General features: G+C 66.3%; 55 protein-coding genes and 1 riboswitch (2 of these 56 cut by a window edge). Of the genes, 31 read left to right on the plus strand and 24 right to left on the minus strand.

Translation table 11 applies throughout. The features are described 5' to 3' along the window. On the plus strand, positions 1-1527 hold the 3' portion of the coding sequence (locus ACFWF1_RS25060; RefSeq protein WP_379289814.1) for a flavin monoamine oxidase family protein. 246 nt of this gene lie to the left of the window's left edge; the window shows 1527 of its 1773 coding nt (coding positions 247-1773); the start codon falls outside the window, past its left edge; the stop codon is at positions 1525-1527. A gap of 60 nt (positions 1528-1587) precedes the next feature. On the opposite strand, the gene ACFWF1_RS25065 is transcribed toward ACFWF1_RS25060, so the two are convergent. From ACFWF1_RS25065 to ACFWF1_RS25085, 5 genes are all read right to left on the minus strand, one after another. Next, on the minus strand, positions 1588-3333 hold the full coding sequence (locus tag ACFWF1_RS25065) for an NRAMP family divalent metal transporter (RefSeq protein ID WP_379289816.1): 1746 nt from the start codon (positions 3331-3333) through the stop codon (positions 1588-1590). Between the two features lie 81 nt (positions 3334-3414). Further along, complete coding sequence (locus ACFWF1_RS25070) at positions 3415-3609, minus strand: hypothetical protein (RefSeq protein WP_379289818.1); 195 nt, start codon at positions 3607-3609, stop codon at positions 3415-3417. Between the two features lie 314 nt (positions 3610-3923). After that, a riboswitch (M-box (ykoK) riboswitch) is annotated at positions 3924-4095 on the minus strand. 255 nt (positions 4096-4350) lie between these two features. Further along, positions 4351-5415, minus strand: a complete 1065-nt coding sequence (locus tag ACFWF1_RS25075) for a hypothetical protein (RefSeq protein WP_379289820.1) — start codon at positions 5413-5415, stop codon at positions 4351-4353. Positions 5416-5511: 96 nt separating this feature from the next. Then, a complete protein-coding gene (locus ACFWF1_RS25080; protein WP_379289821.1) occupies positions 5512-6708 on the minus strand; it encodes a DUF1501 domain-containing protein in 1197 nt (398 codons plus the stop codon). A 17-nt stretch (positions 6709-6725) separates the two neighbouring features. Continuing rightward, entirely contained in the window at positions 6726-8042 is a 1317-nt protein-coding gene (locus tag ACFWF1_RS25085) for a DUF1800 family protein (RefSeq protein ID WP_379289823.1), read from the minus strand. 82 nt (positions 8043-8124) lie between these two features. Between ACFWF1_RS25085 and ACFWF1_RS25090 the strand changes: the two genes are divergently transcribed. From ACFWF1_RS25090 to ACFWF1_RS25100, 3 genes are all read left to right on the plus strand, one after another. Next, positions 8125-8808, plus strand: a complete 684-nt coding sequence (locus ACFWF1_RS25090; RefSeq protein WP_379289824.1) for a response regulator transcription factor — start codon at positions 8125-8127, stop codon at positions 8806-8808. A 46-nt stretch (positions 8809-8854) separates the two neighbouring features. Then, a complete protein-coding gene (locus ACFWF1_RS25095) occupies positions 8855-10177 on the plus strand; it encodes a sensor histidine kinase (protein WP_379289825.1) in 1323 nt (440 codons plus the stop codon). Positions 10178-10261: 84 nt separating this feature from the next. After that, positions 10262-10585, plus strand: coding sequence for a hemophore-related protein (locus ACFWF1_RS25100; protein ID WP_379289827.1), 324 nt, complete (start codon positions 10262-10264; stop codon positions 10583-10585). Between the two features lie 98 nt (positions 10586-10683). Here ACFWF1_RS25100 and ACFWF1_RS25105 read toward each other — a convergent pair whose 3' ends face one another. Further along, complete coding sequence (locus ACFWF1_RS25105; RefSeq protein ID WP_379289829.1) at positions 10684-11802, minus strand: DUF3558 family protein; 1119 nt, start codon at positions 11800-11802, stop codon at positions 10684-10686. A 425-nt stretch (positions 11803-12227) separates the two neighbouring features. Here ACFWF1_RS25105 and ACFWF1_RS25110 point away from each other — a divergent pair, with 425 nt between their 5' ends. Then, complete coding sequence (locus ACFWF1_RS25110) at positions 12228-13145, plus strand: hypothetical protein (protein WP_379289830.1); 918 nt, start codon at positions 12228-12230, stop codon at positions 13143-13145. Between the two features lie 106 nt (positions 13146-13251). Here the strand turns inward: ACFWF1_RS25110 and ACFWF1_RS25115 are convergent, their stop codons facing one another. Then, complete coding sequence (locus ACFWF1_RS25115) at positions 13252-14448, minus strand: zinc-dependent alcohol dehydrogenase (protein WP_379289832.1); 1197 nt, start codon at positions 14446-14448, stop codon at positions 13252-13254. A 202-nt stretch (positions 14449-14650) separates the two neighbouring features. After that, positions 14651-15112, minus strand: coding sequence for an SRPBCC family protein (locus ACFWF1_RS25120; RefSeq protein ID WP_379289834.1), 462 nt, complete (start codon positions 15110-15112; stop codon positions 14651-14653). Positions 15113-15743: 631 nt separating this feature from the next. On the opposite strand from ACFWF1_RS25120, the gene ACFWF1_RS25125 reads away from it, so the two are divergent. After that, complete coding sequence (locus ACFWF1_RS25125; RefSeq protein WP_379289836.1) at positions 15744-16529, plus strand: CAP domain-containing protein; 786 nt, start codon at positions 15744-15746, stop codon at positions 16527-16529. Positions 16530-16595: 66 nt separating this feature from the next. Here the strand turns inward: ACFWF1_RS25125 and ACFWF1_RS25130 are convergent, their stop codons facing one another. Further along, positions 16596-16952 carry a helix-turn-helix domain-containing protein gene (locus ACFWF1_RS25130; RefSeq protein ID WP_379289838.1) on the minus strand — a complete coding sequence of 119 codons (357 nt, stop codon included), beginning with the start codon at positions 16950-16952 and terminating at the stop codon, positions 16596-16598. A gap of 752 nt (positions 16953-17704) precedes the next feature. Here ACFWF1_RS25130 and ACFWF1_RS25135 point away from each other — a divergent pair. Together ACFWF1_RS25135 and ACFWF1_RS25140 are read left to right on the plus strand one after the other, a co-directional pair. Beyond that, on the plus strand, positions 17705-18127 hold the full coding sequence (locus tag ACFWF1_RS25135) for an Hsp20/alpha crystallin family protein (protein WP_379289840.1): 423 nt from the start codon (positions 17705-17707) through the stop codon (positions 18125-18127). Positions 18128-18816: 689 nt separating this feature from the next. Then, entirely contained in the window at positions 18817-19779 is a 963-nt protein-coding gene (locus tag ACFWF1_RS25140) for a hypothetical protein (protein WP_379289841.1), read from the plus strand. Positions 19780-19832: 53 nt separating this feature from the next. On the opposite strand, the gene ACFWF1_RS25145 is transcribed toward ACFWF1_RS25140, so the two are convergent. After that, entirely contained in the window at positions 19833-20576 is a 744-nt protein-coding gene (locus ACFWF1_RS25145) for an arylmalonate decarboxylase (RefSeq protein WP_379289843.1), read from the minus strand. Between the two features lie 31 nt (positions 20577-20607). Then, on the minus strand, positions 20608-21177 hold the full coding sequence (locus ACFWF1_RS25150) for a TetR/AcrR family transcriptional regulator (protein WP_379289845.1): 570 nt from the start codon (positions 21175-21177) through the stop codon (positions 20608-20610). Between the two features lie 81 nt (positions 21178-21258). On the opposite strand from ACFWF1_RS25150, the gene ACFWF1_RS25155 reads away from it, so the two are divergent. Next, positions 21259-22152, plus strand: a complete 894-nt coding sequence (locus ACFWF1_RS25155) for a DUF4437 domain-containing protein (RefSeq protein WP_379289847.1) — start codon at positions 21259-21261, stop codon at positions 22150-22152. Between the two features lie 54 nt (positions 22153-22206). Here ACFWF1_RS25155 and ACFWF1_RS25160 read toward each other — a convergent pair whose 3' ends face one another. Further along, entirely contained in the window at positions 22207-23679 is a 1473-nt protein-coding gene (locus tag ACFWF1_RS25160; protein WP_379289849.1) for a dihydroorotase family protein, read from the minus strand. Positions 23680-23816: 137 nt separating this feature from the next. Here ACFWF1_RS25160 and ACFWF1_RS25165 point away from each other — a divergent pair, with 137 nt between their 5' ends. From ACFWF1_RS25165 to ACFWF1_RS25175, 3 genes are read left to right on the plus strand one after another with little or no spacing between them, the layout of a single operon-like run. Beyond that, positions 23817-25007, plus strand: coding sequence for a CaiB/BaiF CoA transferase family protein (locus ACFWF1_RS25165; RefSeq protein WP_379289851.1), 1191 nt, complete (start codon positions 23817-23819; stop codon positions 25005-25007). After that, positions 25004-25861 (plus strand): cyclase family protein, encoded by an 858-nt coding sequence (locus ACFWF1_RS25170; RefSeq protein WP_379289853.1) that lies wholly within the window; start codon positions 25004-25006, stop codon positions 25859-25861. The genes ACFWF1_RS25165 and ACFWF1_RS25170 overlap by 4 nt, the downstream gene beginning before the upstream one ends. Continuing rightward, the gene (locus ACFWF1_RS25175; RefSeq protein WP_379289855.1) at positions 25858-27264 is read left to right on the plus strand and encodes an MmgE/PrpD family protein; all 1407 of its coding nucleotides are present in this window, start codon (positions 25858-25860) and stop codon (positions 27262-27264) included. Before ACFWF1_RS25170 ends, ACFWF1_RS25175 begins: the two co-directional genes overlap by 4 nt. Before the next feature lie 30 nt (positions 27265-27294). Here ACFWF1_RS25175 and ACFWF1_RS25180 read toward each other — a convergent pair whose 3' ends face one another. After that, positions 27295-28188, minus strand: a complete 894-nt coding sequence (locus ACFWF1_RS25180; protein WP_379289857.1) for a hydroxymethylglutaryl-CoA lyase — start codon at positions 28186-28188, stop codon at positions 27295-27297. A gap of 124 nt (positions 28189-28312) precedes the next feature. Between ACFWF1_RS25180 and ACFWF1_RS25185 the strand changes: the two genes are divergently transcribed. The 3 genes from ACFWF1_RS25185 to ACFWF1_RS25195 are packed head-to-tail and all read left to right on the plus strand — an operon-like array spanning position 28313 to position 30944. Further along, entirely contained in the window at positions 28313-29527 is a 1215-nt protein-coding gene (locus ACFWF1_RS25185; protein WP_379289859.1) for a CaiB/BaiF CoA transferase family protein, read from the plus strand. A 13-nt stretch (positions 29528-29540) separates the two neighbouring features. Next, positions 29541-30221 carry an isochorismatase family protein gene (locus ACFWF1_RS25190; protein WP_379289861.1) on the plus strand — a complete coding sequence of 227 codons (681 nt, stop codon included), beginning with the start codon at positions 29541-29543 and terminating at the stop codon, positions 30219-30221. 15 nt (positions 30222-30236) lie between these two features. Continuing rightward, positions 30237-30944: a hypothetical protein gene (locus ACFWF1_RS25195; RefSeq protein WP_379289863.1), complete on the plus strand. Its 708-nt coding sequence runs from the start codon at positions 30237-30239 to the stop codon at positions 30942-30944. 7 nt (positions 30945-30951) lie between these two features. Here the strand turns inward: ACFWF1_RS25195 and ACFWF1_RS25200 are convergent, their stop codons facing one another. Continuing rightward, positions 30952-31737 (minus strand): IclR family transcriptional regulator, encoded by a 786-nt coding sequence (locus ACFWF1_RS25200; RefSeq protein WP_379289865.1) that lies wholly within the window; start codon positions 31735-31737, stop codon positions 30952-30954. A 127-nt stretch (positions 31738-31864) separates the two neighbouring features. Here ACFWF1_RS25200 and ACFWF1_RS25205 point away from each other — a divergent pair, with 127 nt between their 5' ends. From ACFWF1_RS25205 to ACFWF1_RS25230, 6 genes are all read left to right on the plus strand, one after another. After that, positions 31865-32353 carry a flavin reductase family protein gene (locus tag ACFWF1_RS25205; protein ID WP_379289867.1) on the plus strand — a complete coding sequence of 163 codons (489 nt, stop codon included), beginning with the start codon at positions 31865-31867 and terminating at the stop codon, positions 32351-32353. Beyond that, the gene (locus ACFWF1_RS25210; RefSeq protein WP_379289869.1) at positions 32350-33624 is read left to right on the plus strand and encodes an acyl-CoA dehydrogenase family protein; all 1275 of its coding nucleotides are present in this window, start codon (positions 32350-32352) and stop codon (positions 33622-33624) included. The genes ACFWF1_RS25205 and ACFWF1_RS25210 overlap by 4 nt, the downstream gene beginning before the upstream one ends. Beyond that, on the plus strand, positions 33621-35009 hold the full coding sequence (locus tag ACFWF1_RS25215) for an aldehyde dehydrogenase family protein (RefSeq protein ID WP_379289871.1): 1389 nt from the start codon (positions 33621-33623) through the stop codon (positions 35007-35009). The genes ACFWF1_RS25210 and ACFWF1_RS25215 overlap by 4 nt, the downstream gene beginning before the upstream one ends. Next, positions 35006-36151 carry an FAD-dependent oxidoreductase gene (locus tag ACFWF1_RS25220; protein WP_379289872.1) on the plus strand — a complete coding sequence of 382 codons (1146 nt, stop codon included), beginning with the start codon at positions 35006-35008 and terminating at the stop codon, positions 36149-36151. The genes ACFWF1_RS25215 and ACFWF1_RS25220 overlap by 4 nt, the downstream gene beginning before the upstream one ends. Beyond that, positions 36148-37566: an aldehyde dehydrogenase family protein gene (locus tag ACFWF1_RS25225; RefSeq protein WP_379289874.1), complete on the plus strand. Its 1419-nt coding sequence runs from the start codon at positions 36148-36150 to the stop codon at positions 37564-37566. Before ACFWF1_RS25220 ends, ACFWF1_RS25225 begins: the two co-directional genes overlap by 4 nt. A 281-nt stretch (positions 37567-37847) precedes the next feature. Continuing rightward, the gene (locus tag ACFWF1_RS25230) at positions 37848-38432 is read left to right on the plus strand and encodes a hypothetical protein (protein ID WP_379289876.1); all 585 of its coding nucleotides are present in this window, start codon (positions 37848-37850) and stop codon (positions 38430-38432) included. Positions 38433-38495: 63 nt separating this feature from the next. Here ACFWF1_RS25230 and ACFWF1_RS25235 read toward each other — a convergent pair whose 3' ends face one another. The 6 genes from ACFWF1_RS25235 to ACFWF1_RS25260 all read right to left on the minus strand — a co-directional run bounded on the left by ACFWF1_RS25235 (position 38496) and on the right by ACFWF1_RS25260 (position 42359). Continuing rightward, a complete protein-coding gene (locus ACFWF1_RS25235) occupies positions 38496-39101 on the minus strand; it encodes a hypothetical protein (RefSeq protein ID WP_379289878.1) in 606 nt (201 codons plus the stop codon). A gap of 255 nt (positions 39102-39356) precedes the next feature. Next, on the minus strand, positions 39357-39602 hold the full coding sequence (locus tag ACFWF1_RS25240; protein ID WP_379289880.1) for a hypothetical protein: 246 nt from the start codon (positions 39600-39602) through the stop codon (positions 39357-39359). A 60-nt stretch (positions 39603-39662) separates the two neighbouring features. Continuing rightward, positions 39663-40250, minus strand: coding sequence for a neocarzinostatin apoprotein domain-containing protein (locus ACFWF1_RS25245; protein ID WP_379289882.1), 588 nt, complete (start codon positions 40248-40250; stop codon positions 39663-39665). A gap of 5 nt (positions 40251-40255) precedes the next feature. Continuing rightward, positions 40256-40675 carry a neocarzinostatin apoprotein domain-containing protein gene (locus ACFWF1_RS25250; RefSeq protein ID WP_379289884.1) on the minus strand — a complete coding sequence of 140 codons (420 nt, stop codon included), beginning with the start codon at positions 40673-40675 and terminating at the stop codon, positions 40256-40258. Next, positions 40672-41259 carry a neocarzinostatin apoprotein domain-containing protein gene (locus tag ACFWF1_RS25255; RefSeq protein WP_379289886.1) on the minus strand — a complete coding sequence of 196 codons (588 nt, stop codon included), beginning with the start codon at positions 41257-41259 and terminating at the stop codon, positions 40672-40674. The genes ACFWF1_RS25250 and ACFWF1_RS25255 overlap by 4 nt, the downstream gene beginning before the upstream one ends. Before the next feature lie 26 nt (positions 41260-41285). Further along, positions 41286-42359, minus strand: coding sequence for a hypothetical protein (locus ACFWF1_RS25260; RefSeq protein WP_379289888.1), 1074 nt, complete (start codon positions 42357-42359; stop codon positions 41286-41288). Positions 42360-42749: 390 nt separating this feature from the next. Here ACFWF1_RS25260 and ACFWF1_RS25265 point away from each other — a divergent pair, with 390 nt between their 5' ends. The 8 genes from ACFWF1_RS25265 (at position 42750) to ACFWF1_RS25300 (ending at position 50461) form a co-directional block, all read left to right on the plus strand. Further along, positions 42750-44363: a nitrilase-related carbon-nitrogen hydrolase gene (locus ACFWF1_RS25265; protein ID WP_379289890.1), complete on the plus strand. Its 1614-nt coding sequence runs from the start codon at positions 42750-42752 to the stop codon at positions 44361-44363. A 20-nt stretch (positions 44364-44383) separates the two neighbouring features. After that, a complete protein-coding gene (locus ACFWF1_RS25270) occupies positions 44384-45202 on the plus strand; it encodes an oxidoreductase (protein WP_379289892.1) in 819 nt (272 codons plus the stop codon). Then, positions 45199-46164: an alpha/beta hydrolase family protein gene (locus ACFWF1_RS25275; protein ID WP_379289894.1), complete on the plus strand. Its 966-nt coding sequence runs from the start codon at positions 45199-45201 to the stop codon at positions 46162-46164. Before ACFWF1_RS25270 ends, ACFWF1_RS25275 begins: the two co-directional genes overlap by 4 nt. Beyond that, positions 46158-47279, plus strand: a complete 1122-nt coding sequence (locus ACFWF1_RS25280) for a Rieske 2Fe-2S domain-containing protein (protein ID WP_379289896.1) — start codon at positions 46158-46160, stop codon at positions 47277-47279. The genes ACFWF1_RS25275 and ACFWF1_RS25280 overlap by 7 nt, the downstream gene beginning before the upstream one ends. After that, entirely contained in the window at positions 47276-47965 is a 690-nt protein-coding gene (locus ACFWF1_RS25285) for a hypothetical protein (RefSeq protein WP_379289898.1), read from the plus strand. Before ACFWF1_RS25280 ends, ACFWF1_RS25285 begins: the two co-directional genes overlap by 4 nt. Beyond that, on the plus strand, positions 47962-48876 hold the full coding sequence (locus tag ACFWF1_RS25290) for a hypothetical protein (protein WP_379289900.1): 915 nt from the start codon (positions 47962-47964) through the stop codon (positions 48874-48876). The genes ACFWF1_RS25285 and ACFWF1_RS25290 overlap by 4 nt, the downstream gene beginning before the upstream one ends. Further along, on the plus strand, positions 48873-49655 hold the full coding sequence (locus tag ACFWF1_RS25295; RefSeq protein WP_379289902.1) for an SDR family oxidoreductase: 783 nt from the start codon (positions 48873-48875) through the stop codon (positions 49653-49655). The genes ACFWF1_RS25290 and ACFWF1_RS25295 overlap by 4 nt, the downstream gene beginning before the upstream one ends. Before the next feature lie 62 nt (positions 49656-49717). Next, the gene (locus ACFWF1_RS25300) at positions 49718-50461 is read left to right on the plus strand and encodes an arylmalonate decarboxylase (protein WP_379289904.1); all 744 of its coding nucleotides are present in this window, start codon (positions 49718-49720) and stop codon (positions 50459-50461) included. Here ACFWF1_RS25300 and ACFWF1_RS25305 read toward each other — a convergent pair. Together ACFWF1_RS25305 and ACFWF1_RS25310 are read right to left on the minus strand one after the other, a co-directional pair. Next, positions 50444-51508 (minus strand): GGDEF domain-containing protein, encoded by a 1065-nt coding sequence (locus ACFWF1_RS25305; protein ID WP_379289906.1) that lies wholly within the window; start codon positions 51506-51508, stop codon positions 50444-50446. The genes ACFWF1_RS25300 and ACFWF1_RS25305 overlap by 18 nt on opposite strands. A 369-nt stretch (positions 51509-51877) precedes the next feature. Further along, the gene (locus ACFWF1_RS25310; protein ID WP_379289907.1) at positions 51878-52708 is read right to left on the minus strand and encodes an HpcH/HpaI aldolase/citrate lyase family protein; all 831 of its coding nucleotides are present in this window, start codon (positions 52706-52708) and stop codon (positions 51878-51880) included. 187 nt (positions 52709-52895) lie between these two features. Here ACFWF1_RS25310 and ACFWF1_RS25315 point away from each other — a divergent pair, with 187 nt between their 5' ends. Then, positions 52896-53885 (plus strand): hypothetical protein, encoded by a 990-nt coding sequence (locus tag ACFWF1_RS25315; protein ID WP_379289909.1) that lies wholly within the window; start codon positions 52896-52898, stop codon positions 53883-53885. 245 nt (positions 53886-54130) lie between these two features. On the opposite strand, the gene ACFWF1_RS25320 is transcribed toward ACFWF1_RS25315, so the two are convergent. Together ACFWF1_RS25320 and ACFWF1_RS25325 are read right to left on the minus strand one after the other, a co-directional pair. Beyond that, positions 54131-54994, minus strand: coding sequence for a class I SAM-dependent methyltransferase (locus tag ACFWF1_RS25320; RefSeq protein ID WP_379289911.1), 864 nt, complete (start codon positions 54992-54994; stop codon positions 54131-54133). A gap of 96 nt (positions 54995-55090) precedes the next feature. Beyond that, complete coding sequence (locus ACFWF1_RS25325) at positions 55091-55609, minus strand: MarR family winged helix-turn-helix transcriptional regulator (RefSeq protein ID WP_379289913.1); 519 nt, start codon at positions 55607-55609, stop codon at positions 55091-55093. Between the two features lie 68 nt (positions 55610-55677). Between ACFWF1_RS25325 and ACFWF1_RS25330 the strand changes: the two genes are divergently transcribed. Continuing rightward, positions 55678-57101 carry the 5' portion of an MMPL family transporter gene (locus ACFWF1_RS25330; protein WP_379289914.1) on the plus strand. The gene runs 706 nt beyond the window's last position, so the window shows 1424 of its 2130 coding nt (coding positions 1-1424); the start codon lies at positions 55678-55680; its stop codon lies beyond the right edge, outside the window.

The following is a 57101-nucleotide window of genomic DNA, read 5'->3' on the forward strand; positions in this document are numbered from 1 at the left end:
GCGCCCAAACGGGTACTCGTAGTCGGTGCCGGGCCGGCCGGACTGACCGCGGCGAATCTGCTCGCCGATGCCGGACATCAAGTCACCGTGCTCGAAGCCAACGGTAATCGCACGGGTGGCCGGGTCAAAACCTTCCGTGGCGTGTTTTCCGATCCCGCCCTCTATGCCGAAGCGGGCGCGATGCGCCTGCCCAGTGCGCACCCGATGGTGCTGGCGTTGTCGGACAAGCTGGGTGTGCGGCGACGGCAGTTCCACAATGTCGATGTCCGGCCCGACGCGCGATCCGCGGAGCCCGAGCCCGTGGTTTATCGGTCCTTCACCGGTGCGCAATGGTCGAACGGCCCGGCGGGCGCACCGCAGGTTCACCCCGCGCCGGCCGGTCGAACAATGATCAAGGTCAACGGGACGGTAGTCGACCGAGCCGGCTATGCCCGCGATCCGAGTGCCGTGCACCGTGGGTTCGGGGCGGATCTCGCCACACCGGCCCGCATCCTGCTCGACCAAGCCATGAGCCGCACCCAGGTGTCCGCCGATCAGTCCATCGAGCGCCAGATCGACGGCTGGACAAATGTTTTCAACAAATATGAGGACTATTCGCTGCATCGGTACCTGATGGCGCAAGGCTGGACGCTGCCGCAGATCGAGGCGGTCGGCACGCTGGAGAACCTGACCTCCCGTCTGCACTACGGTGTCGTCTCGGCCATGGTCGACCATGCCCTGATCCGGCCCGACGCGACGTACTGGGAGCTGGAAGGTGGCACCGCGAGCCTCACCGATGCGCTGACCCGCAGGCTGGGTCCGGCGATTCAACACGGCAGGCGGATGACCCGAGTCGAACAGACCGATCGCGGGGTGCGGATCTGGACCACCGCCGAAACCGGCAACGAATCGACCGACGGCGCGCCCTGCGAACCGGTCCAAACCTTCGACGCCGACTACGCGATCATCGCGATTCCGTTGACCTCCATACGATTCTGCACCTTCGAGCCGATCCTGTCCTATCCCAAGCGTCGCGCGATCGTCGAGATGCATCACGATGCGGCCACCAAAGTGCTGCTCGAATTCCGCAATCGCTTCTGGGAGCAAGGCCCGAACGGTTTCCGTGGTGGCGGCTGCGTCTCCGATACCGCGAACCGCTTCACCTACTTCCCCTCGCACACAACCGGTTCCGATGGCGGCGTCGTACTGGCCGCATACACCTGGTCCGACGACGCCATGCGCTGGGATTCGCTCACCGACAGCGAACGCGTCCACTTCGCGCTCGCGGGCATGCGGGACATGTTCGGCCCAGTGGTCGATACCGAATTCACCGGCATCGGCCTGTCGCAGAGTTGGCAGCGCGCCCGGTATGCCCTGGGCGAGGCGGTGATTCCCACGCCAGGCCAGCTACACGAGCATCACGCGGCGACCAGCTCGATCGAAGGCCGGCTACATTTCGCCGGAGATCACACCAGCCTCAAACCCGCCTGGATCGAAGGCGCGCTGGAAAGCGCCGTCCGGGCGGCAGTCGAACTCCACCAACGCTGAACCCGTCCCGCAATGACCGGCGGGTGCACGAATCCCGCCGGTCATGCCATCAGGGATGTTTCAGCCGGTGATCGCCTGGACGATCTTCACGCCGACGAGGACGACGGCGACCAGCAGGTAACCGCGTAGGGCGAGCATTCCGGCCATGCGCAGTGGCGAGAACGCCGGGCGTTCCAGGGTGTCGAGTGCGGGGGTGCGCCAGGCGTCGCGGTCGTGCGTGCGGATCAGTGTGCGCTCGGCGCGGGTGAGTTCGACCGAGTCGATCTCCTCGACCTCGTCCGGGTCGAGGCCGCCCAGTTCCGCGGCGGTCTGTTCGGTTGCCCAACGCTGCGCGCGCCGACGGGTGTACACAATACCGACACCGCCGAGCACACCGACGGCGGCACCCACTCCGAAGCCGATTTCCAGTGTGGCGGTGGACAAGTCGGGGAAGAACGTCGCCGCGGTCAGTGCCAGGGAGAGCAGTACCAGTGACCACACGATGACACCGGCGACGATGTTCTGCCGGGTGGTGTTCACCCACGGACCGAGGACGGCCTTGTCGTTGCACAGCAGCACCAGGAACACCGTCGCCGAGGGCAGCAGCACCCCGGCCAGCGCTTGCACGCCCTGGGTGAGCAGTCCGAGTACATTGTCGGGGCTGAACGAAATGGCGCCAGCGACGCCGAGCAATGCCGCATAGCCGAGGTAGAACATCGGCGCCTCGGAGATCTTCCAATGCAGCGAATGCCGCTTACCGAGGGTGTCACCCAGGGTGTAGGTGGTGGCAAGACCGACCGCGTTGGCTCCGATCAGCGAGGCGTCGAGCAGCAGGATCGCGAACAGCGCGCCGACCCCCTGGCCCATGTTGGCCGACAGGCCGTGTGCGACCGCGCCCGCGTCGGTGAAGTTGCCGAGATCAGCACCGGCCAGTCCGAACGCGGCGGCGGCCATGATCGCGACCGCGCCGAGCATGACCACGACGATGCCGATCACCAGATCGACACGCTCGTAACGGATCCAACGCGGGGTAATGCGCTTGTCGACGACATTGGACTGCTGAAAGAACAGCTGCCAGGGTGCGACGGTGGTGCCGACGATGGCCACGATCAGCAGCAGCAGCGTCGAATTCAGGCCACCGGGGAACGACGGAATGATGCCCTTCGCGGTCTCGGACACACTCGGGCGCACCATGAACGCCAGCGGGAACATCACGATGTTGGCCGCGATCAACGCGAACAGGAACCGCTCCCAGCGGCGGAACGATCCGCCCGCGACGACCGCGAACAGCAGCACCGCGGCCAGCGGTACCGCGATCGGTTTCGGCAGCCCGAAGTAGCCCAATGCCATAGCGACACCGATGAATTCGGTCACCAGGGTGAGTGCGTTGACGATGAACAGATCACCCACGCTGAACGAGCCCCAGAACTTGCCGAAACGCGCGAAGATCAGCCGGGCGTGCCCGACTCCGGCGACAGCGCCCAGGCGCACCACCATCTCCTGGTTGACATACAGCACCGGGATCAGCAGCAGCAGCGTCCACACCAGCGCCATACCGTAGTTCTGACCGGCCTGGGCGTAGGTGGCCACGCCGCCCGCGTCGTTGTCACCGACCATGACGATCAGGCCAGGACCCATGATCGCCAGCAGCATCCGGAACCGCTGCCAGCGGCTTCGCCCCTCGGTGGTGTCGTGCTGGCCGATGGTGCCCAGAGCGCCGACGATGTCACCGGCATGCGCCGAATCCAACGCCGCCGGTGCGGCATTCGAGGGCGCCGCGGTCACGGTGCCGGTCCGGCGGGTGCCGCCGTTCGAGAAGAAGGCCATTGCCATTCCCTCGCTTTCTGAAACGTGTTGTCGCACAACAGCAGTGATGGAAAGTAAGGAGTGTGACGCAATCGAGAGCGGCTACCGGAGGTAGGGGTGGCTGCCCAGCGCGGCGGTGAAGATTGCCGGTGGGGTGTGACCGGCGTGCAGGTATGCCCGTTCTTGCGGGGTCATCTTGCGCCGGGCCCAGAATCGCCGGGCCGAATCACCCAGGGCCGACAGCAGCCGGGGTAGTTGAGGGGTTCGATAGTCGCGGGGCATCACAACGATCGCCATGGCGACCTCCTTTGGGGAAAGTCCAGCCGCTACAACCGATTTCGGGCACCACAAAGACACCGAAGCCGCACATCGGCCCCCTCATACGGCGAATCGATCGCCGGGCGTGCCGATGGAAGGTCCGGGGTCAGGCAGTAGTCGAGCCGCAGCAAGCTGGGAACGTAAGGGATGTCGAATCCGTACTCGGATACGGACTATCGCCGGACTTCATTCGTCCCTTCACCTCCTTGCCGCAAAGACGCACGCGGGCGTCGCTACCGATCGTGTCAGGCCACGCGAACCCAAGGGGAGAACCAACGCCGCAAATGACGTGGTAGGCACCCCTCTCGTCAGAGCTTCGGCACTGAACGACGTATCCCCGGGACGGGGAAGCCACTTTGGATCGCCCCTTAATCCGGGGAGATCTGTCCTAACCCTGGGCGTCTCTCGACGTCGTCGGATCAGTGGCCTGTGTTCGAACAGGAGCCTCGCCTAGCGAGGTGCTGACCCGGTAATGCTGTGCCGGTAACCACCGAAAGTCAAGTCGAGGCCAGTCGGTTCGCCGCAAACTCGCGGAATCTTTGCAGCTCAACCATTTTCGTTGCCCGGCCCGATCTCGCACTGCCGGACGCGGCCGTCGGCACCTCTGACATCACTGTTTCCGATGCGCACTTGACATCGGCGAAGCCGGCCACCCATGATCGGCCCCGTTAGGCACCTCGCTAGGTGCCGCCACCGACGCCAGGCCGGCACGAAACGCGATCACGCGAAACGCTCGCGCGTGCGGTAGCGGATCAACAGCCATAGCAGAACAGCCTCAGCGATCGCGGTGAACACCGTGAGGAACTGGCTGAAGTAGCTCGCGAGCACGTTGACGACGGCCAAGGAGACGATGCTCGACCAGATGCCCAGCCGCACGGCGAGCTCGTCGCGCCCCCGCAGCCACGCCACGGATCCGACCGCGTAACCGATGCCGACCAGCAGCTCCGCACCGGCGGCGATCGCGAGTCCCACCAGGGACTTCCACCCGTGATGCTGGGATACATCGAGCATCCTGTCCAGTTGGTTCCACGGCAGCCGCCATCCGTAGACCACCACACCGGCCAGCAACAGGTGCATCAGTGTCCACACCGCATGACCGATCATCACCACCATCAGCACGATCCGCAGCACCGGCAACGGTAGGACCGCGGCCTCGACACGAGTTGCGGTGCGGGCGATTCGGGTGGACAGCGTGGGTCGGTCGTCATCGTGCGCAGTGTTGAGATAGTCGCCCAACGCGTCGCAGAGTTCGATCACGTCGGGCCCGAGCGGGCTGCGGTCCAGGTGTTGCAGCTGCGCGAGCAGGTCGTCGCGCCGCTGCCGGCTCAGCCGCGCCCCGATCTGCTGTCCGACCTGCTCGGTGATATCGGCCACGACCAGCACCGGCGCCCGGACCCGGGCGCGGGCGGCGTACCGGGCGATCAGCACGATCAGCACGAAGGCGAGGTAGATGATCGGCGCCGCCAGCGGGAAGAAGTAGTCGTTGTCGGTGGTGATGAATTTGCCGACCTCATCGATGAACAGCCCCAGCCCGATTCCGGCCAGCACGGCCGCGGTGTGCAACGCGGTTCGTCCGGCCGAGAGCAGCAGGGTCAGCACGGCGATCACCAGGAGCACGCCGCCGAACAGCGCGTGTGCGATGTGATAGGTGCTGCCACCGATCTTCGGATATCCCGACGCCATCAGATACAGCCTGGTGATCACCACGGTCAACCCGAAACCGACGGCCATCACCGTCACCAGTCGCCCTGATTCCGGCCGCCACCGCACCCTCGCTGTTCGCATACTGAACACCCAAGCCACCTTGGCACACATCCGGTCAGCGGCGGCCGCGAACAGCACCGGTTACTGCGTCACGACAGCTGGCCGAGCGCTGAGGGGTCACCCGGCGATCACACCGAGCTCGTGGCGAGCGGTCCCGACAGCGGGACCGGGGTCGGTCGCGACGACGCGGTGCAACAGTTCGGAGTAGATGTCACGGAAGTCGACGGTGGACTTCAGATCACCGTTGTCTAGGTCGGTGAGGCTGGGTTCGTCACCATAGAAGCCACCCTTGACCCGCGCTCCCGCCACGAATACCGGCCCGGCCGTGCCGTGGTCGGTGCCCTGGGAAGCGTTGGCGGCGACGCGACGGCCGAACTCGCTGTAGGCCATGAGGACTACGTCGTGGCCGCGAGGATGGCCTGCCATGTCTGTCAAGAAGCCCGATACCGCGCTGTCGAGCCGTCCGAGCAGTTGCTGCTGGGTGCGGCGTTCATCGGCGTGCGTGTCGAATCCGCCCAGGCTCACCGAATACACCTGGGTGGGCGCACCGGCTTTGATGCACTGTCCGACGAGTGTTAGTTGGGCTGCGAGCGGATTGCCACTCGGTTTGCCGGGTTTCCCGCCGATCCCGGAAAACCTTTGCGTCACAGCCTGTTCAGCTTGATAGCCCGCGCAGACGAGCGTTTCGGCAACACTGTCGCGCGGATCACCGGCGGCGAGCCCGGCCACGGCTGCGGACAGCTCCGGTGACAGCGGAACCGAGGCAGGATCCAGTGCGGCCGCGGTGTGCTTCTCCCCCAGCACCAGCTGCGGCAAGACCGGGCCGATGTTCACCGCGCGCACCGGATCGTCGCCGGTCGCGTCGAGCCAGCGCCCGATCCATCCGGTGTTGATCGGGTGATCCGGCGCGGCCGTCTGCCAGATGTCCATCGAGCGGAAGTGGCTGTGATCCGGTTGCGGGTAGCCGACTCCGCGCACGATCGCGAGGTGGTGGCGGCCCCACAGCTCCGCGAAGCCGGTCATCGCCGGATTCAGTCCGAGCTGCCCGTCCAGGTGCAGCACCTCTTGCGGCTGATACGACAGCTCCGGTCGTGCGTCGTGATAAGCGTTGTCCGCGTACGGAATTACGGTGTTGATGCCGTCGTTGCCGCCGTACATCGTCACCAAAACCAGGATTCCGGTGCTCGGCGCCAGCGGTGTTGCGACGGCGTGGCGGCGTATGTCATCCCAGGTGATCACCGAGCCACCGGCCAGCCCGAGCGCCCCGAGCACGCTGCTGCCCACAAGGAACTGTCTCCGATTGAATCGAGCCATCATTCGACGCTTTCCGCTCAGCTGGTCAAATACTCGGGCGTGTTCACCGCGATCGTGGCGAGCCGGACGGGATCGTCGCGCACCGTCGCGAGCACCGCGGCGCTGCGGTCCGACCAGGCGCCGATGCCGAGCTGATAGCCGACGGCATCGACACGATCGCCCGGCGCGGCGGACGAAATCCCGCTCAGGTCCGCCCTTTTCGCGATCTCAGCGGCCGCGGTGAGCCGAGTCTGCGCCGCGGCCGTCGACATCCACGCCTGGCCGTGCGGCCAGCCACCGACGGACGGCGGGTAGAACGGCAGCTGTCCGAGATTGCGCAGCACCCCCGCCAGTTTCGCGACGTCCGCGTCGTTGTCCATCGGCACCGACAGTGCCCGCACCGTGCCGATCAGCCATTCGACCGGGCCGTGCACGATTGTGCCAGCCCTGGTGGTGAATTCGTCGTCGGTGAGGATCGCGCACACCATCGCGGCGACGTCGCGGTTCGGTCCGTAGGCGGCCACGGCACGATCTATCGCGGGTTGCACGGGCGGTGTGTCGGAGCCGAGCTGCTGCCACATCCGCCCGGCCACATAGCGCGCCGACTCGGGCCGGCCGAGCACGATATCGCAGAATTCGCGGGCGCCGAGCGGACCTATCACCCCGAGCAGGGTTTTGCTGCCGTGATCGTGCCGTCGAGAATTCAGGGTGGCGACACCGCTGCCCTCGATCGTCCACCCGGTCAGCGCGCGAGCGCCCTCGCGCACATCGGTCTCGGTGTAGCCGCTGCCGTGCCCGAGCGCGAACAGTTCCAGGAACTCGCGCGACAGATTCTCGTTGGGCGCCTTCGCCGAATTACTCGTTCCGTCAAGCCATTTGAGCATAGCCGCGTCGGTGAGCATCGCGTAGGCCAGCGCGCCGAAATCGCCGGTGCCGAGCGTGCGCAGCCGCTGATTCTGCGCGGCCATGGTGGCCGCGTCGCGAACCTTGGCCGCCGATGTCGCGAAGTGGTTGTGCCACAACAAGGTCAGCTTCTCATGGATCGGCTGATGTACGGCGACCATGCGCCGTAACCACCACGCGGTCAACATCGACAGGTCGTTGTTGCGTTCACCGTTGTACCGTCGGCGCAGCTCAGCCGTCGCGTTCTTATCCGGTTCGGCGGTCTCGGCGAACACCGGCAGCGGCGTCGCCCGCGCACCCGCATCAGCGTCCGGATCGGCCGTCAATGCCGCTCGCAGATAGTCGGCGGGCTGCTGGGCTCGCGCGGCATCGATCTCGGCGCCGGTCGCACCGAATCCGGCCCGGCGAAGCACGCGCGCGGTGCGCATCCACTGCGGCGATTGGCTCCCCATGGTCCGAGTATCGCGCCGGGCCAAGGCGTCATCGGGCGGTCTTCGCGACCTTTCAGGCGATCTTCAGCTTCCAGGCGCGACAATGGCAGCTGTGCAGTCGGGCCGAATACTTGTCATCGAAGACGCCGAGGCCATCCGGGTCGCGGTGGGATCGGGACTGACCACGGCCGGACACGAGGTGCTCAGCCGCGAGTGCGGCCTACATTTGGAGCGCGATCTCGCGCAGTTCCGCCCGGACGTGGTCGTGCTCGACCTCATGCTGCCAGGACGCGATGGATTCACGCTGCTCGACACCGTGCGCGCCAGATCGGCCGCCGGTGTCGTGATCCTGACCGCCCGCGACGGTATCGAGGACCGGCTGCGCGGGCTGCGCGCGGGCTCGGACGACTATGTGGTCAAGCCGTTCGACCTGGCCGAGCTGGTGGCCCGGGTCGATGCGCTGCTGCGGCGGATGGGCCGACTGCAGACCACGACCACGATCGGCGATCTCGTCATCGACCTGGAATCCGGTGCGGTGCACCGTGGCGGCGCGACCATCGCACTGACCCGCACCGAGTTCAAGCTGCTCGGCTATCTCGCCGCACACCGCGATCGAGTACGCACCAAAACCCAAATCCTCACCGCCGTATGGGGATACGAGGACTACGACGCCAACCTCGTCGAGGTCAATGTCAGTGCGGTTCGACGCAAGCTCGAGGCACACGGACCGCGGCTGCTGCATACCGTGCGCGGCCTCGGCTACACCTTGCGGATCGACGACCAGTGATGCGGCCGCGCTGCGCGAGTGACCGCCACCGGCTGGCCGGAGTGCGATGAAGACAGTGTCGCTACGCAGGCGCGTGACGCTCACCACCGCCGTGGTGCTCGGCGCGGTGCTGATCGTCGTTTCCCTTGTGGTGCACGGATTGTTCGCCGTGGTGCTGAATCGCGGTCAGAACGCGGTGCTCGCCGACCGCGTGCTACTGGCGCAACAACTCGCCGAGCAGGGCGCCTCGCCCACCGAGCTGCTCAGCCGCGTCGATGCGCGCTCGGTGCGGGCGCGACTGGTCCTCGCCGACGGACGCACCTTCGGCAGCCTGAACGCCCGGCACGAGGACCAGTCCACGGTCAAGACCAGACATGTGCTGCTGAATGGCCGAGGCGAAGTGGACCACGCGCGGATGACCCTGCAGCTCGATACCAAACTGCTGGCGGGGGCGCAGTCCACGCTGGTGCGCGTGCTCGCCGGCACCACCGCCGCCGCGCTGCTCGTGATCGTCATCGGGTTGCCGTTCGGTATCCGGCGCGCCCTCGCACCCCTGGATTCGATGACCGGGCTGGCGCGCGAGATCGCCCGCGGCCGACGCGGGCGGCGGCTGTCACCGTCCCGGCCAGACACCGAACTAGGCAGAACCGCAACGGCTTTCGATGAAATGCTCGATACCCTCGAAGGCGCCGAGGCGCGCGCACAGGCCTCGGAGGAACAGATCCGCACCTTCGTCGCCGACGCCGCGCACGAGTTGCGCACCCCGATCGCCGGGATCCGCGCGACCGCCGAAGCCGTCCTGCAGCAGCCACCCGACGCCGATCCCGACGCCATCCTGCAGATGCAGTTGCTGTTGATCCGTGAGGCCAAGCGCGCGGGCCGACTCGTCGACGATCTCGTCGATCTGGCGCGCATCGACGCCGGACTGCGGCTGCGGCACACCCCCACCGATCTTTACGACCTCGCCGACACGCAACTGACTCGAATGCGACTGCTGCACAGCGATATCGAGTTCGAACTCACCGGTGACCACACCGCCGCGGCCATCGATCCGGAACGCATCGGTCAGGTGCTGGTGAACCTGCTCGAGAACGCCTGCCAAGCCATGCCCGACGGCGGCACGGTGACCGTGTCGGTCGGCGCCACCGCCGACTCGGCCGAGGTGCGGATCAGCGACACCGGCCCTGGCGTACCCGTCGGCGAGCACGAGCGAATCTTCTATCGGCTGGTGCGGTTGGACCAGGCACGCGATCGCCGCGCGGACGGTTCCGGCCTCGGACTTGCCATCGCCCGCGGCATCGCCAGAGCCCATGGCGGCGACCTGGTCTGCATCGACCCGCCGCCCGGACGGCACGGCGCTGTATTCGTGCTGCGACTGAAGATCGCCTGAAGATTGCGGCCCGGCACGGGCACTCGGCAGGCCGGGTCGGCAGATTCGATGGGGAAATATCCCTACGCCCCACCGGAGCAAGCAATGAAGCGCACTGTCCTCGCCGCTACCCTCACCGGCCTCGTCGGCCTGGCCATCGCCCTGCCCGCGGCCGCCTCCGCCGACCCTGGACCACAATGCAACCCCGTAGCCGCGGCCCAGGCGAAGGCCGACAGCGCCGCGAAGGTCGCCGCATTCCTGGCCGGCCACCCGGACTTCGCCGCGGAAGTCGCGAAAGTCAAGGCCCTGCCCAAGGATCAGCGCAAGGCGGAGTGGAAGTCCTACCGCCAGGCCCACCCGCAGGACGTACAAGACTTCAAGACCGCCCGCACAGCCATCCACGACTACCGCAAGGCCTGCCACAAGTAGGCACCGACTCGGAAACCAGCCGACTAGTCACTTGCCCTGCAGCCCTCCGACAACAACCGCGTCGCAACGGGCGCGCGGGCTCACACGCGGCGCTCGGGTCAGCGGCTGGTGGGGAAGTGCTGGGTCAGGGGGACTGCCAGGTGGGTGAGTTCGGCGCATAGGGCGTCTCGGTCGCCCGAAGCGTTGATCGATGCGTCCACCTCGATGACGCCGGTCTTGATGCCGTCGTGTGTGCCCTGGGGGATGTCGAACAGCAGGGTGCAGGACGGTTCATCGAATGCGCTGCTGCGTAGGGCGAGCAGGGCGCGCCGATCGCCTACCGTGACCGGCTGTGGCCGAGTGAAGATTTCGTAGGCCCAGTCTGTGAACCGACTGTCCGATGTGAACACGGCCACATCGTAGGACGGGCCGATCCACTGGCACTGCTGATGCTTCGGGTCCCGGGTGCCGGGCTTCTTGGATTGCGGGTTCAGGCCGGCCGCGGTGACGTCGGCGTCGGGGATCGTGCACGGATCCCAGACCGGTTGGGGCGCAGGAGTGATGGGAGGGTCCGTGGTGGTGACAGGAGCGGTGGTGGTCGCAAACTCGGGCCGCAACGTCTTGCGCGGCAGGCTCGCCGAAAGACTGTGGATGAGTGCGGCCGCGATGGATTCGGCGCCGGAGCCGAGATCATTGCGCAATCCCGGTGAATCGCCGGTGGGCACAGTGCCACTTGCCCCGGACCAGTTCAGGCCTTGGGTGTCGACACTGACGGCGAGGTTGTCGAGCCTGGTCCGCACGGTCACCGCAACCTGGTTCTTCCCCACGGGTGAGGTCGCGATGTCGGCCTGATCGCCGATACCCGGTACTGGTGTCGGGGCTCCACTTGCCGAGAGGGAAGTCGTGGTCTGCTCGATCCAGGTCGGGGTTGTCGACACCCAGAGTTGGATCCGCGCCGTGCGCGAGAGAGGCTCGGGCGTGGACACCTTGTCGGAGTGCGGAATCGGATCTTCGTAGGTGATCGCGCAGGTGAGCGCCTGCCCGGCGGCGTTGTCGAGCTTGAACGTGGTGACAGGCCGCGCATCCGCCGCCGGCAGAGCGCCCGCGAACTGGTGCAGCGCATCCCCCGCCGCGGTCCCGACCGCAGCGCACGATGGGGGTAGTGCCGCGTATCCGGACGCGTACTGCGGCCCGGTCGAGCCGCCACACGAGCAACACCCGGCGACCACGGCCCCCATGACCGCGATGATTCGCCCTGATCGCGATCCGGCCCCGATCAGCTTCCCGAACATGCTGTGCCCGCCTCGATTTCGATCGCCGCCGTAGGCATATCCCCCCGGCCTCGGCGCACAGTATCAGGCCCTTCCACGCAACGGCTACCAGTAATGAACGACGCCCCGCACCAGATGTCTCCGGTGTGGGGCCTCATGCTGAAAAGAGCTGCTGGGCACTACTTTTCAGTCACCGACATCACCCTACTTGCAGGCCGCCTTCGCCCGGTACGGCTAGGGATGACGAGCCGATGCCTTGGCGTCGCGGCGAGCTTGCGGCGACGCAGCAGCGTGCGACATTCCGGCCCGGCCCGAAGCGTCCGCATGAATTTCCGGTGAAGGTCGCAACCGTGGGATTGTGGAGAGTCGGCGGTCCACTGTTAGCTCACTGGATGCGCAGCTTCGGTCGGCCTTCATCGTCAGGTTTCGGTGTTCCGCCGTTCGGGCGGGCAGCATGGGTGTGGTTGGTGCTGGCGGGGCTGATCGGCGGATTGATCGGCGCACCGCCTGCCGCCGTGGCACAGCCGACCGCTCAGACACAGCCCTTGCCACGCGCGCACGCGCACAACGACTATCTGCATCAACGACCACTGTATGACGCTGTGGCGGAAGGCTTCACCAGCGTGGAGGCGGATGTGTATCCGTGGCCGGGGTCGAGCGAGTTGCCGGTTGCCCACACCCCCTTCGAGATTCGCCCGGAGCGGACGTTGCGCTCGCTGTATCTGGATCCGCTGCGGCAACTGGTCACCTCGAACGGCGGCACGGTCATCCCCGGCTATCCCGGCGAATTCCAGCTGCTGATCGAGATCAAATGGGACGCACCCACGACCTATCGGGCACTGGACGCACTGCTGCGCGAACCGGCCTACGCGGGGCTGTTCACCCGTTACATAAACGGGCAGGTGGTACGCGGCCCGGTGACCGTCAGCCTGCTAACGGCCTTTACCAGCGCCGCCGAACTCCAATCGACCATGGCCGCGCAGACCACCCGCAGCGCCTTCCGGGTCGGTGCCCCCGAAGACCTCGGCACCGGCATGCCGACCGAGCTGATGCCCGAAATCAACGCCGACTGGACGAGGCTGTTCAGTTGGAAGGGCGTCGGCCCGATGCCGGACGCGCAGCGGCGAGCGCTGACCGAACTGATCGACCGCGCGCATCGAGAAGGCAAGCGGGTGCGGTTCTGGGCCACTCCCGACCAGCCCGGTGCTGCCCGGCAGGCGCTGTGGGACGCGCAGTACGCCGCGGGCGTAGACCGCCTCTCCACCGACCATCTCGCCGACCTCGCCGAATATCTCCGTTCTCGACAGTAAACCGGACCTGCGGAATCACCGCAGACGCAACCACACCCAGGATCGCGCCGATCACCGCAGCGAACTCCCCGGGCGATGGTGACGCCGGGACGATCCGCAACCCCGATCAGTTCGAGCGGATCGTGGGGTCCAGCACGATTTTCACCGCACCGTCGGTCTTGCGCTGGAACATGTCGTACGCTTCGGGTGCGGCGTCGAGTGGAAGCCGATGAGTGGCAAAGGTTTCCACGCCCAACGGGTCATCGTCACCGAGCAGCGGCATGATGTCGTCGACCCACCGCTTGACGTTGGCCTGGCCCATGCGGAGCTGGATCTGCTTGTCGAACATGATGCGCATCGGCATCGGATCGAGCATACCGCCGTACACTCCGATCAGCGAGACCGTGCCACCGCGGCGGACGATGTCGATGGCGCTGTGCAAGGCGGACAGCCGGTCGATCCCTGCGGTGCCGATCACCTTCTCCGCCAACGCATTCGGCAGGAACGCCGCGGATCGCTGCGCGATCGAGGCGATCGGTGAACCATGCGCCTCCATGCCGACCGCATCGATCACGGCATCGGTGCCACGCCCCTGGGTCAGCTCGCGGATGACATCGCCGATCGGCTGATCGATCGCCGACAGGTCGACGGTTTCCATGCCCCGATCGGCCACCCGGCGTACACGTTCCGGCACGAGGTCGACCCCGATCACCCGCAGACCACGCTGCGCGGCCACCCGGCACGCCATATCGCCGATCGGCCCCAACCCGAGCACGGTGAGCGACCCTCCCTTCGGCGCCCCCGCGTATTCGACGGCCTGCCACGCCGTCGGCAGCACATCGGACAGGTAGAGGAACCGGCTGTCGGGCGGCCCGTCCGGCACCTTGATGTGGGTGAAGTCCGCGTGCGGCACCCGCAGATACTCGGCTTGGCCGCCGGGCACCTGGCCGTAGAGCTTGGAGTAGCCGAAAAGCGCTGCACCGCTGCCTTGTTCACGCACCTGAGTGGTCTCGCATTGAGTGCTCAGTCCCTGGTCGCACATGAAGCAACGACCGCAGGCGATCTGGAACGGGATGACCACCCGGTCACCCACCGACAGATTCTGCAGACCGGCACCTACCTCTTCGACCACGCCGATCGGTTCGTGCCCGAGCACGTCATCTTCGCTCATGAACGCGCCGAGCACCTCGTACAAATGCAGATCGGATCCGCAGATCCCGGACGAGGTCACCCGGATGATCGCATCAGTCGGTGCTTCGATCGTCGGGTCGGGCACCGTGTCGACACCGATCTTGCGCCTGCCTTGCCATGTCACAGCTTTCATGTCAGCTCCTGGGTCGCTCGCGGGTATCGTGCCGCGACTACCCGCAGCCCGTGCGGCGAAACCGAGCGTGCGGCGGTGCTGGGCGCGTCGTTTGGCTCGAATGCAGGCCCGTGAGCTGATCCGGGGCGGGAACGCAGCGGCGGCGGTCCCATGATCGCTACCGCTACGCCCCCACACGAGCCTTGACTACCCGCGTATCCGCTCAGGCGTCCGGACGGGCGACATCGCCGCGCCAAGCCCCGGTTTCCCGGGAACGCTGCTCGATGAATTTCTTGAAACGCTGCATGTCACCCTTCACCCGGTGGTTCAGCAGGCCGAGCTTGTCGGCGGCGTGCTCGACGAAACCCTCGGGGTCGATATCCATCTGCGCGGTGACCCGGGTGGTGTTGTCGTCGAGGCGGTGAAAGGTGATCACTCCGGAATGTTCGGGACCGTTGTCGGACTTCCACGCTACCCTTTCCTCCGGATGCTGCTCGGTGATGGTGGCATCGAATTCCCTGGTGACACCGGCGATCTCGGTCACCCAGTGGGTGTGGGTGTCATCGACCTGCCGGATTTCCTCGACGCCCTGCATGAACTCGGGGAACGTCTCGAACTGGGTCCATTGGTTGTACACGTGCGTGATGGGAACGTCGACGTCGACCGACTCGGTGATGGTGCTCATCGCTACCTCCTGGTTTTCGGCTCTTAGATGACACGACTTCGATGCGGGCGCATCATTCGTGCATCGTTCTTGCCTTCTTGCGGTACCCCGCCAACGACGACCTACACAGGGCGCGGTCCGTGTCGTTCAGATCTGCTGCGTGCGCGGCCGACAACGACGTTCGGCGTACCCCACGTCATCGCCTCGCAATCGCCATCCGGTCCGATTCGACAACGGAGAAATTCGTCGAGCTCGCGCCGTGAACTCCGGGACGCCATCCTCGCTATTGGCACCGAAACACGTTGCAGCCGAAGAACATCAGCGTCTTCAGGCCGATCTTGACTGGATTGAGCAGGGCTAACGCAACTCGACCGGCCCGTGACCGAGCTCTACCCTTCGGTACTGATCAGCGTCGGATCGAGGTGATTTCGACACTGATCGGAATCGGACCAGAACGAGTACGGAGAATCGCAGTGGTAGTTATCTCCATCGAGTTGCCCAATTCTGAAAGGAAGGGGCGGCTTCGATGAATGCAGCGTCGCCGGAAGATGCACTATCGAGGATGTGGAATACAGTGCGGCCCTCGGCTGGTCGGCGGTCAAGGGCCGCGCTCGGGATGGTGTGCGGGATAGTTGTCGTCGCAGGAACCGCGTTGGCCGGATCGTCCGTCGCCGAATCGGACGAGCCGGTCATCGGCACTGTCCAGTCGCCGAACGGCCGCTGGCCGGTCAACGTGCGATCCGGTCCGAGCCTACGGAGTCCGAAGGTCGGCAGGGTTCGTCACCTGAATCAGGTGACCATCGTGTGCACGGCTCGTGGCGAGCGCGTCAACGGCAAATGGGGTGCCACCGACGTGTGGGACAAGCTCGACGGCGATCGGTGGATCAGCGACGCGTTCGTCGACACCGGAACCAACGAGCCGGCGGCACCCGACTGCTCGGGCAGTGGACCCAAGCCATCGGAACCAGCCGAGCCAGCGGATCCGGACTCGCCGACTAAGCCGGAACCGGATGCAGGTACCGGCGCGACGGCGTGGGAAAAGCAGGTCCTCGACCTCACCAATACCGAACGGCGCAAGAAGGGTTGTCAGCCACTACGACTGGATGAACGGCTGACCCGGGCCGCGCGCCTGCACAACCAGGAAATGCGAGACCGCCGGTACTTCAACCACATCAGCCCCGACCCCAGTCACCCCTACCCCGAGCACCGAGCGAAAGCGCAGGGTTACCAGGATGACGTCACGGAGATCATCGCCCTGGGGGCGACCTCACCCCGGGAGGCCATGCAGGGCTGGATGAGTAGCTCGGGTCACCGAGAGGAACTGCTCAACTGCTCTTGGAAGTCCGTCGGAATCGGAGCGTTGAAAGGCGACTCCGGACGCGGCAATTCCCTGCTCGACCAGGGGCCGTGGTGGACCCAGATGTTCGGCGCACGCTGATCACCGTGCGCCGAAGACCACGTTGTCCGCGATGTGCGGGTTTGGGTCTCGTTCGCTTTCGCTGTTTCAGTCGGAGTCGGCGCGCTGATCGAGGGTGTGCTGGAGATCGGCGTTGAGGCGCAGGGCTTCGGCCAGCTGGTCTTCGAGGATAACTATGCGACAGGCCGCCTCGAGGGTGTTCCCGGCGTCGACGAGTTCACGGACGCGCCCGGCGATGCGTAGTTGGTAGCGGGAGTAGCGGCGGTGCCCGCCGGTGGATCGTTGCGGGGTCAGCAGGTGGGCGGCGTCGAGTCCGCGGAGGAAGGCTTGGGTGACGCCGAGGATTTCCGCGGCGCGTCCCATGCTGTAGGCAGGGTAGGTGTCGTCGTCGAGTTTGTCGGCGGCGCTGGGGCCGTCGGCGGGGTCGGTGTTCGGTTGCTGCACAGCACCTCTCGTAATTCAACGCTCGGAAGGCCCCGGCGCGGGTGCGCCGGGGCCTTAGATCTAGGAAGAGGGGGTTGACTTCAATTCTCACCGGCCATGAAGGCCGTTACTCCACACCGCATCCGGTATATGCCGGGACGCGGACCCGATATATGACTACTCAGTGACCACCTCCTGAATTGCCGGTCTAGCCCGGACGTATGTGTCGATCTTCTGGTGTTCGTCCCCCTCCGGCGGTCCGGCCAACTGCACCGGATTCTCTTCTCCGCCGGAGGGGACGGGTGGAACTTTCAACGTTCCGGGCAGTTCACCTGCCCGGCCTCTGGACCTTCTGTTCGAACAACAGAGACTGTATAGCAGCTTCAGAGGAATGTCTACATCCGCCACAACAGATTTTTGGCTGCGGCCGCAGCCGGTTAGTTCACCTGGTCAGACCGGTTCGGATCTCGACGACCGCAGGCCTCGAGCGCGCCCGATGCTCGCCATGCGGCAGTGTCGTCACTGGATCATTGTGCCGGGCAGACGATTCCGCGAAGCCGATCGAGGGCGCGGCGACCCAGGCGCCGGTCGCCGCCGGCTGAGCGAGACGGCGCGCGGCCACGCGGGCGGGTCACTTCAGAGGTGATGCCGTCAGATTCCCGGCGTCCAGTACTTGCACTCCCCTGTCGCGAGTGCTAAAAAATATCTATGCCAGATGGCACAGGTTATCTGGTCCCTGAGATGAAGAATGGAGTGTGTTGGAGGTGGCGACCATGCTGATGCGTACCGATCCGTTCCGTGATCTGGACCGGTTCACGCAGCAGGTGTTCGGCACGGCAGCCCGGCCGACGGTGATGCCGATGGACGCCTGGCGTGACGGTGACGAGTTCCTGGTGGAGTTCGATCTGCCCGGGATCGATCCGAAGACGCTGGATCTGGACATCGAACGCAATGTGGTGACCGTGAAAGCGACCCGCCCGGAACTGGATTCGGGACGGTCGATGATCGCCGCGGAACGCCCGCGCGGAGTGTTCAGCCGCCAGCTGTTCCTCGGCGAGGGCCTCGATACCGACCACATTCGCGCTGATTACACCGATGGCGTACTGCGCCTGGCGATTCCGGTCGCGGAAAAGGCCAAACCCCGCAAGATCGAGATCGAACACCGCGACGGCAAGCGCCAGGCTATCGACGCCTGACACAACCCGAGTAGAGGCGAGGTGATGCCCGTATCCGAATCAATGGAATGAAATGCGGTGGCGGTGAACGCCGCCCCCGCAGCACCTGGTGAAAGTCACGTCACTCTTCCTTCGTCGCGGGGGTGGGCCGAGCACGTTCGGTCTACCCCCGCCCAACTTCCTACCGCCGCTGACGACGGCGGAAACTACGACCGAACCACCCAGGTATGCGCGATGTCGAAACACATGAGCGAGCAAAGGCGCGCCTCGCATCGCCGGACGACCGTTTCTCACCGCAGTCCGCGCAGAGTCGCCACCGAGCAGGTAGCACCCTCATCTCCTAGCTACAGCCGCACAGGTTCCGACATCCACACGCCTGTCAGTGCAGCGAGTCGGCCTGCGGCACATCAGAAGTAGTACGGCTGTCGCTATCGCAGTCGACTGGGGAGAGCAGACCCACCGTCGGGTTATGCCAACGACGTACCGCGTCCGGCTCGCACCCTGCCCTTCGCTCAGCCCAGCAATTCCGTTGCTGCCCTGCGTAGTTCATCGTCGATCGCAACAACGCATACAGGTGCCGCAATCCATCACCGGGACACGGCGAAGCACGCCTTCCCCAGTCGCGACCTTGACGCCGCAGGCCCGCCGGTCGCAGATTTGTTTCCCGAGAAACGAAACATCGTTTCTCACAGAGAAACACAGGAATTACGTTGAACATCCGACGCCTGCTGGTCGCCATCGGCTTCATCGCCGTCGCCACCGCATTCACCATGCCGACCGCGACCGCCGATTCCGCGGTCACCAAGGTCGAGAACACCGTCGAAATCCGCTGTGCGTTCACCACATTGCACCAGAGCAGCGACTGGTATTTTCCCGTGGGGACACCCAAGGCGCTGCTGTGGCTGCAACACGGCTTCGCCAGCGCCAACGACTCCGTCGATGACACCGCGAGAAAGTTCTCGGCACAAGGCTTTCTGGTATTCGCACCCACCCTTCCGACAGCGAACGCTCTCGGCTGCACCCTGGAGAACCTCGGCAACAACACCAACTTCCTGCACAACGTGGCCGATTTGTTCGGAAAGGCCGCCGACCCCGGTGACAAACTCGGCCGCAGCTTCGCCGATGCGAAGAACAAGGCGCGACGACCGGACCTGGCCCTCCCGAAAGCCATGGTCTTCGCCGGGCATTCGGCGGCCGGCGAAGCGGTTCCCTACGTCACTCAGGTGCTGCGCTCCGACTACGCCGCGGCGTTCGCCTCGGTACGCGGCCTCCTCCTGTTCGATCCCGTGAAAAGCTTTGTCGGCAACAACCTCGGCAGCGCGCTCAACCACCTCAGCAATACCGCGCTGCCGATTCTGGCCATCTCTTCCCCGCCCTACCTCTGCAACGGAAATGGCAGCGGCACAACCGAACTGATCGGGCAGATCTCCCGGCCGTTCCTCGGCGTCCGGCTCACCACCGGATCGCATATCGATGTCGAAGCCGCCAGCGCACCCGCCCCGGACAAGGTCGCCTGCGGTACACCTCAGGCGAAGAATGTCTCCGCACTACAAACGCTCTCGGTCGCCTGGGCCGGTGACTTCGTCTCCGGAACGACCAGCGCCGACTACTACCCCGGCGGCGCGTATTACGAAACGCAGCGTTCCGCCGGAACCGTGCAAACTCTGCCTTGATCACCCAGATACGTGGCGGCCATCGGATTTCCGGTGGCCGTTGCCGTGCGCGGTCAATGCGCACTCAGCAGCTGTCCGGCCCCCTCGACCCGATCGTCGAGCCCGTGCTCGCGCAGCGCGTGCCAGAGCGTGGCGGCGTTGATCGCGATAACCGGTTTGCCGAGTTCGCTTTCCAGCTGGTCGGCCAGTGTGACGAAAGACAGATTGGTGCCGACCTGGACGATCGCCTGTATGTCTGGTCCATCGATGTCGGCGACGATCTCGCGCAGCCGGTCACTGCCGACCCGGGCGATGTCCATCGCGGTCGGGCAGCGCAGCCCGGTGATAGCGGCCACGTCGAAGCCCGCCTCGGTGAAGAACCGGCCCACCTCGATGTCGGCGATCGGCTGATAGGGCGAGAACACCGCGATGCGACGGCAGCCGAGTTCACGCAGGGCGGCGCGGCAGGAACTGGCACCGGTGGTCACGGGCAGGCCGGTGCGATCACGGAGGCGTTGCTCAAAGGCGGCATTGCCCGTGATCCCACCCCAGAACGTCTCGGCGGACATGCCCATGACCATCCGGTCGGGTTCGGCGGTGAGCACGTCGCGCACCGCGGTGTCGATGGACGAGCGGATCTGCCCGAGCAGGGCTTGGAAGTCGTCGTCGTTGCCCATCACAGGATTGGGGATGTACATCGATCCGGCACGGTAGGCGATGCCAGGCAGCGCGGCACGCCAATAGTCGTGTTCCACAACGGTATTCGTACTCGGCACGATCACACCGAAGACGGCTCGCTGGCCGACGGCATTGGTCATCTACGTATTCCCATGGTGTGCAGGGGTTTCCTTACAGAGCAGGATCGGCGATCCGGGTCAGTACATCGTCGATGGCGCGGTGCGCCCGGTTCCGATCAGCGGTGCGGTCCAACAACAGCGCGTCCACGAGCAGCGGCGAGACGATCGCCGCCGCAGCCCCCTCGGCGTCGCGTTCGTCGTCGACACCGATGGCGCGGATCGACCGATGCACCGGCGCCAGCAGATCCAGCACATAGCGCTGGCGCAACGGAACGCATTCCGGATCCGTCGTCGACGCGGTAACCAGTGCCCGCAAGAAGGCAGCAACGGGCTTGTCGCGCAGGCGATCACAGAGCAGATCCACTTCCGCGTGCAGATCCGCGATCGGATCTCCGGTCGGCTCCGCGCCCGGATGCGGTGCGACGGCGATCAGGGCCGCGAGGAAGTCCCGCGGCGTCGGCCAGTGCCGGTAGATCGTGGTCCGCGCGACTCCGGTGACGGTGTGCAGCCGTTGCGGCGTCAACGCCGAGTTCCCTTCGCGCAGTAGCAGATCCAAGGCGGCGGTCAGCACGATCCGCTCGGTATCGGCCGCGGGGCCCGCGGGGCGTCCTGGCTTGCTCACGGCATTAACGATACATCTTGTTTTGGTTATTCATAACCAGTACATTCTGTATCGGAATTATTGCTCGCCCTAGGAGGGCCCATGCGTCCACATGTCGAACTCATCGACGAACGCGACCTGATCTCACACGTCGCCGAATTCCAGCACGCCACCGGCAGCGCCGAACAGCGCAATCTCAGCTATGACGAGGAGAACGGCTCCGCCTCGCTCAAGGTCCACTTCACCAGTGATTGGTCGCGCCCCGCCGGCGTGCACCACGCCGACACCGAGTGGTTCGTCCTGTCCGGCTCGGTCACCATCGGCGACACCGAGCTCGGCGAGGTGGGCTTCTGGATTGCACCGAAAGGCGTTCTGACACCGCCGATCTCCGCGACCGCAGGCACGGAGATACTGCTGTTCCGCGAGGGTGGCGACTGGGCATTCGAACTCGCCGACAAAGATCGCGACTTCGTGCGCGAGGACCAGAAACTGGTTGTCCTCGACACCGCGGCAATGCCGTGGATCGACGTAAAAGACGGCAGCCCAATGCGTTTCGACCTTGGCGGCACACCAGTCCCCGGGCTCTACATCAAGCTCCTGCACCGCGACGCGACGACCGGCTTCTACACCCGCCTCATCAAGGCCAAGCCGGGCTGGCGCGAGCAACCCTTGGCTCACCACCCGTGCAGCGAAGAGGCGTACTGCCTGGACGGCGGGTTCGACTACAACTTCGGAAAGATGTGGCCCGGAACGTATTTCTGGCGGCCCGCGCTCATTCGCCACGGCGATTTCACCGCGCACGCTGAGCACGGCTGCACGTGGATTGTCCGCTCCGATGCCGATCTCGTGGACTGGTACACCGACAACGCCAAGATCGAGGTCTCCGGCGACCCGACGAACTGGGGCCCGGACCTGCCGCACAGCCTCGCACCGCGCCCGGTCGAGCCGGTCCGCTCCCGTTCCATCGGACGGTGGGCTGATCCGACCTACCAGTAACCGCGTCCGTCTTGATTCCCGCACGCCGAATCACCGCCGGGGCGCGTGCGGGTATCAGGGTCTGGGGGCCGCGCCCCGGTGGAGGTAGCGGCCGGTGGCACCGTCGCGCAGCTGGCCGTCGCGGACGATGTGCCGGCCCCGGAGGAAGACATCGGTGACCTTCGCGCTCATCTCGAAGCCCTCGAACGGCGTGTATTCCTGGGCGGACTCGGAGTCGGCGGCCCGAACCGTCCACTGCGCCGTGGGGTCGACCAGGACGATATCGGCGTCGTACCCTGCCGCCAGGTTTCCCTTCTGGGGCAGTCCGTAACGCCGGGCGGGATTCGCGGCGGTCAGCTCGGCGATACGCCCTAGGGACAGCCCACGTTTCAGTCCCTCCCCGATCAGGCCGGGCAACAGATACTCGGCGCCGCCGAAACCGGATTTGGCGAGAAAGACATCCGCACGATCGGCACCGAACTTCTCCTCGTCCCGGCAGCACGCGTGATCGCTGACCACCCAATCGATGTCACCGGCCAGCAGGTGCCGCCACAGCGCCTCGACATCGGCGCGCTCACGCAGAGGTGGGTTCACCTTGCCGCCGATACCGTGCGCGGTGTCGACATCGGCGAGCAGATGCCCGATGGTCACCTCGCGGCGAAAGTTCACGTGCGGGAAAGCTTTTGCCATAGTCAACGCCGCCTCGACCGCTTTCGCGGAGGACAGGTGCAGCAGGTTGATGTCGGCGAGGCCCGTCTCGTGCGCGAGATAGGACGCGATCGTGATCGCCAGGCCCTCGGAATGCGCCGGGCGCGAGGCACTGTAGGCGCGCAGACCGGATTGCGTGCCGTCCTGTTCGACAAACGCGGTGTAGGCGGCCATGATCTCGGCGGTCTCGCAGTGCAGCGACAGCGAGAGGTGGTCCCCGAATCGCTGGCGGGCCCGCTGGATCGCGCGCATCACGAACTCGAAATGGGCCAGGTCGTAGCGTTCGGTCGGCGGGATCATCAGGAACTCGGACTGATCCGACGATCGGCCGTGCAGGCCGTGGCCGCCGTAGAACATGAAGATCTTGAACGAGGTAATACCGAATTCCTCAACAAGGTACGGGATTTCGCCGATGTGCTCGGCGGTCATCGGCGCTAGATGCAGGCCGTAGTCCACCACAGAACGCCCCGCCATCCGGTCCAGGGCCTCGGGCACGAAATCACGGTACGAACCGCCCCGGTTGAGGTAGTAGCGGCCGGTCCGCAGGTAGCTCAACGAGGTGGTGACACCGCCCTGCGCGCACGCCCGGCTTTCGGTCTCGGTGTCGGCGGCGAGGTCACGGTAGATGCCCCAGTGCTGATGAGCATCGATCACGCCGGGGAAGGCGAGCAGGCCGTGCGCGTCAACCACCCGCGTCCGATCATCGGCGGGCAGATCAGGGCCGATCTCCCGGATCGTGCCTGCCGAGATCGCGATGTCGAGTGGTTCGGGGCTATCCGATGCGAGGTCGCTCGCACGGACGACACGGGCGTTGCGGATCAGCAGTTCAATGGCGGACACGCTGGTCTCCAGTTTCTCTATACGAAACGGTGTTTCCAATCTGGCGATCATCGCAGTACGATTCGCTGGTAGTCAACGCCGTTGCCGCGCACCAATGTTTCGGTGCGGGAAACAGATCGCGGCGCAGAGGAGGACCAATGGCACAGCAGCCGCTGGCCGGAATCCGAGTACTCGACATCGCGACACTGTTCGCAGGACCGCTGGCGGCTACCTTGCTCGCCGACTTCGGCGCCGACGTCGTCAAGATCGAGCACCCGAATGGTGACCCGGTACGCGGCCACGGCGCCCAGCGCGCCGGAGTCGGGCTGTGGTGGAAGCTACTCGGCCGCGGCAAGAAGTCGGTGACGCTGTATCTCGGCGAGCCACGCGGCCAAGAGATCTTCCGGCGCATGGTCGCCGACGCCGATGTCGTGATCGAAAACTTTCGGCCGGGCACCCTGGAACGGTGGGGACTCGGCTATCCCGAACTGCGCGCGCTCAATCCGCGGCTGGTCCTGGCCAGGGTCACCGGTTTCGGCCAGTTCGGGCCGTACGCGCGGCGCCCCGGCTTCGGCACCCTCGCCGAGGCGATGAGCGGTTTCGCGGCCGTGACCGGCGAGGCCGACGGTCCGCCGACCCTGCCGCCCTTTGGACTCGCCGACGGAATCGCGGCCCTGACAACAGCTTTCGCGATCATGACGGCATTGCGCGCACGCGAGCGCGATGGCGAAGGACAACAGGTCGACCTGGCCATCATCGAACCGATTCTCACCCTGCTCGGCCCGCAGCTCATCGCCTACGACCAGCTCGGTGAGCTGCAGGCGCGCATGGGCAACCGCTCCTCGAACAATGCCCCCCGCAACACCTATCGCACCGCCGACGGCGGCTGGGTCGCGGTCTCGACCAGCGCGCAGTCGGTGGCCGAGCGGGTGCTGTGGCTGGTGGGCCGCCCCGACCTGATCGAACAGCCCTGGTTCGCCACCGGCACCGAACGAGCAGGGCACGCGGACGAACTGGACGAGGCGGTGGGCAGCTGGATCGGCCGGCACAGCACCGAGGCGGTGGTGCGCGCGTTCGAGAAGGCAGAGGCCGCCGTGGCACCGATCTACACGGCCGCCGACATCTTCACCGATCCCCAGTTCCTGGCCCTCGGCTCGATCATCGCGCTGCCCGACGCGGAACTCGGCCAGGTGCGCATGCAGAACATCCTGTTCCGGCTGTCGGCGACGCCCGGCGAAATACGCTGGACCGGACCACCATTGGGTGCACATACCGATGAGGTACTCGCGCGCTACGGCGTCGGCCGGGCCGAGCTGGCCGAGCTACGGGTCGCCGGGGTGATTCGATGACCACCGGCGAGCCGGAATCGGAATCGACGGGCCCGGTTGACCGGTGCGATCCATTGCTCGCCGCCGTTCGCGGCGACCTCCACTTGATCGAGTTGGGGCAGCCGTTCTTCACCGGTATGCCGTGCTCGCCGAACCACCCCGGCTTCCGGATGACGCTGGCCCGCAGGCATGGCGACCTGGTGCGCCCGGATGGCGGTTCGGCCGCGAGCGAGATCATCGTCACCGGTGGGCATGTGGGCACCCACATCGACGCACTCAGCCACGTCAGCCAGAACGGGGCGCTGCACGGCGGGGTCGACGCGCACGAGGCCCAGCGCGGTGGCCGGTTCAACGCCCACGGTGCCGAAAACCTGCCGGGCATGCTACGTCGTGGCGTGTTGCTCGACATCGCCCGGTTGCACGAAATCGACACCCTCCCCGGCGGTTACGAGATCACGCCACACGATCTCGAAGCAGCTGCCAGGCAGGCGCGGCTCAGGGTCGGAACAGGCGACGTGGTACTCATACGAACAGGCTGGTCGCGACTGTTCGACGAACCGAATGCGTATCTCGGCCTCGAAACGGGCGTCCCGGGTCTCGGTGTCCAAGCGGCACATTGGCTCGCCGTCCGCGACGTGGTGGCGACCGGGTCGGATACCACGGCCTACGAGTGCATTCACCCGGGAGCGGGGCACAGCGTATTGCCCGTGCACCGAGTGCTGCTCGTCGAATTCGGCATCTACATCATCGAACACCTCGCACTCGACGACCTCGCCGCGAGCGGGATCACCGAATTCGCCTTCCTGCTCGCACCGTTGCGCATAGTCGGTGGCACCGGCTCCCCCGTCCGGCCGCTCGCGGCGGTGAGCCGATGAGCGAGGCAACGATCGTGCAGCGACTCGCCACCTTCGCCGCAGCCGCGCGCGACCACGGTATCGACGACGATCTCCGCGCGAACGCCGCACATCGAGTACTCGACGTGCTGGGCAACAGCATCGCCGCATCGGACACACCTGCCGCCCGCGCGGTGACCACCCTGATCGAGGGATGGGGCGGCACGCCACGATCGACGGCACTCGGGTTGCCAGGTCGACGGCCCGCCGCGAGCGCCGCGCTACTCGGCGGAACCCTCTCACATGCCCTGGATTTCGACGACACACATCTGCCGTCGGTGCTGCACCCCTCGGCGACGGTGGTTCCCACCGCACTCGCTGTCGCCGAATCCCGCGACGCCGGCGGTGTCGCCCTGCTCGACGCCGTCGCGGTGGGGGTAGAGATCGCGGTTCGCGTCGGTATGGCGGGTTTTGATGCGGCACTGGGCAATTCGATCTTCTTCGAGCGGGGGCTGCACGCGACCGCCATCTGCGGCACGCTCGGCGGCGCCGCGGCCGCCGCCATGCTCGCGGGCGCGGATGCCGACGTGATCGGCCATGCGATCGGCATCGCCGCGAGCATGGGTTCGGGGCTGCTGGAGGCCAACCGAACCGGCGGAACCGTGAAACGGGTGCACTGCGGGTGGGCCGCGCATGCCGCGGTCACCGCGGCCGAGCTCGCGTGCGCCGGGCTGACCGGCCCACCGACCGTCTTCGAGGGCAGATTCGGTCTGCTACAAGCGTTTTGCGGCGACCAGAGCAATCCGGCCGCGATTCTCGACGACCTCGGCAAGATCTGGGAATTGCCGAAGGTGTTCTTCAAACCCTATCCCTGCAACCACTTCACGCACGCGGGTATCGACGCGGCGCTGCGGCTGCGCGCGGCGGGCATCGCTCCCGACGCGATCGTGCGCCTCGAACTCGGGACAGCTACGGCGGCGCTGCGCACCATCGGTGAACCGCATGCGGACAAGATCCGCCCGCAATCCGGGTACCACGCAGCCTTCTCCGGTCCGTACACGGTGGCCGCCGCGTTACTCGGCGGCGGCGGTCTCGGCGTCTTCCATCAGGACTTCACCGACGAAGCCGCTGCCGACGTGCACCGGCTGGCGCTCGCGGCCCGAGTCACCTGCGTCGCGGACCAGCGCTGCGATGCCGTTTTTCCCTACCAGTTTCCCGCGGTACTCACCGCGTGGCTGCGCGACGGCAGCGTCCGCACCGAGCGAGTCGAAGTGAATCGGGGCGGTCCCGGCAACCCGTTGTCCGAGGCGGAGCTCGCCGCCAAGTTCCGGATGAACATCGAGCACACGCAGTATGCAGATCGCGCCGACAAGATCATCGACGCGGTTGCCGATCTCCGCGGTCGACGTAGCGTCGACGAACTCACGTCACTGCTACGGACGTGATATCGACGAGCGCCATCTGTCGTTGCTCGGTCATGACATCGGGAAGAACCCCGCCCGGCCGAGCAGGGCAGGCACCGGCTTGCCGAGCAGTTCGCCCAGCCACCTGCCGGTTTCGATCACCGGCTCGATCCGCACGCCGGTCTCGATCCCCATTCGATCCAACGCGTACAGCAGGTCCTCGGTGGCGATGTTGCCGGTCGCCGCCGGGGCGAACGGGCATCCGCCGATGCCACCGGTGCTGACATCCAATACCCGAACCCCGGCATCCAGCGCCGCAACGGCGTTGGCGTAACCGGTATTACGCGTGTTGTGGAAATGGCATCGCAGCGCCATCCCCGGCGCGATCGCCGCCGAGCCGACAGCTAATGCCCGCACCTGATCCGGCGTGCCGACGCCGATGGTGTCGGCCAGCGCGATCTCATCGGGCTCCGCGTCGGCGACGCGGCGGATCAGTTCCAGCACAACCTTTTCCGGCACTTCCCCGTCGAACGGGCACCCGAAGGCCGCGGCGATCGTCACAGTGCGCAGTAGCCCCGCCTGCCGCGCCCTGGCCGCCAGCTTCGCCCACCGCTCGATCCCCTGCCCTGTCGAACACCCCTGATTGCGCTGGCTGAACGAATCCGTGGCAACAACAACGACATTGATCTCGTCGACGTCGGCCGCGATCGCTCGATCCAAGCCGCGTTCATTGAATACCAGTCCGGCATAGGACACTCCGTCAACGCGCGGGACCCCGGCCATGACCGCTTCCGCGTCCGCCATCTGCGGCACTCGCCGCGGGTCGACGAAGCTCACCGCCTCGATGCGGCGAAGGCCCGCATCGACGCTGCGTCGCACCAGCCGAACCTTGTCCTCGACAGCAAGGATTTCCGGCTCGTTCTGCAGGCCGTCCCTCGGGGAGACCTCGACCAATGTGACGTTCACCGACCCTCCAGCCTTGCCACGTCGTTTCACTCAGGGATACATTGTATCCAATTTCGAGGATCCCGGTTCGCCAACTGCGCGATCGATGAGGACATCGGATGCCCGACAGAATGGAGACGGCCGTATGAGTGCCGAGGCGACGAAATCAACAGGGCCGCTTGCCGATCTGCGGGTGATCGAGATGGGGCAGCTGCTCGCCGGGCCGTTCTGCGGTCAACTGCTCGGCGATCTCGGCGCCGAGGTGATCAAGCTGGAAGCTCCCGGCACCGGCGATCCGATGCGGCAGTGGGGGCGCGAACAGTCGCAAGGAAAATCGCTGTGGTGGCCGGTCGTCGCGCGGAACAAGAAGTCGGTCACGTGCAATCTTCGCGATGCCGCCGGCCAGCGGCTCGCGCGCCGGTTGATCGATCGGGCCGACATCGTCGTCGAGAACTTCCGGCCCGGCACCATGGAGCGCTGGCACCTCGGATTCGACCAGCTACGAGAAAAGCATCCGGAACTGATCATGACGCGGGTCACCGGTTACGGCCAGACCGGGCCGTACGCTCCGCGCGCGGGCTACGGCTCGATCGGCGAGGCGATGGGTGGCATTCGTTATGTCACAGGCGATCCCGACCACCCGCCGGCCAGAACCGGTATCTCCCTGGGCGACTCGCTCGCCGCGGTCTTCGCGACCATCGGCACCCTCGCCGCGGTGCATCACCGCACGAATACCGGACGCGGTCAAATGGTCGACTCGGCCATCTACGAAGCGGTTCTCGCGATGATGGAATCACTGTTGCCCGAATGGGCGGTCACCGGCTATCAGCGCGAGCGCACCGGACCGGTGCTGCCGAATGTCGCCCCGAGCAACGTCTATCCCACCGCAGGCGGCGAGATGATTCTGGTCGCCGCGAATCAGGACACCGTGTTCGCCCGGCTGGTAAAGACCATGGGCCGTCCCGAACTCGCTACCGACACAAGGTATTCCACACATATCGCCCGCGGCGCGCGGATGGCCGAACTGGACGACCTGATCGCCGGATGGACGGCGACGATCGAGACCGGCGACCTGCTCGACCAGCTGCACGCGGCGGGCGTCCCCGCGGGCCGCATCTTCACCGCCCGTGACATGTTCGCCGACCCGCACTTCGCCGCACGCGAGGCGATCGTGCGACTTGCCCACCCGGAGTTCGGCGAGCTACCGATGCACAACGCCTTCCCGAAGTTGAGCGAGACACCGGGATCGGTCCGCCATCCGGGGCCCGGGCTGGGCGAGCACAACCACGACGTCTACGGCGGTCTGCTCGGCCTCGATCCGGACATCATCGGACAGCTCACCGCCGATGGCGTCATCTGAGGGGAGAGCACCGATGACCGAGCGAGCAGGCGACTACCGCCGCTCCGGCTACAGCGCACGCCTCGGCGCGGGCAGTTCGCCCGCCGTGCTCGTGGTCGACATCTGCGCCGCTTACCTCACCGACGGCTCACCATTGCGCGCACCGGTTGCGGACGCGGTGCGCCGCGCCACCGAAATCGTCACGCAGGCAAGGTGTTCCGGCTTGCCCGTGATCTTCACCCGAGTGCGCTTCGAGCCGGGCGGCCCCGACGGCGGCCTCTTCCGCCAGAAGGTGCCGGCACTGCGGGTGTTCGAGGCGGGCAATCCGCTCGGCGACTTCCTCGACGATCCCGCACCCGCGCCAGGTGAAACGGTGATCACCAAGCAGTACGCCAGTGCTTTTCACGCCACCCCCCTGGCCGCGCTGCTGACCGCCCGGCGCATCGACACCCTCGTCATCGTCGGCCTCACTACCAGCGGGTGTGTGCGTGCCTCCGCGACGGATGCGCTGCAGCACGGGTTCCGGCCGCTGATCGTCGCCGACGCGTGCGGGGATCGTGACGCCGCGTTGCACGAGGCGAATCTGCTCGATCTGGATATCAAGTACGCCGACGTGCTCAACCAGGACGAGGCGCTCGCGGTATTGCGTTCAGCCGGCGTCGGCAACCAGCTATTAACGACACCCCAGACCGCCGCCCGCGCGGAACTGGCATAGCGGACAAGAGGATTCATGGGTCAACACCCGCACGGTTGGTGGATCGTGCTACATCTGGTCCTGTTCGTATTCTGGCTGGGCGGCGACCTCGGCGTCTTCTACTCGAGCCGGTTCGTCATCGATCCCGAGCTCAGTCCCCCGGCGCGTGCGACGGCGCTGGCGATCATGAGCGGCCTGGACCTGGGGCCGAAGGTCTGCCTCGTCCTGTTCCTGCCCAGCGGCGTCACCCTGATGGCATTGGAGCCGCACGGGGCCACCCTGTTCGGAATCGCTTTGTTCCCTTGGTGGTTCGTCGTGCTGGTGTGGCTCTTCGGCGCGGCCTGGCTGACGCTGACCGTGCTCGCGCACCGCACGCATGGTCGGCTCGTTGCGGTGCGGCAGGCCGACCTGATCATTCGATTCGCGGTCATCGCCGCCATGGCCGGGGCAGGCGGCTACACCTTGCTCGTACCCGATCCGTTCGGCGTGACGACCAACCCGCGCTGGCTCGGCGCCAAGATTCTGCTGTACACCCTCGCCATCGCGGCCGGCCTCGGCATCCGAATGACGTTGCGCCCCTTCGGCCTCGCATTCGGCACGCTGATGGCCGAAGGTTCCAGCGAGTCCGTCGAACGCACGCTACGACGCAGTGTCGACGGATGCCTCCCGTACGTATGGCTGATCTGGGGCAGCGTGCTCGCCGCGGCCACGCTGGGCGTGCTCAAACCCGGTGCCCGGTTGTGAGTCGCGGTTACGGCGTGTAGCCCAACTGGGCCGATACCGCCCCGGCCGCCTTCACCAGCATCGGCACACACGCGTCCATCCGCGGCTGGAAGCGCGACAACGGACCGCACACGCTGATCGCGGCAACCACCCCGCCGTCGTGGTCCAGGATCGGCGCGGCGATGGAGGCCGCCCCGATCTGCCGCTCCCCCATCGAGATCGCATAGCCGCGCTTCTTGGTCGCGTTCAGCTCGATGCGCAGCTTACGCACGGAAGTGATCGTCGCGTCGGTGAACGCGGTCAGCTCGTGCCTGCTCAGGTACTCATCGATCTGCGCCTTGGGCAGTTGCGCCAGGATCACTTTGGAGGAGCTGCCCGCGTACAGCGGGTACGGCAGGCCGAGGGCGACCTCCATCCGCAATTCCTGTTCCGGCACAACCTGATCCACATACATTCGGGTGTCACCGCGCCGGATCGACAGCGTGGCCGTCTCCCCCGTCACCGCCGCCAGCCTGCGCAGCTCCGGCGCGGCCATCACCCGAAGGTCGGTGCGCGCCAGATAGGCCCGGCCGAGCGCGATGGCGGCATGCCCGAGCGCGTAACGGCGAGTAGCGGGTTCGAAAGCGATGAGGTCGCGGTTGCGCAGGGCGGTGAGGATACGGTGCACCGCGGCCTTGGTGATGCCGAGCTCGGTGGCGATCTCGGTGACGCCCAGATCGGCCCTGCCGCTGCGGCCGAACAGCAACAGCACATCCATGGCCCGCTCCACCGCGGCGATCGACCGGCTCTGGCTGTCGGATTCGATTTCGGACACGCCCAGAGTGTATGCGGTGGATTTCCCGATGGGAAACACCATCCCCATCCTTGTTCCGCTTGCGCCGCGCCGCCACCAAGCGTTACCTTGTGCGTAACAGTGTTTCCACTATCGAAACGGACTTGCGGTGGAACCCAACCAGCTCCGAGCGGTGCTCGCCCAATGGGCCAGCGGAGTCGTGGTCGTCACCACCCTCCGGGCCGATGGCGGCAGGCACGGCATGACGGCCAGTTCGTTCACCAGTGTGTCCCTGGAGCCACCGCTGATCTCGGTATGCCTGCTCTCCGTCAGCACGACGTGCCGAATGATCTGCGCGAGCGGTGTTTTCGCGGCCAACATGCTCGGGCACGATCAGCAGGCCATCGGCAGGCGCTTCGCGTCCACCGTGTGGAACGCGGCGACAGATCGCTTCGCCGCCGGACACTGGGACACCGCGAGCACCGGCGCCGCGGTGCTGACCGACGCCGTCGCGTGGCTCGATTGCGCACTCACCGCCTGCTACCCGGCGGGCGACCACACCATCGTCGTCGGCGCGGTGCGCGCCGCCGCCACCCCGCGGCCCATCGCGCCGCTCATCTACCACGACCGCGCATACCACGAGGGGACAGTCCGATGATCGGTGAACGGCTCGTCGAAGATATGACCGAGGCCGAACGCGAACGCGCGCAACGGGTCGATGCCGTACTACCCGACCTCCGTGCCGCCGCCGAAGAAGCCGATCGGCTGGGCGTCTTTCCACCCACCCACGTCGAACTGCTGCGGGAGGCAGGGCTGCTGGGGTTGGTGGTGCCCGAGAAGTTCGGTGGCCTCGGCGGGACGCTCCGGGATCTCGCGGCGGCCACCTATGCCATGGGCACCGCGTGTCCCTCCACCGCGCTGGCGTTCTTCTTCCACAACACCAGCGCCTCGCGCGGCCTGCTTCCGCTGGAAGCGATCGACGCGGGTCTGTTCACCGCCGAGGAGATCCCCATCGTGCGGGCCTTCGCCGAGAAGGTCCTCACCCGGATGGCCGAAGGCAGCTGGCTGGCGAACTTCGCCTCCGAAGCGATCAAGACCGCCGCAGCGAACATCACCATCGCCACCACCGCCCGCAGGGTCGACGGCGGCTGGATCCTGCAGGGCGAGAAGTCTTTCGGCTGCGCGACCGGTGTGGCCGACTACTACCTCACCTCGGCCAAGCTAGCGGGTTACGACACCGCAGAAGGTTTGGCGACCTTCTTCGTCCCCAGGGACGCGCCCGGCGTCAGCGTGCGCGCTCCATGGGACGGACTCGGCATGCGCGCCACCGCCAACAACGGCATCCGGTTGGACGAGGTCTTCATCCCACAGGACGAAGCCTTGGCAGTGCCCGGCGCGTTCACGAAGATGCTCACCATGAGCAGAGGCAGTTTCGTTGGCAACCAACTCGCCATCGCGGCGGTCTACACCGGCTGCGCACAGAACGTCTACGACGAGATGCTGGCGACCACCACCGCGAAAACCTTCGCCGACACCGGCGATCCGATCGCGTCCTCGCCCGTCCACCAGGTGCTCATCGGCGAGATGACCAGGCAATTGCAGACCGCCTACCTCTGGTTGCGTTATCAGCTGACCGTGGAGACCGCAGAGCCGCCGTTCAAACCCAAGCCGGAGGTGTTCACCCAGTGGCGCCTCGGCAAGGGTGCGGTGACCGAGGCCTGCTTCCAGGTCGCGCTCGGCGCCTTCAAGGCGGGCGGCACCTCGGCCGCGGCGATGAGCGGAGTGGCGGGGCGCGCGCTGCGCGATCTGGCGATGGGCCTGGTGATGACGTTCCCCGCCGAACGCGGCATGCTCGAGGTGGCCCGCATCGTCACCGACGCCAAGGCGAACGAATTGTTCGCCACCGCACCGGCGCAGGCGGGCCGATGAGCACCGAACTACCTGCCAGCACCGACCTGATCGACGGCGAATGGGGCATGCCGACGGTGGATCTCGGTGTCGCACTGGAGGATCCGGCCACCGGGCGGCCCGTGGCCAGAGCTGTCGCCACCAGTAGCGCCCGCGTCGAGCGGGCACTCACGGTCGCCGACAGCGCATCCGGCCGGATCGAACCCGCGATGCTCGACGCGATCGCCACCGACCTGGACGCGCGGTTGCCATGGATCGCGGAGCTGGATGCCCGTGCGACCGGTGTCCCGATCGTCCAGACCGCCTTGCTCGGCGCGATCGTCGCGGGCTCGTTCCGCCTCGCGGCCGAACAGATCCGAGCCGGAGCACTGCTTCGAGACCAGGACGGTGTCGAGGTGCATCGGCTCCCGCTCGGCCCCGCGCTGTGCCTGGTTCCGTGGAACGCGCCCGCCCCGATGGCCGCGCACAAGGTGGCCAACGCGCTCGCAGCGGGTTGTCCAGTGATCCTGAAGGTCAGCGAATTGGCCCCCTACAGCTCGGTGGTGCTGGCCGAGGCGATCGCCGAACACGTACCGGACGGGATGTTTCAGCTGGTCCAGGGCGGCGCGAAAGTCGGTGCGCAACTTGTCGCCGCGTCGCGGATCAAGGCGGTCTCGTTCACCGGAGGTCTCGCCGGCGGGCGATCCGTCGCCACCGCGTCGGCCGCGATGTTCCGCCCGTGCCAGCTCGAGCTGGGCGGGAACAATCCGCTCGTGGTGCTGCCCGATGCCGACACCGACACCGCCGCACGGATGGCCGCCGAACTGCTGACCACCTTGAACGGCCAATGGTGCCGGGCACTCGGCAGATTGATCCTGCCCGAGGACCGGGCAGCCGAACTCATCGAGGCGATCGGAAAGCGACTCGCCGCATTGCGGGTCGGGCCACCGCTCGATCCGCTGACCGAGTTCGGTCCGCTGGTGCACTCGAATCACGTTCAGCACGTGCGATCTTCCTTCGCGGGCCGCGATGTGCGTCGCTGCACCGAAGTGCCGGAGACCGGAAACTATCTCGCCCCGGTACTCCTCGACGGCGATCTACGTGACGAAGTGTTCGGGCCGGTGGCAGGAATTGCCCGCTACCGCCACATCGAGGAGGCAGTCACGCTGGCCAATGCCGTCCCCTACGGCCTGGAGGCCTACGTCTGCGGCGCCGACGACCAGCGGGCGCTCGGCGTCGCTCGTCAGATCCGCGCCGGCGAAGTCAAGGTGAACGGTTCCTCGATCATGAGCCTGCACCTGATGACACCGCGCCCCGCGTGGGGTCTATCCGGTCTCGGCGAAGAAGGGACAGCGGAGACGCTGCGGTTCTTCACCGGGGCGCGCGTCGTCGGCGTCGAAGGACGCTTCGCCCTGCACACGTCATGAGCGCGCCGACCGTCATCGTGGCCGGTGCCGGACCGGTCGGGCTCACCGCCGCGCTGACACTGGCGCGCCGCGGCATCTCGGTCACCGTGCTGGAGCAGGGCGACGAACTGGCCACTGAATCGCGGGCCTCCACCTTTCATCCGCCGACCCTGGAAATGCTGCGCGACCTCGGTGTCCTGGATCCGTTGCTGCACAAGGGAATCGTCGCCTCGACCTTCCAGTACCGCGACCGTGGCGGCGGCGAGATCGCCACGCTCGACCTCGCCGTACTGGCGGAGGACACCCCGTTCCCGTTCCGGGTGCAATGCGAGCAGAGCAAGCTCACCCCGATCCTGCTCGACGCCCTCGGCGCCGCCGATGTGCGTTTCGGCTACCGAGTCGACGGATTGCTCAGCACCGGCGACGCGGTGGTGCTGAACACCCCCAAGGGTCCGATACGGGCGAATTGGGTGATCGGCGCCGACGGCGCGCACTCTGCCGTCCGGCGCGGCCTCGGCCTCGAATTCGGCGGCAGCACCTATCCGGAACGTTTCCTCGTCGCCTCGGTCGAGGAAGATCTCGCCGCCGAATTGCCCGGCATCGCACCGATCAACTACATCTTCGATCCTGACGAATGGCTGGTGCTACTCCGCACACCCGAGCACTGGCGGGTGCTGCTGCCGACCCCCACCGAGACCGAAGACGACGACGAAATACGCAGGCTGCCAGACCGTTTGGTGGCGGTCGCCGATCTGGGCAGACCATGGCGGGTGGCACACGCTTCGCTGTACCGGGTGCACCAGCGGGTCGCCGACCGATTCCGCTGCGGCCGGGTGCTGCTCATGGGCGACGCCGCACACGTCAACAACCCGCTCGGTGGGATGGGCATGAACAGCGGCATGCACGATGCCGTCCAAATCGCGACCGCGTTGGCCGATGTGCTCGAGGGCGGCCCCGATTCACGACTCGACGAGGTCGTGGCGCACCGGCGTGTCGTCGCCGTCGAGCACGTGCAACGAACCAGCCACGACAACTGGAACCGCCTGCGCGGTCACGATCCAGGCCGCCGCGAGCGGCTACGCCGACTGGCCGCCGACCCAGTCGCGGCCCGCGCGTACCTGCGCCGTGCCTGCCTGCTCGACTCACTGGAGATCCGGCCGTGAGAATCGAACGCGAGAACCCGGCCCATCCGCAGGACATCGTCGGTGCGGTGACCGCAACACCACCTGATGCGGTCGACGCCGTCGTGCGCAACGCGCACCGAGACTTTCACGAGTGGTCACAACAGCCGATCGAAACCCGGCTCACCGCGCTCGCTCGTGCTGCGGACGCGCTCGATGCCCGTGTTGCCGAGTTGGCGGCGCTACTGGCACGAGAGACCGGCAAGCCGGTCACCGACTGCCGCGGCGAGATCGGCTTCGCCGCGACATACCTGCGCTGGGTCCGCGGGCACGCGGCAGAAGTATTGCGCGGACACAGCACCGACAACGCACACGGACGAATCACGCTGTCGCCGCGACCTTTCGGCGTGGTCGCCGCGATCACTCCGTGGAACGCGCCGATCATTCTCGCCATGCTCAAGCTAGGTCCCGCGCTCGCCGCCGGGAACGCGGTCGTGCTCAAACCCTCACCGCTGGCACCGCTTACCGTATCCGCGGCGGCCGAGTTGCTCCCTGCCACCACGGTGATGCACGGCGGCCCGGATACCGTGCGCGCGCTCGTCACGCACCCGCTGGTGCGCAAGGTCGCCTTCACCGGTGGCGAACAAGCGGGCGGCGCGATCGCCGCAGCCGCAGGCGAAGCCCGCACGCCGGTCCTGCTCGAGCTCGGCGGTAACGACCCGGCCATATTCCTCGACGACTTCGCATTGTCGCCCACTGATTTCGAGCGGCTGGTTCTCGCGTCCTTCGCTACGTCCGGACAGGTGTGCATGGCCGCGAAGCGGCTGTACGTGCCCGAGCATCGGCTCACCGAGTTCGTCGACGCGTATATCGCTGCCGCACAACGCATCCTGATCGTCGGCGAACCACTGGACGAGACAGTCACCATGGGCCCGGTGGTCACCCGCGCCGCCGCCGAACGTATAGCAGGACTCGTCACCGACGCGAGGGACCGGGGCGCGCTGATCATCCCGCTCGCCGCCGCCCCGACCAGCGATGGCTACTTTCTCGACCCGATACTCGCGCTCAATGTGCCCGACGACGCCGACCTGGTCCGCAGGGAACAGTTCGGCCCGGCCGTGCCGATTTCGACCTATCGCGATGAGTACGAAGTACTAACTCGCGCAAATGATTCCGAGCTCGGTCTGGCAGCCTCGGTCTGGTCGGCCGACGAGGATCGCGCGTTCGCCGTCGCCGCACGCCTCGAAGCGGGCTTCACCTTCATCAACACCCACAACCGCACCGGCATGTCGCTCGACGCCCCCTTCGGCGGAATCAAGAACAGCGGCTTCGGCCGCGAATTCGCCGATGAAGGCTTGCTCGAATACGTCCAAACGACAGTGACCCACGCGCCCGGTGTCTTCCGCGCAGGTGGCGCCGGATCAGCAGCCGGTTCATATCCTGTTGCGTCACAGTAATTTCCGACGCGTGGGCGTTCCGTGCCGAACACCACGATCCGAACAAAGTCCCACTAACAAGGCATAATTCGCATTCCCGACCGAATTGGGTCGGGGCAACTGGAACTCTATGAATTCGGCTGCCAACCGCTACTCCTCCAGGTAGCGTCTCGCGTCGGCCAACCGACAGCGAGGAACACTCTGTGACCGGATCTGAGAACGAGCCACCATCTTTCGCCCCGGCTACACCGCCACCATTCCCGGACGTTCAGCCCGCTAGACGACGAATCGGACGCCGCAAGTTGGCCGCTATCGCAGGCGCGCTGCCGCTCGGTGCTGTCGCTATCGGCTCGACCAATTTCCTCCGCAACGCCGGAGACGCCCAATCCGCCGCGGCTCAGGCAACCACAACGAGCACGACAACCGCCACCGCCACCACCGCCGGCACAATCACCACCCAGAGCAAACCAGCGGCCGACCTCGCCCCGGAAATAGCCCGGATCGGCAGCCGCCACATCGCCGCCCTACACTCTATCCACCTGTACATACATCACGCGTGGACCTACGATCCGCAGTCTCTGGACGACTATTTCTCTGGCGCAATCGCGTCGACGACCGGCGCATATCGTCAGCAGTTGATCGACACCCAACAGGCGACCCGCGATTATCTACTCGTGACCAAAAGCCGTAGCGAAGTGCTCGAATTCAACTGCGGATTGCGGGCCATCACCGGCACGACCGCCCTCGGCATCGGATATGTCAAACAATCCGCAACCAGCGAACTCATCACCGCCCCAGGTGTTTCCGTAATCGCCACCATCGTGACCGCGGAAGAGCAGCCCGACGGCCGCTGGCTGATCAGCGATCTCCAACGCGTTTCGACATAAGCGTCCGGCGCACGATCCTGGCGCAGTTGTGTTTGGGATCTGGCATAGAACCGCTGTGGCCGTTCACCGGTTCGGCGGCTGGATCGTGACCACACGACTCGTTGGATCGCCCAGGCCGAGCCAACCCGCAGCCGGCGGCGGCCCGCACCATTTGCGACCGTCATCTTCGGTCCATTGGCAACCTTCAGGCTCGCCACCGTCGAGGTCTATATCGAGGAAGTTCGACGCCTGCCATCGAGCAGACGTCGCAAAGCCGGTCGGCATCGGATTTAGTGGCGGCAGCCAAGAGACGTGGGAGTTGTAGAGGTCGGCCCACCGCCCTCCGAATTTTCCCCTGGCAGTGCTGTACCGTACGCACAGCGCCAATTCAGTGTCGATCCAGCACTCGTCGACCGTGATTTGCGAATGTGGCTGCTTCGCAAGGAAGACGAAATTCTCGGCGACAGCAATAGCCCACCGGCGGAACGGCTCGAATATGAGGTCAGAGAATATCGGATCCTCCGGCCCTGGCTCGACCTCCCCTCTCGGCCATCGAGGAAAGACGGGCCCAGAGGAGTCGCTGTTGGCTAGCACCACACGTACGGTGCTCGTGCCGTCGGAGGCCGCATGTTGATCCAGCTCGGGCTGGTCGTCGCTGCTGTCGGGGACCCGCCCGGTACCGGGGTTCACCGGCATAGGCGAATGACGCCCTTCCTGGAGGAGAAGTTCACGCGTTCACTGTATCGGTTTGCAGCACACAGAACTGAGCGGCCTGACTACAGGTCTCACCGCCACTTGATCGCTGGCGACCACCGCCAGTTGACAGTTCCTGCTGGCCGCGGCCGACGCCGACACCACCTACACCCATAAGCGCCCGACTGCTATGAAAGGTGCACGTACCGGTTGGTGTCGGGGTCGAATGTCATTGCTTGCCAACGCTGTCCTTCACCTGCGAACAGCGCGCCCAACGCCAGCGACACCGATACTGGTCCACTGGGAAAGACCGCGTGGCGTCCGGTACGTGCCATAGGAGACCAACGGGTCGAGTTCGTCCAGTGCCACCGTGAGGGCGGGGATGTGTGGCATTGCCCGGTCAAGCGCGGACAGTAGTTCGCGGGCTTGTTTCGCATCGGCTTGCTCGTGGAACTTCATCAAGACGACATGGGTGAGTACGCGTTCCGGGGTGGTCATCGAGAATCTCCGATCAGCCGGACGGCTCGGGAGGCCGCGCATCCCGAGCCGTCCACGCTCTCAACGGTTTCGGGCGCGGCGACGCAACGCGACGAAGAGTGCGGCCGCGACGAGGCCTACGGCAACCACGCCGATACCGACGATAGCGAAGGTGTTGTTGTTGTCGGAGTCGGCGGTGTCGGCTGAATTGCTAGCGGCGGCTGCGGGTTTCGGGGTTGTCGCGGCGGGACCGAAGGTCAACGGTACCGAGGCGATGATCTCGGTCGCGTTGGTCAGGCTGGTGACGCTGATCGTGCAGGCGCCGGGTGCCGCGGTGCAGTCGCTGCCGCCGACGTCGGCAACCAGGGTGATAGCCCGTTTGTCCCCGTTGGGTTGCCAACTCCCCGCACCGTCGGCGGCGCCGAGCATCGAACCGGGCAGGTTGCAGTCCGCCGGACCCGTGATCTGGGGCTTGCACTGGCCGATGGCTACTGCTGGCATATTTGCGGGCAAACCGGTCAAGGTTACCGTAATTGTTTGTCCCACAGTAAGTCCCGTGGACTGGCTGACTTGCAGGGCAGGTGCGGCTGATGCTGCGGGCGCTGCCCCGAGGAGTCCGACCATGCCGAATGCCACGAGGACCGCCGCGCGTGTTCCGAATAATCTCATTGTGCTTACCCGAATGCCAGTGGAGTGGCGAGCAGGACATTGCCCGGGTCGTTCAGGCTGGTCACGGCGATGACGCAGGCGCCGGCCGCCGCGGTGCAGTCCGCCCCGCCGATCGAACCGACCAGGGTGATCGCAGTGCCGCCACCACTGGATCGCCACGTGCCCTGCGCATCGGCCCGGCCGAGCAAGCTGCCGGGCAGATTGCAGTCCGTTGGGCCGGCGATCTGAGCCTTGCACTGCCCCACGGCGACCGAACCGAGGTCGGCGCCCAATCCGTCCAGTGTCACCGAAATGGCCTGCCCGGCAACAACTCCGCTCGTCTGGCTGAGTTGCAGGTTCGGCGCGGCCGCCGCCGTCCCCGCGCCCGACACCGCGGCGACCGCGACGGCCCCGCATATCCCGAGCTGAATAGCGATGTGCTTCATATCTTTTCTCCTGTTGGGTTTCTCAACCGCCGCCGGTCGACGAAGGTGACTCCGGCGACGAATACGAGCAGTCCGAAGGTTGCCGCCCACAGCACAGTCGACGGCCCTTCGGTATCAGTGTCCGAACGCGTCGCGATGACCGGTGCTGCTGGCGCACCGGCCGCAGGCAGCCGCGAGCCCGTGAAAACTATCTGCACCGCTGCGGAATTCGCCGCGATCACCGCGGGCGGTTCGGTGCCGGGCAGCGGCGCGGCGGCAATCACACACTGCCGCTCGGTGCAGTCGATGTTGTGGAATCGGTGGTGCGCGACCAAGGTCAGCGGGCCGAAGGTACCGTCCGCGCCGATATTGACGAAGGTGGCACCACCGTCCAGGTCGCAGTCCTTCAGCCCGTTGCTGAAGCCCTGCCTGCACATGCCGACCGCGACAGCGGCGAGCCCCGCTCGAAAGCCGCTACCACTAACGGTGACTCGCTGACCATCGGTGAGCTCGGTCGTGGCGCCGACCTGCAGCACCGCGGGCTCATCCGCAAAAGCCGCTGCCGGACAACTCAATAGGCAGCAGGCCAGGACCACAGTCGCCACAACCCGAGCGAATGCGCGGAAGCTTCTCACTGTCTGCCTCTTTCGATCGATGAGCCGCCGGCGTCCGGCCGCGGTTGTCGGCCAGGCCTGCTGAACAGCAATACCGCGATCAGTACGCATCCGGCGAGTACGCTCAGCGCCGACCCGGTGCCGACGAGACGGCCGAGCAGATCGACCAACCCCAGTCCGGCGATGCCGGTGATGGCCACGACAATGGCGCCAACGGCGGCGGTTACACCCTTATCTCTATGCGGTACGGACGCCCATATCGCCTCGTCGAGTGCCGCCACCGCACGGGCCGCGGCCAGCATGATCACCGCCAACCCGATCGTCAACGTCACCGGACCCGGTGCGGTCGCGACGAGCAGCGCCCCACCAGCCGCCAGAACTACCAGCACAGGGACTCCGGCCTGCTTACGCCCTGGGAACACGACCGCTACTGCGGCGGGTGCGGCCGCGAAGAGTAACCAGGTGAGTTGCTCGACCCCGAATTCGTTCCACCGGAACAGCAGTAGGTGCAGCGCGGGCAGCACAGTCCCGCCGACCGCGAGTCCCGTTTCGGCGTATCCCGCGAGGATCGTGCGAGCCGGGATGCCGAACCTCATGGGCTGGGCAGGCGAGTTCGAGTCGACGCCGCGACGTCCGAGCAGCCCGGCACTCGCACCGAAGAAGGCGGTCAGCACACCGGCGATGATCAAACCCGTGCCCGGTTCCTCGTAGTAGCGGCCACCAAGCCACGCGGCTGCGGCCACACCTGTCACGGCCGCGGCGTTTCCGAATACCGAGCTCGCACCCCCGAGATCGGCAGCGAGTGCCCGACCGGCGACCAGCAGCGGACCGACCGCCGCGCCGGCCAGCAGTATCGCGATGGTGAACACCGCGACCGTATCTGCCACACCGGCGACGAGAATTGCGAGTCCTGCGAGAACTCCACTCGCACTGGCTATTTGGAGCGACAGTCGGATTCGCCATACGCACAGCAACGCAGTCGCCGTGCCGAGTACCGCAGCGGCGAGCGCCAGATAACCGAGCACCGAACCGGGCACGCCGACCACGCCACCGAACGGCTTGCCGAGCAAGACCAACTGCCCGCCTGCCACCGGCCCGGCCGTAGCAGCGCAGAGTGCCACCGCCGCGGTTGCCGCGATCCGGCGCCTATGTGGTCGCGTTCGGCACGTTGCGCCGTCGTTGCGGGTCGGTGTGGTCCACCAGGATCCGCCTCCCGCGCGATCGAGGGATGAGCGATGTCTCGTCATCCACAACCTCCGCTCGCGTTCCACTGAGGGAAACGCAGTTTCACGATTGCCATATTGAACCCGCGGCACCGACCAGTGTCAAGGCGGACGGAACCGGCGACGCTGCCACCGATTACGGCTGCGTGAAATGTCAAGCCGCCCCTGGACAGATCCTTTGTCCGGGTACAGAATCGACATCATCTTGGAAACGGTGTTTCTTCATACGAAACACGATGAGTGGGAAGGGTCCGCATCATGACCCGAGTCGCGGCCGCGCAGCTCGCCGCGGGAACCGATGTCGCGGTCAACCTCGACGCCTGTCTCCGGATGATCGACGCGGCCGCCTCGGTGGGGGCCGAGCTGGTCGTTCTTCCCGAGTTCTGTAACCATCTATCTTGGTACGAGGACCGTGTGCACGCGCACCGAATGGCATGCACCATCGGCGATACGTTCCTCACCGCGATCGGGCAGCGGGCGCGACGGCACCGGATCTACGTGAAGATCGGCGTCACGCTCGCCCGCGCCCGCGGTCGCACCACCGGCACCGGCCTGCTGTTCGGGCCCGGCGGCGACCTGCTCGGGGAATCCGACAAGCAGATCCTGATGGGCGCCGAGAACGACTACCTCGATGCGGGCCTGACCGATTCACCGGTCATCGCAACATCTTTGGGCCGGATCGGCATGTACGCCTGCATGGAAGGCGTCATCAACGAGGTGGCCCGGTCGCTGGTCGTGCGTGGAGCACAGCTGCTGCTCAACAGCCTCAATTCGTTCGCCATCGATGAGGCGAGCCTGCACATCCCGGTGCGGGCCGCGGAGAACAAGGTGTGGGTGGTAGCCGCGAACAAGGTCGGTCCGCTGTTGCCCGCCGAGCAGCTGCCGGCCGTCGCCGCGCGGCTCGGCGTGCCCGCGGATCGCTTGCACGGCGCGGGCGAGAGCCAGATCGTCGGCCCGGACGGCGTCGCGGTCGCGAAGGCGCCGGTCACCGGCGAGGCGATCGTGATCGCCGATATCGACGTCGCGCTGGCCGATGACAAACGCCGCCCCGACGGCACCGACATCCTGGCCGCCCGCAGACCCCGGCTCTACGGTCCGTTGGCCGGCGCACCACGCGAACGACGCGCGCCCGCCGGAGCCCCGACGCTGTCGACCGCGCTCTCGGTCGCCGACACCGCGATGCTGTCCGAGCTCGCGGCCGATGGCGTCGATCTCATCGTGCTGCCCGAACTGGCGGCCATACCGATTCCGGAAGTCATTCGGGCGCTGCACAATACGACCGCGCATGCGGTGCTGAGCGTGCGATCCGGCGGCGCCCATCACGGCGTGCTCGTCGATGCCGACGGAGTAGTCGGCTATCAGCCGCAACTGCATCCGACCGAACGCCATCCATGGTTGACCGAACCGGGCGACAAGCTGACCGTCTTCGATATGCCCTGGGGTCGAATGGCCATCGTGGTCGGCGACGACGCGGTGTTCCCGGAGAGCTTCCGGCTGGCCGCGATTCAGGACGTCGACGTGGCCGCTGTGCCCTGCTCCCCTGCCGAACCATGGGAACTGTCGCTCGGCCTGGCCGAACGAGCAGCGGAGAACCGGCTCAACGTCCTGGCCGCGGGCAGCGACGAACACGGTGGCCTGCTCGGCGCGATCTATGCGCTCAGCCCCGACTTCACGCTGTGGACCACATGGAGCGGGCCGTTCACCGGCCTGATCAGCCACCCGATCGTCACCGCTACCCCACCCGGTGCACGGACCGTGCGGGCAACCGTGCGGCCCGCACAGGCCAGCAACCGCAGCGTATCCAGAGGCACCGACCTGGTGGGTGGCCGCCCGCACCGGCCGCTGGATGCCATGACGACAGAGGCACAGTGACAACAGAACCCGGAGCGACGATGAGTGAAACCGTGCAACATGTCGAGCAGATGGTCGACACCACAGCCAGGACCGACGTCACCGAGACGTTCCAGGAATGGCGAGAGTTGTTGAGCGGGCTGAAAACCCGGATCGCCCAGCGATTCGAACTCACCAGAGACCCGTCGACAGCGGACCTGGAAAACTACGGGGACCCGGCCGCAGGCGCATCCGGCAGTCTGGCCGCCTACACCGGACCCGAGGTCGACTGGCTGGTGCATTCCTGGATCGGTGACCCCGCAACGGGTTTCGTCAATCTGCACCTGACCGTGTGGCTCGGGCCGCAGATCAATGTCCCGCATCTGGGCATCGCGTTGCTCTTGTGGCCGCAGGGCTGGTTCTACGTCGACGCGATCCCGCGCGGTGATCTGGTCGGCGACGGCGCCTACTTCGACAGCTTCTACGCCGAGAACGACGTGCCGTGGTTGGCGTTCAAGGAAGAACATCCCGATTTCGTCTGGTTCACCAGCCGTACCGGCTTCATCCGGTCCAGCCTGTCCCCCACCGCGTACTGCTACTCCTTCCCACCCGACCGGGCCAATCGCGATAGCGTCGCCGAACTGCTCACCGCGCGGGTCGAACAGTGGCTCGGCTGGGTCGACAACGCGACACCGGTACCCGCCGACGAGCAGGCCGGGTTGGCGGAGCGTGATCTGGCCGTCCGGCGCAATATCGCCGAGCGCGATCCCGCGAATGTCATGGGCGAGCGGATGTTCGGAGCCGAGCTCACCCAGCGTTTGGTGCGTGGCCTCTGGGGTGGCGACCGCGTCCTGGCCAGGCCGGTCGGCGGTGTGTCGTGAGCATCGTGCGCTCGCTCTGGTGGTCGGCGCGCACCGCGGGCGACGCGCCCTTCGATACCGCGCATCTGAAGGTGTACTACCCCGCGATCAGCACCGGCTCCGACGACGAACGGCTGTCCGGCGTCTTCGCGGCCGATCCGGCGGCCGCACCGTATCCGGTCGTGGTTTTCCTGTCCGGTGTCAATGTCGGCCAGGATTCCTATCGCCGGTTTGCCACCGCCATCGCCGCAACCGGTTTCGTGGTGGTGACTTTCGATCGGGTCGCCGAATTGTTCGGCGGCAGGCGGGGATTGACGGTCGGCGTCGACTTGGACGCGGCCCGGCCCGACGCCTACGGCACCCGCCCGACCTGCCCGACCATCGGCGCGATCCTCGGCACTCTCGTCGAATTGAACAGCGAGGGTCCGCTCAGCGGTGTGCTCGACCTGAACCGCGTCGCGCTCGGCGGACACTCGGCGGGCGGCACCGTGGTGCTCCAGTCCGCTCGCTTCTTCCCGTCGGTCCGCGCGGTTTTCGCTTGGGGCGCACACACGATGGTGGCGACCATGCTCGGCTGGCCCGCGGGCACGGTGCTACCCGCGCAGGTCGACTGCCCGGTGCTGCTCGGTGTCGGCACCAACGACGGCGTGATCAAAGGCAGTGCCGACCGTTACGGCGAAGACGGCGACAACCGCCCGGACCCGGTGGCCAGGACGTTCGCCGAAGCACTGCCGCCGGGCGAGCATCTGCTCGCGGTCATCCCGGAGGCCAACCACTTCGGGATCGCCGACGCCGATCCGACCGCGGCGCGCGCCTTCCTCGACGGCCCGGACGATGCGGACGCACTCGCGCCGTTCGCTCGACTGAGCTCTGCGTTCCTGCGCACCCACTTGTGTAGCTCGGCATCGGCCCGCGCTGAGATCGCCGAATTCATCGACGCGGGTGTGCTGCGACCTCAACTATCGGAGCACGAGCAATGCTGAAAAACTTCTGGTACGCACTGGAATTCGCCGACCAGGTCGGACGGACGCCGAAGCAGGTCACCTGTCTCGGCCAGGACTTCGTCCTGTATCGCACGACCGCGGGCGCGGTGGTGTGCCTGTCGGATCTGTGCGTGCACCGTGGTGGCGCGCTGTCGATGGGCACGGTCACCGGCGACTGTATCGCCTGTCCGTACCACGGCTGGCAGTACGACGCCGAGGGCGCGTGCGTTCGGATCCCCGCCAACTCCGAGGACCGGCTCATTCCGAAGAAGGCCCGCGTCGACGCCTATCCCACGCAGGAGCGTTACGGCATGGTCTGGGCCTTCCTCGGCGACCTGCCCGAACCGCAACGGCCACCGATACCGGACATCCCGGTGCACAACGATCCGGCCTTCCGGGTGGTGCAGTTCGAGATGGAGGTCGAGGCCAACTATGAACGGACCTTCGAGAACGTCGTCGACGCCTCGCATACGCCCTTCGTGCACGGCACCAGGTTCGGCAACCCGGACAAACCCGAGATCCCGAATTTCACTGTTCGCAAGGATGATTGGTCCGCGGAGGCCGATATCCAGCTCAGTCCACCGCCGCCGAGCGGACTGTGGGGATTGCTGTCCCGGAACAAGCCCCGCCCCGAGTTCGTGACGGTCACCAACGGCTGGTACCTGCCCAATGTGGTCAAGCTGCATATCCGGCTGCCCATCGGCGATCTGCTGCTCTACGACTTCAACATCCCGCTCTCGCAGGACCGCACCCTGATCAAGATCCTCGGCTACCGCAACTTCTTCACCGGCCGCTGGGCCGACGCCGACGCCCGCAAAAGAATCAAAGATATTCTGCTGCAGGACAAACCGGTGGTCGAATCGCAGCGACCCGAGCTGCTGCCGTTCGACCTCGCCGATGAGCTGCATGTGCGCAGCGACGCACTGCAGATCGCCTACCGGCGCAGGCGTACCCAGCTGATCAAAGACGGCTGGTGGCTCGGCGACGACGACATCATCACCGGCGACGGGCCGCGCCGCACCGCCACCGTCATCGCCTCACCCGCCCGCCGCGACAATCCCGAACTCGACCAGGCCTGGGTGCACAAGGCCCGCAACGGAGGAACACCACAATGAGCCTGCCCATCGAGCTCAGCGAACGCGTCCTCGGTCACCTGAGCACAGCCCTGGAACTCGTTCCAGCCGAGGATATCTCGTTGGCCGGCGCGATGTCACCGGATCCCGTCGGGAGGCTGCGGGTGTTACGCGGTGATCCGATCGACAAGCTCGTCACCGTCGATCTGGTGGTCCCGGCGATCGGCCTGGACAGCCACATGATCTTCGCCTTCACCCCGGCACACTCCGCGATCCCGCACTTCACCCTGGACTCGGTGCGGTCGGCGGAGTACCACGCCATGCACCTCGACCTCATCCCGCGGGCCGATCTCGCGGTCGACCTCGCCTATCTCGACGCCGCGTTCCTGCCGCTGACCCCGCTGCTGGAGGCGGCCTGGCAGATCGAGGGCGTGTCGGCGGCGGCGGTCGGCCCTCGGCAGCGGGCGATGATGTCGCCGTGGATGGTCGTGTGCCGAGCCACCGACTCCGCTTTCCGGACACTGAGCGGCACCGTTGACGCCTACCTGCAGCATTGGCTTGCGTTGGTGGACAAGGGAGTTCCCCCGGTCACCGGGGACACCGCGGCCCGCGACCGCGCCAATCGCGCGAACCTGTTCAGCCCGGCGGTGGACCCGGTGTGGGCCCAGGTGGGCCGGTTGCTCGGCGACGAGCAGACCGAGCGGGTGCGCGCGGAGTTGCTCGGATGACCGCGGCAGCACCGAGCCGATGGCAGCAGCGGATCGCCGGGGAATGGGTCGGCAGGCCATCGCTGTTCGCCGCCGACGGGGTGTGGCGTGGTTTCGAGGACATTCGCCGTTCTTCGGTATTCGCCGACGGCACAACGACTTACTACATGGACGGCGGGCTCACCGGCGGTGGTGAGCTCGCTGGGCGGTTCGCGCTCGGCGCGCCGTTCGCCTTCGGCGTGGTCGACTCCGACCGTGATCGGCTCTATACCGGTCCCGATTTCTACGGTGCGGGTAGACCTTACGGCGGCTTCGTCGACGCGCACTATTACGGCCCCGGCTGGCAAGTAGGTTTGAACACCTGGAACCAAACACTCGGCGACAGGCAGATCTACTCCTCGGTGCTCTATCAGGGACCGGCGATAGTCGGCGTGTTCAACGGTATCTATACCCGCGACCCAGATCTGACCGATGAACTGATCGATCATGAAACCCGTTGTGGTGCAACACCCTTCGTCCTGCCGACGAAAGACGACTGCCGCTATTCCGGCGACTGCGAGCTGTGGGGCGCCGACCAGCAGCACCGTGGCACCGTGCACATCGACCTCGAGAGCACCCCGCTGAGCCTGTTGACCGCCGAGCATCGCGTCACCTGGCGCGGCGCACTCGAACGCGATTATGAGGCAACGGTACGCCGCGATGGTGTCCGCTCGTTTCATGAAGGACCGGGCGCGTGGGGCAATGCCACTGCTTACGGCCGCGCCAACTACCCAGTACTACACCTGCTCGACGGCGGCAGAATCACCGGAAGAGAATTCATGCTGGATGCTGCACCAGGGATGGGTGCGGGCACCGAAATCGCCGTGGTCTACGAACTTTTCGAGCACAACAGCCTCAGCGCTGTCCTGCACGGGGTGCTGGTGCGCACATGACCGAACAGGCGAATCGAACAGTTGTCGTGACCGGCGGCACCCGTGGCATCGGACTCGGTATCACCCACGCGCTACTCGCCCGTGGTCATCGCGTCGCAGTGTGCGGCACCGATACCGAGCGGATCGACAAGCTGCGCACCGAACTCCCCGATGCCCTGCTGGTTCCCGCCGACGTCACCGATCGCGCTCAGCTGCAAGCACTCTGGGATGCCGCCGCAGCCCGCTTCGGCCGGATCGATGTCTGGATCAACAACGCAGGCATCACCCACACCCGCACCCCGGTCTGGGAGCTGCCCGCCGAGGAGGCTCGCCGCGTCGTCGCGACCAATCTCCTCGGTGCGATCAACGGCTCCGCTGTGGCGATCGCGGGCATGGCGGAACAGGGCCGCGGCCACGTCTGGAACATGGAAGGTCTCGGCAGCGACGGCCGCACAGTCCCCGGGCTGGCGATCTACGGCGCGAGCAAGCGCGCGCTGACCTACTTGACCGAGGCGTTGGCCAAAGAAGTCCCGCCGGGCGTCTCCGTCGGCCTGCTCAGTCCTGGCATGGTCGTCACCGATCTGCTGACCCATGGCTACGCTGACCCAGCGGAATTGGCCAAGGCGCGCAAGATATTCAACATCCTCGCCGACCGCGTCGATACCGTCGCGCCTTGGCTGGCCGAGCGCGCCGTCGCGCACCCGCGCAACGGCGCACATGTCCGTTGGCTGACCACGCCGAAGGTCATCGGCCGCTTCGTCGCTGCCCCGTTGCGGCGGCGCGACCTCTTCACCCAATGAAAACCGCGGCACCGGCTGCCGTGATGGAATCCGAGATAGTCAGGACAACCGGGAGATGATCAATGCCTGACGTATTGGGCTGGCGCGCAAAGTTCGGCGTGCTCGCTCCGTCGACGAATACTGTGGTGGAACCCGACTTCGCACGCATGGGCGTGCCGGGCGTGACCACCCACTTCGGCCGCATCCACATCCGCGACCAGAACATGAGCGATGACGCGGGTATGGACCGCCTGCTCGACCAGATCCGCGCAGAAATGGACGAGACCTGCGCCCGTGTGCTCACCTGCGAGCCCGACTACATGGTCATGGGCATGTCCGCCGAGACATTCTGGGGCGGGGTCGAGGGCAACCAGAGGTTCGTGCGGCAGATCCAGGATGCGACCGGGCTGCAGGTCGCCACCGGGGCCGAGGCCTGCCGTCGAGCACTGACATCGAGTGGCGCGCAACGGATCGGCGTCGTGACGCCATACCAGCCGATCGGCGACGAGAACGTGGTGCGGTTCTTCGGCGAACTGGGCTTCGAAGTGGCCGCGATCAAAGGATTGCGTTGCCCCACCGCAGTTTCCATCGCCCATGTCACCGAGCCACAGTTGCGTGCGGCGCTGCGCGAGGTCGACGGCGACCACATCGATGCGCTCGTGCAGTGTGGCACCAACCTTTCCATGGTCGGCCTGGCCGATGCGGCCGAGCGCTGGCTCGACAAGCCGGTCATCGCGATCAACGCGGCCACCTGGTGGATGGCGCTGCGCGACAACGGTATCCACGATCAGATCGAGGGCGCCGGGTCGCTACTGCGAGATCACTGAGCGATGACCGATCGAGTCCGGCCGCCCCTCGGCGATCACAATGGTGTTGCCGCCCAAGCGTTTCGCTCGATACATCGCGTCATCGGAGGCGCGCAGCACCTGGTAGCGGGTCGGTTGTTCGGCAGCATCCCGGGCCGCGAACAGTGCGACACCAACGCTGACGGTGATCGCTGTCGGAGGACTGGGCATCGTCTCGATCGCACGCCGCAACCGCTCAGCGACCACACCGGCCCGATCGTCCCGCACACAACCGACGACCACGAATTCCTCACCGCCGGTGCGTGCGATGAGCGCATCGGAGTCGGCGGCCGACCGCAGCCGATCCGCCGTCCGTTTCAGCACCTCGTCGCCGATCGAATGCCCGAAGGTATCGTTCACGATTTTGAATCGGTCCAGGTCCAGGGTGATCGCATAACCCGTGGAGCGCCCAGCCCATCCGGAGTACTCCGCCCAGTAGGAGTCGAGACCGCGCCGGTTCAGCAATCTGGTGAGCGGATCGGACAGCGCGTCCATCCGCAGGAGCCAGTGCGAGAGCTGCATCGTCGGCAGTATGACGCCGATGACGGCAAGATTGGCCACCACGACCGCGATGCCGAGCGCACCATCGCCTTGCCATCGCCCGCTACCGACGACCATCGTCACCGACAGCACCACGATCGAAAGCAGTGACCAGCCGACGCACAGGGCCAGGATCAACGGACTGTGGAAGACCGCCACATACGCCCCGGTCGCGGCCAGCATGATGATCCCGAGCGCGCCGAGGACACGGTCTTGAACCAGCATGCTGTCGACTGTGATAACGACATTGATCACGGCGATCCAGGCGACCGACTCGGACTCGCGCGGCCACGGCAACACCCACCAGCGCGACGCCCACAACCCGCCCAACACCGCGGCGAGCATATTCACCGAGGTGCCTAGTGCGCCGCGTACGCCTGCCGGTGAGATCGCCATCAGCGTGGCGTTCACGAGCATCATCGCGCCACCCGCGCCGATCACGACCTTGATCCGCCCGGCTATGCCGTGCGATTCGAGGAACTCGACCACCCAGCGATAATCGACCCGGTACTGCCACCGGGATCGAAAAGACGAGCTCTGGGTCATCGTGATACCCGCCCTTACATCGGCAACGAGACCTACCGCCGGTACTGACCGAACGGCGACCTCACGCGTAGCGCAAGTATGGCTAACGCCAAGCTAACACCCTGCCACCTGAAATCATCCGATCAGTTACCTACGTCACCCTCGCCCATCAGATCTCGCGATACCTGCGGCCAGCTCTGTCCCCCGCCCGAAAATCTAGGGCACCCGCCGGGTTGGCCGGGCTCATCACATCGGCCGACCAGCATATCCAGCTACGGCGTTCCGAATCGACTTGGCCGCAGCACGGATTCGGTGCGTGCGGTGCGGCCGGTTCTATGCCGGGCCGACCGTGTTTTCCAGCAAGCGCCGCGCCCGCCGGACCACTGCCAGGTCCACCATTCTGCCCGCCTCGTCCAGTACTTCCCCGCCTGCGGCGTCGAATCGGGCTACCAGGTCGCGAGCCTTCTCGAGCTCGGCCACGTTCGGCGTGAACACCTCGTTCACGATCGCGACCTGGGCGGGGTGGATGCAGGCACGGCCGCGAAAGCCCATGCGCGCCAGCGATATCGTCGAAATACGGAGTGCGTCGAGGTCATTGAAGTCGGTGCGGACCGGGCCGAGCGGCGGTGCGATCCGCGCAGCGGCGCTGGCCAGGACCACCTGTGCGCGTGCGGCCCATAGCTCTCGATCGTCTGGGCTCGGGTCGACGCCGATGTCGGCGCATAGATCTGTTTCGCCGAGTTGTAGTCGCGCGACGCGGGGCGCGGCGGCGATCTCGCGGGATGCCAGCACAGCAGCCGCGCTTTCCAGCAGCGGGCATATCCGGATGGCGCCGGGCCGTGGCTCGAACTCGCGCAACACCGCGCCTGCCGTGTTGACCTGTGCGGCCGATTCGGTCTTGGCCAGACATACCGCGGCGACCCTCGCGACCGCCACCGCCGCCAGATCGGCCTCGCCGATGGAACCCGGGTTCACTCGCACCCAGATCTGTGGTCCGTCCGCACGAACCTGGCCCAACCAGGCGGAAACCTCGTTCCTGGCTCGATCTTTCGCAGCCAACGGAACAGAGTCCTCGAGATCGAGCAGGACCACGTCGGCGCGACTCGACATCGCCTTGTCGAAGAGTTCGGGGCGACTGCCCGGCACGTACAACGCCGACCTCACCAAAACACCTTTCCCCGTTGGGCATACACCTCACGCTGACCCGACGGTACCCACGGGATCACCAATTTGGCAACAGCGTTTCCTCAGAAGAAACAGTTGACAGCAAGCCGATCTCGAGCGCTAATTGACGCCAAGTAAGAAACGCTATTTCGCATCAGGAAACAGCGTGCTCGTCACTGGAGTCACGATGAACCTCCGAGGTCCGGCCACCGCCGCCATCGCCCTGTGTCTCGCCCTCGCCGCCGGGCCCACGGCCCGCGCCGAACCCGCGACGATGCACGAGACCATCCCGATCCCTTGCGCTGGAACATATTTGCCGATATCGGTCGACTGGCATCTGCCCGTCGGCACCCCCAAGGGCATGATCTGGCTCCAACACGGTTTCGCCCGCAGCAACGCCAATATCGCCGGCCTCGGAACCGCCTTCGCCGAAGCGGGCTATCTGGTCTTCGCGCCGAGCCTGCCGTTCATCGACCTCGCCGGCTGCACGCTGCAAAACCTCACCGGCAACACCGGGTTCCTCGGCGCGATCGCGACACTCTTCGCCACTGCCGAAAGCCCGGACAGCGTACTCGCCCAAAGCCTTTCCGCCGCGGCCGCGCACGCGGGCCGACCTGAACTCCGCTTACCCGAGCAGTACGCCTTCGTCGGCCACTCGGCGGGCGGCGAAGCCGTCGAATATGTCGCCCACCGGTTGCATGCCGACCATCCCGGCACGTGGGGTGGACTGCGCGGGCTCGTGGTACTCGATCCCGTCAAGTCCTTCGTCGGCGACAACACCGACCGAGCTCTCGCCGACCTGGACAACACCGCGCTGCCCATTCTCGCCGTCTCCGGCCCCCCTTCGCTGTGCAACGCCTTCGGCACCGGCACCGACGCCCTGCGGACCCGCTTGCATCGCTCCTATGTCGGCATCCGCATCAGCACTGGCGTACACACCGACGCCGAAGGAACCAGCGTCGACACCCTCGGCAGCCTGCTCTGCGGCACACCGGAATCGGTCAACATCACCACCCTGCGCACGCTCACCCTCGGCTGGATCGGCGACTACTTCACCGGTACCCGATCGGCCGACTACTACCCGCCCGACGCACCACTCACCGACGCGCAAACCGCCCGAAGCGCCGTCGCCCACGTCGGGGCCGCGCCCGAAGCCCAAATCCTCTCGGGCTCATGATGATCCCGCTCAGCGGAGTCGGACCGGCGCGGTCGCCCATGCTTGCGGCGTCCGCGTGTATTTGGTGATGTCGCCGGAGAACACGCCTCCGGCGACACCTGCACCACTTCGATCGTCACCCTCTCCCAGGGTGACGCACAGGGATTCGCGCCGTATCCCGGAGCGGATTGGTGGCCGAATAATCTCGGTTGACTTCGGCGAACGGTCAGCGACCGCCGCGCCGGACGATCGCTGACAACGCCGGGTTATTGCCGATCGATCGGCGCAGCGCGGAGATGCCCACGGTGAGCGGCCCGCAGCACGTGGCCGCCGACCCGATCGGCGGCGGTGCTCAGGGGTGCGAAACGGGCGATCATCCGCGCCCAGTCCAGGTCTTCGATGTCGTCGAAGCCGAATTCGGTGAGTTTCTCACCGATTTCGTCGGCGGTGAACAGCGACAACCATGGCTCACCCAGCCGCTCCATGACGCCTGCCAGCACTTCCAGAATCGCCCTGTTCTGTGGCGGCAGCGCCGATATCGGCTCGCTGTAGTCGAAGATCACCTGTGCGGGCGCGGGCAGCTCGGCAATGAAACGCAACGTGGTGTCGACAGCGGCCGCGGTGAGATACTGCACCACACCGAGCCAGAGAAAGAAGGTCGGTGCGGAGTCGTCGAAGCCGGCGTCGCGGAGTCGTTCACCCAGGCGATCGGTTTCGAAATCCACCGGCACGAACCGTAGCGACGGCGGTACCGGGATGCCCGCATCGGCGACACGTTCGCGCTTCCACGCCTGAGTGTCGGGGTGGTCGACCTCGAAGACAGTTATCCCAGGGTAAGGGTTGCGCAGGCCGAAGGTATCCAATCCAGCACCGAGCACCACCACCTGGTGGACCGTGCCGACACGAGCCGACAACGCGTCCTCGGCGAAACGATGGCGGATAGCAAGGAAAAGCCTTGCCTCCGCGGGTATTCCGTCGTCGGCGGCACTGTCGTCGACCGCCGCGTCGACGGCCTTGGCGATCAGGGCCGCGAGGGGATCATCGAAGATCCGCGGCTCGTCCGCGTACTGATGGAACGCCCGCGCCCGCGCGGCACCCAGCGCGGTCCGGCTCGGCTGACCCAGCTGCATGAAGATCCTTCCTGAGCGACGTACAACGAACCGACTCTCTCAGAAACTTAACCAATTGACAATCAGGCGACATCGCCGCGTTCGCTCGCACATCAGCTAGCGAGGCGCGGTCACCTGGTCGAAATGCGCACGGAGTCCCGCGATCACCTGCACGAGCACGCGGTGGGCGGCCTGCAGATCCTCGTCGGGGAGCTCGGCCATTGCCGCCCGGGTGCTCGCGCCCACCGGGAGGAAGAAGTCGCGCGCGGCGGTCATGCCCTGGTCGTCGTGGTAGAGCATGACCCGGCGACGATCTGTCGCGTCGACTTCGCGGCGCAGGTGACCGGACTGGATCATCCGCTCCACCAGGTAGGTCACCGCGGCGGAGGACATGCCCATCAACCCGCCCAGCTGGCCGGGGGTGAGCGGTCGTCCGGCGAACTCGGCGGTGGCGATGTGCAGCAACGCACGGAAGTCGTTGGGACGCAGGCTGTTCGAGCGGGCGAAGACATGACCGAGCTGGTCGGAGATGGCGGTGAGCGCACGGATGTCGGCCGCGATCTCCGTTTCGAGCGATTCGCGCTCGTCGGCCGAGGTCGAAGCAGGCGCACGCACTGTCCGGTCGGGTTCTGTCACATCGAGAAGAATATCCCGGCCAACTATCTCCGTTGCTTAATAGTTAAGATTCTGAGAGAGTTGGCTGAGTGAGCATCTGGGAGAGATACGCCTCCGCTGTCACCGCACGCACGTCATGGCTGCTATTGCTGCTACTCGCAGTGGTCGCGGGCGGCGTGATCGGCGGAGTCGGCGGGAACGACACGGCGGGCGAGTCCCCGGCGACCCTGCCCGACTCGGCACAGTCAGCTCGGGTGAAGCAAGCGCTGACGCAGTTTCCGGATGCCGGTGCCAGCTCGGCGATCGTGGTGCTGACCCGCACCGATGGCGCAGACCTCAGCACATCCGATCGCACGGCCGCTGCGGCCACCCTGGCACGTACCGCGACCGCGGCCGGGAACCCGAATGGTGCGAGCGCGGGCGCGATGGTCGAGGCCCCTGATCACAAGGCGGTAATCGGGCCGGTGCCGGTGCCAGCCGAGTTGAGTGGATTCGAGCTGAGCGAACAGATCGACCGACTACGGCAGGCAGCCAGGGATGGATTACCAACGGATCTGCGGGTTCAGGTGACCGGCGGCCCAGCCTTCGGCGGCGATATCGCAAACTCGTTCTCTGGCGCGAACACGACACTGCTCGCCGTCACCGCCCTGGTGGTGGCGGTGCTGTTGATAGCGACCTACCGATCTCCGGTGCTGTGGCTGCTTCCGCTGCTGATCATCGGATCCGCCGACCAGACCGCGACCAGCGTCGGCACCGGGCTCGCGAAGCTGACCGGGCTCAGCTTCGACGGCTCCACTTCGGGCATCACCAGCGTGCTGGTGTTCGGCGCGGGCACCAATTACGCGTTGCTGCTGGTGTCGCGTTATCGCGATGAGTTGCACCGCGAATCGGACCACCGCCAGGCGCTGCGCCGTGCGGTGCGTAGAGCCGGGCCCGCGATTCTGGCGAGCAACCTCACCGTGGTCGCGGCCCTGCTGGTCCTGGTCTTGGCGTCGGTGCCGAGCACCCGCAGCCTGGGCGTGCTCGCCGCGGCCGGGCTGGTGGTCGCGTTGGTGTTCGTACTGCTCGGATTGCCTGCCGCGTTGGCGCTGTGCGGGCGAAATGTGTTCTGGCCCTTCGTGCCACGTCCCGACGATCGAGATGCCGCCACGCAGGGCGTCTGGCATGCGATCGCTAGCCGGGCCGTCCGCCGCCCGACCGTGGTCGCGCTCGCCGCGATCGGCTTGCTTGCGGTCTGCGCGACCGGGCTGTTCGCCGTCGATGTCGGCCTTTCACAGACCGAGCAGTTCCGTGTCCGCGCCGAGTCGGTGGACGGATTCGATACTCTGGCAACGCATTTCCCGTCGGGCACGGCCGACCCTACGGTCGTTATCGCACGGGAGTCCGCTACCTCCCGGATCGACGAGGCGTTGTCGAATACCCCGGGCGTGGTGCGCACGACCAAGACCGGCACCACGCCGTCGGGATCGATGCGCTGGTCGGTGGTGATCGACGCACCACCCGGCTCGGGCCG

It is taken from the genome of Nocardia sp. NPDC060255, assembly GCF_042727395.1.
Lineage (GTDB): Bacteria > Actinomycetota > Actinomycetes > Mycobacteriales > Mycobacteriaceae > Nocardia.

What these genes read in the sequence shown, in the direction of transcription:
- ACFWF1_RS25065 (WP_379289816.1), bottom strand. Translation starts at nt 3,333, where the DNA reads ATGGCCTTCTTCTCGAACGGCGGCACCCGCCGGACCGGCACCGTGACC.
- ACFWF1_RS25070 (WP_379289818.1), bottom strand. Translation starts at nt 3,609, where the DNA reads ATGGCGATCGTTGTGATGCCCCGCGACTATCGAACCCCTCAACTACCC.
- ACFWF1_RS25075 (WP_379289820.1), bottom strand. Translation starts at nt 5,415, where the DNA reads ATGCGAACAGCGAGGGTGCGGTGGCGGCCGGAATCAGGGCGACTGGTG.
- ACFWF1_RS25080 (WP_379289821.1), bottom strand. Translation starts at nt 6,708, where the DNA reads ATGGCTCGATTCAATCGGAGACAGTTCCTTGTGGGCAGCAGCGTGCTC.
- ACFWF1_RS25085 (WP_379289823.1), bottom strand. Translation starts at nt 8,042, where the DNA reads ATGGGGAGCCAATCGCCGCAGTGGATGCGCACCGCGCGCGTGCTTCGC.
- ACFWF1_RS25090 (WP_379289824.1), top strand. Translation starts at nt 8,125, where the DNA reads ATGGCAGCTGTGCAGTCGGGCCGAATACTTGTCATCGAAGACGCCGAG.
- ACFWF1_RS25095 (WP_379289825.1), top strand. Translation starts at nt 8,855, where the DNA reads ATGAAGACAGTGTCGCTACGCAGGCGCGTGACGCTCACCACCGCCGTG.
- ACFWF1_RS25100 (WP_379289827.1), top strand. Translation starts at nt 10,262, where the DNA reads ATGAAGCGCACTGTCCTCGCCGCTACCCTCACCGGCCTCGTCGGCCTG.
- ACFWF1_RS25105 (WP_379289829.1), bottom strand. Translation starts at nt 11,802, where the DNA reads ATGGGGGCCGTGGTCGCCGGGTGTTGCTCGTGTGGCGGCTCGACCGGG.
- ACFWF1_RS25110 (WP_379289830.1), top strand. Translation starts at nt 12,228, where the DNA reads ATGCGCAGCTTCGGTCGGCCTTCATCGTCAGGTTTCGGTGTTCCGCCG.
- ACFWF1_RS25115 (WP_379289832.1), bottom strand. Translation starts at nt 14,448, where the DNA reads ATGAAAGCTGTGACATGGCAAGGCAGGCGCAAGATCGGTGTCGACACG.
- ACFWF1_RS25120 (WP_379289834.1), bottom strand. Translation starts at nt 15,112, where the DNA reads ATGAGCACCATCACCGAGTCGGTCGACGTCGACGTTCCCATCACGCAC.
- ACFWF1_RS25135 (WP_379289840.1), top strand. Translation starts at nt 17,705, where the DNA reads ATGCTGATGCGTACCGATCCGTTCCGTGATCTGGACCGGTTCACGCAG.
- ACFWF1_RS25145 (WP_379289843.1), bottom strand. Translation starts at nt 20,576, where the DNA reads ATGACCAATGCCGTCGGCCAGCGAGCCGTCTTCGGTGTGATCGTGCCG.
- ACFWF1_RS25155 (WP_379289847.1), top strand. Translation starts at nt 21,259, where the DNA reads ATGCGTCCACATGTCGAACTCATCGACGAACGCGACCTGATCTCACAC.
- ACFWF1_RS25165 (WP_379289851.1), top strand. Translation starts at nt 23,817, where the DNA reads ATGGCACAGCAGCCGCTGGCCGGAATCCGAGTACTCGACATCGCGACA.
- ACFWF1_RS25170 (WP_379289853.1), top strand. Translation starts at nt 25,004, where the DNA reads ATGACCACCGGCGAGCCGGAATCGGAATCGACGGGCCCGGTTGACCGG.
- ACFWF1_RS25175 (WP_379289855.1), top strand. Translation starts at nt 25,858, where the DNA reads ATGAGCGAGGCAACGATCGTGCAGCGACTCGCCACCTTCGCCGCAGCC.
- ACFWF1_RS25185 (WP_379289859.1), top strand. Translation starts at nt 28,313, where the DNA reads ATGAGTGCCGAGGCGACGAAATCAACAGGGCCGCTTGCCGATCTGCGG.
- ACFWF1_RS25190 (WP_379289861.1), top strand. Translation starts at nt 29,541, where the DNA reads ATGACCGAGCGAGCAGGCGACTACCGCCGCTCCGGCTACAGCGCACGC.
- ACFWF1_RS25195 (WP_379289863.1), top strand. Translation starts at nt 30,237, where the DNA reads ATGGGTCAACACCCGCACGGTTGGTGGATCGTGCTACATCTGGTCCTG.
- ACFWF1_RS25210 (WP_379289869.1), top strand. Translation starts at nt 32,350, where the DNA reads ATGATCGGTGAACGGCTCGTCGAAGATATGACCGAGGCCGAACGCGAA.
- ACFWF1_RS25215 (WP_379289871.1), top strand. Translation starts at nt 33,621, where the DNA reads ATGAGCACCGAACTACCTGCCAGCACCGACCTGATCGACGGCGAATGG.
- ACFWF1_RS25220 (WP_379289872.1), top strand. Translation starts at nt 35,006, where the DNA reads ATGAGCGCGCCGACCGTCATCGTGGCCGGTGCCGGACCGGTCGGGCTC.
- ACFWF1_RS25240 (WP_379289880.1), bottom strand. Translation starts at nt 39,602, where the DNA reads ATGACCACCCCGGAACGCGTACTCACCCATGTCGTCTTGATGAAGTTC.
- ACFWF1_RS25245 (WP_379289882.1), bottom strand. Translation starts at nt 40,250, where the DNA reads ATGAGATTATTCGGAACACGCGCGGCGGTCCTCGTGGCATTCGGCATG.
- ACFWF1_RS25250 (WP_379289884.1), bottom strand. Translation starts at nt 40,675, where the DNA reads ATGAAGCACATCGCTATTCAGCTCGGGATATGCGGGGCCGTCGCGGTC.
- ACFWF1_RS25265 (WP_379289890.1), top strand. Translation starts at nt 42,750, where the DNA reads ATGACCCGAGTCGCGGCCGCGCAGCTCGCCGCGGGAACCGATGTCGCG.
- ACFWF1_RS25270 (WP_379289892.1), top strand. Translation starts at nt 44,384, where the DNA reads ATGAGTGAAACCGTGCAACATGTCGAGCAGATGGTCGACACCACAGCC.
- ACFWF1_RS25280 (WP_379289896.1), top strand. Translation starts at nt 46,158, where the DNA reads ATGCTGAAAAACTTCTGGTACGCACTGGAATTCGCCGACCAGGTCGGA.
- ACFWF1_RS25285 (WP_379289898.1), top strand. Translation starts at nt 47,276, where the DNA reads ATGAGCCTGCCCATCGAGCTCAGCGAACGCGTCCTCGGTCACCTGAGC.
- ACFWF1_RS25290 (WP_379289900.1), top strand. Translation starts at nt 47,962, where the DNA reads ATGACCGCGGCAGCACCGAGCCGATGGCAGCAGCGGATCGCCGGGGAA.
- ACFWF1_RS25295 (WP_379289902.1), top strand. Translation starts at nt 48,873, where the DNA reads ATGACCGAACAGGCGAATCGAACAGTTGTCGTGACCGGCGGCACCCGT.
- ACFWF1_RS25300 (WP_379289904.1), top strand. Translation starts at nt 49,718, where the DNA reads ATGCCTGACGTATTGGGCTGGCGCGCAAAGTTCGGCGTGCTCGCTCCG.
- ACFWF1_RS25315 (WP_379289909.1), top strand. Translation starts at nt 52,896, where the DNA reads ATGAACCTCCGAGGTCCGGCCACCGCCGCCATCGCCCTGTGTCTCGCC.
- ACFWF1_RS25320 (WP_379289911.1), bottom strand. Translation starts at nt 54,994, where the DNA reads ATGCAGCTGGGTCAGCCGAGCCGGACCGCGCTGGGTGCCGCGCGGGCG.